53 protein-coding genes and 2 tRNA genes (2 of these 55 cut by a window edge) are annotated in these 57,671 nt (G+C 50.8%); 33 read left to right on the forward strand and 22 right to left on the reverse strand.

The window, feature by feature from the left end:
* The 7 genes from ACFMKP_RS03005 to ACFMKP_RS03035 form a co-directional block, all read left to right on the forward strand.
* Positions 1-562, forward strand: the 3' portion of a protein-coding gene (locus tag ACFMKP_RS03005) for an MBL fold metallo-hydrolase (protein WP_382288936.1). It extends 356 nt beyond the left edge of the window; the window shows 562 of its 918 coding nt (coding positions 357-918); its start codon lies beyond the left edge, outside the window; its stop codon occupies positions 560-562.
* Between the two features lie 74 nt (positions 563-636).
* Positions 637-1,236 carry a TetR/AcrR family transcriptional regulator gene (locus ACFMKP_RS03010; RefSeq protein WP_382288938.1) on the forward strand — a complete coding sequence of 200 codons (600 nt, stop codon included), beginning with the start codon at positions 637-639 and terminating at the stop codon, positions 1,234-1,236.
* Positions 1,237-1,313: 77 nt separating this feature from the next.
* Entirely contained in the window at positions 1,314-1,670 is a 357-nt protein-coding gene (locus ACFMKP_RS03015; RefSeq protein ID WP_204757305.1) for a response regulator, read from the forward strand.
* A 29-nt stretch (positions 1,671-1,699) separates the two neighbouring features.
* Positions 1,700-1,790, forward strand: a tRNA-Ser gene (locus tag ACFMKP_RS03020).
* Positions 1,791-2,236: 446 nt separating this feature from the next.
* Positions 2,237-2,638, forward strand: a complete 402-nt coding sequence (locus ACFMKP_RS03025; protein WP_382288940.1) for a DUF3224 domain-containing protein — start codon at positions 2,237-2,239, stop codon at positions 2,636-2,638.
* A gap of 112 nt (positions 2,639-2,750) precedes the next feature.
* Positions 2,751-3,254, forward strand: coding sequence for a hypothetical protein (locus ACFMKP_RS03030; protein WP_382288941.1), 504 nt, complete (start codon positions 2,751-2,753; stop codon positions 3,252-3,254).
* 125 nt (positions 3,255-3,379) lie between these two features.
* The gene (locus ACFMKP_RS03035) at positions 3,380-3,847 is read left to right on the forward strand and encodes an NUDIX domain-containing protein (protein ID WP_382288943.1); all 468 of its coding nucleotides are present in this window, start codon (positions 3,380-3,382) and stop codon (positions 3,845-3,847) included.
* 59 nt (positions 3,848-3,906) lie between these two features.
* Here ACFMKP_RS03035 and ACFMKP_RS03040 read toward each other — a convergent pair whose 3' ends face one another.
* From ACFMKP_RS03040 to ACFMKP_RS03065, 6 genes are all read right to left on the reverse strand, one after another.
* Positions 3,907-4,470 (reverse strand): type 1 glutamine amidotransferase domain-containing protein, encoded by a 564-nt coding sequence (locus ACFMKP_RS03040; RefSeq protein WP_382288945.1) that lies wholly within the window; start codon positions 4,468-4,470, stop codon positions 3,907-3,909.
* Between the two features lie 107 nt (positions 4,471-4,577).
* A complete protein-coding gene (locus ACFMKP_RS03045; protein ID WP_382288947.1) occupies positions 4,578-5,936 on the reverse strand; it encodes an NAD(P)/FAD-dependent oxidoreductase in 1,359 nt (452 codons plus the stop codon).
* A 75-nt stretch (positions 5,937-6,011) separates the two neighbouring features.
* Positions 6,012-7,373, reverse strand: coding sequence for an FAD-dependent oxidoreductase (locus ACFMKP_RS03050; RefSeq protein WP_382288949.1), 1,362 nt, complete (start codon positions 7,371-7,373; stop codon positions 6,012-6,014).
* Between the two features lie 15 nt (positions 7,374-7,388).
* Positions 7,389-7,523, reverse strand: coding sequence for a hypothetical protein (locus tag ACFMKP_RS03055; RefSeq protein ID WP_382288950.1), 135 nt, complete (start codon positions 7,521-7,523; stop codon positions 7,389-7,391).
* Between the two features lie 35 nt (positions 7,524-7,558).
* A complete protein-coding gene (locus ACFMKP_RS03060) occupies positions 7,559-8,455 on the reverse strand; it encodes a caspase family protein (protein WP_382288951.1) in 897 nt (298 codons plus the stop codon).
* A gap of 251 nt (positions 8,456-8,706) precedes the next feature.
* Positions 8,707-9,633 (reverse strand): GNAT family N-acetyltransferase, encoded by a 927-nt coding sequence (locus tag ACFMKP_RS03065; RefSeq protein WP_382288953.1) that lies wholly within the window; start codon positions 9,631-9,633, stop codon positions 8,707-8,709.
* A gap of 199 nt (positions 9,634-9,832) precedes the next feature.
* On the opposite strand from ACFMKP_RS03065, the gene udk reads away from it, so the two are divergent.
* The 10 genes from udk to ACFMKP_RS03115 all read left to right on the forward strand — a co-directional run bounded on the left by udk (position 9,833) and on the right by ACFMKP_RS03115 (position 20,928).
* Positions 9,833-10,498: a uridine kinase gene (gene udk, locus ACFMKP_RS03070; RefSeq protein WP_382288955.1), complete on the forward strand. Its 666-nt coding sequence runs from the start codon at positions 9,833-9,835 to the stop codon at positions 10,496-10,498.
* Between the two features lie 252 nt (positions 10,499-10,750).
* Complete coding sequence (locus tag ACFMKP_RS03075; RefSeq protein ID WP_382288957.1) at positions 10,751-12,268, forward strand: kelch repeat-containing protein; 1,518 nt, start codon at positions 10,751-10,753, stop codon at positions 12,266-12,268.
* 47 nt (positions 12,269-12,315) lie between these two features.
* Positions 12,316-13,371 carry a glycosyltransferase family 4 protein gene (locus tag ACFMKP_RS03080; protein ID WP_382288959.1) on the forward strand — a complete coding sequence of 352 codons (1,056 nt, stop codon included), beginning with the start codon at positions 12,316-12,318 and terminating at the stop codon, positions 13,369-13,371.
* Positions 13,368-14,270 carry a glycosyltransferase family 2 protein gene (locus tag ACFMKP_RS03085; RefSeq protein WP_382288961.1) on the forward strand — a complete coding sequence of 301 codons (903 nt, stop codon included), beginning with the start codon at positions 13,368-13,370 and terminating at the stop codon, positions 14,268-14,270. The genes ACFMKP_RS03080 and ACFMKP_RS03085 overlap by 4 nt, the downstream gene beginning before the upstream one ends.
* 379 nt (positions 14,271-14,649) lie before the next feature.
* Positions 14,650-15,144 (forward strand): SMI1/KNR4 family protein, encoded by a 495-nt coding sequence (locus ACFMKP_RS03090; protein ID WP_382288963.1) that lies wholly within the window; start codon positions 14,650-14,652, stop codon positions 15,142-15,144.
* Between the two features lie 417 nt (positions 15,145-15,561).
* Positions 15,562-16,272: a response regulator transcription factor gene (locus ACFMKP_RS03095; RefSeq protein WP_054533396.1), complete on the forward strand. Its 711-nt coding sequence runs from the start codon at positions 15,562-15,564 to the stop codon at positions 16,270-16,272.
* Entirely contained in the window at positions 16,272-17,471 is a 1,200-nt protein-coding gene (locus ACFMKP_RS03100; protein ID WP_382288966.1) for a sensor histidine kinase, read from the forward strand. Before ACFMKP_RS03095 ends, ACFMKP_RS03100 begins: the two co-directional genes overlap by 1 nt.
* A gap of 21 nt (positions 17,472-17,492) precedes the next feature.
* Complete coding sequence (locus tag ACFMKP_RS03105) at positions 17,493-18,446, forward strand: AAA family ATPase (protein ID WP_382288967.1); 954 nt, start codon at positions 17,493-17,495, stop codon at positions 18,444-18,446.
* A complete protein-coding gene (locus ACFMKP_RS03110) occupies positions 18,443-19,630 on the forward strand; it encodes a DUF58 domain-containing protein (protein ID WP_382288969.1) in 1,188 nt (395 codons plus the stop codon). The genes ACFMKP_RS03105 and ACFMKP_RS03110 overlap by 4 nt, the downstream gene beginning before the upstream one ends.
* Positions 19,627-20,928: a DUF4129 domain-containing protein gene (locus ACFMKP_RS03115; protein ID WP_382288970.1), complete on the forward strand. Its 1,302-nt coding sequence runs from the start codon at positions 19,627-19,629 to the stop codon at positions 20,926-20,928. The genes ACFMKP_RS03110 and ACFMKP_RS03115 overlap by 4 nt, the downstream gene beginning before the upstream one ends.
* Here ACFMKP_RS03115 and ACFMKP_RS03120 read toward each other — a convergent pair.
* Positions 20,925-21,539 (reverse strand): NACHT domain-containing protein, encoded by a 615-nt coding sequence (locus ACFMKP_RS03120; RefSeq protein WP_382288972.1) that lies wholly within the window; start codon positions 21,537-21,539, stop codon positions 20,925-20,927. The genes ACFMKP_RS03115 and ACFMKP_RS03120 overlap by 4 nt on opposite strands.
* 657 nt (positions 21,540-22,196) lie before the next feature.
* Here ACFMKP_RS03120 and glpK point away from each other — a divergent pair.
* Entirely contained in the window at positions 22,197-23,687 is a 1,491-nt protein-coding gene (glpK, locus tag ACFMKP_RS03125) for a glycerol kinase GlpK (RefSeq protein ID WP_382288974.1), read from the forward strand.
* A gap of 6 nt (positions 23,688-23,693) precedes the next feature.
* Positions 23,694-24,434 carry an AraC family transcriptional regulator gene (locus ACFMKP_RS03130; protein WP_382288976.1) on the forward strand — a complete coding sequence of 247 codons (741 nt, stop codon included), beginning with the start codon at positions 23,694-23,696 and terminating at the stop codon, positions 24,432-24,434.
* On the opposite strand, the gene ACFMKP_RS03135 is transcribed toward ACFMKP_RS03130, so the two are convergent.
* Positions 24,431-24,859 (reverse strand): ester cyclase, encoded by a 429-nt coding sequence (locus ACFMKP_RS03135; RefSeq protein WP_382288978.1) that lies wholly within the window; start codon positions 24,857-24,859, stop codon positions 24,431-24,433. The two genes, ACFMKP_RS03130 and ACFMKP_RS03135, sit on opposite strands and share 4 nt — an antisense overlap.
* A 276-nt stretch (positions 24,860-25,135) precedes the next feature.
* On the opposite strand from ACFMKP_RS03135, the gene ACFMKP_RS03140 reads away from it, so the two are divergent.
* A complete protein-coding gene (locus ACFMKP_RS03140; protein ID WP_382288980.1) occupies positions 25,136-26,362 on the forward strand; it encodes a diguanylate cyclase in 1,227 nt (408 codons plus the stop codon).
* Here ACFMKP_RS03140 and ACFMKP_RS03145 read toward each other — a convergent pair.
* The 5 genes from ACFMKP_RS03145 to ACFMKP_RS03165 form a co-directional block, all read right to left on the reverse strand.
* Positions 26,359-27,534 (reverse strand): MFS transporter, encoded by a 1,176-nt coding sequence (locus ACFMKP_RS03145; RefSeq protein ID WP_382288982.1) that lies wholly within the window; start codon positions 27,532-27,534, stop codon positions 26,359-26,361. The genes ACFMKP_RS03140 and ACFMKP_RS03145 overlap by 4 nt on opposite strands.
* Before the next feature lie 46 nt (positions 27,535-27,580).
* Positions 27,581-28,708, reverse strand: coding sequence for a long-chain fatty acid--CoA ligase (locus ACFMKP_RS03150; RefSeq protein WP_382288984.1), 1,128 nt, complete (start codon positions 28,706-28,708; stop codon positions 27,581-27,583).
* 836 nt (positions 28,709-29,544) lie between these two features.
* Positions 29,545-30,321 (reverse strand): DUF1295 domain-containing protein, encoded by a 777-nt coding sequence (locus tag ACFMKP_RS03155; RefSeq protein ID WP_382288986.1) that lies wholly within the window; start codon positions 30,319-30,321, stop codon positions 29,545-29,547.
* A 15-nt stretch (positions 30,322-30,336) separates the two neighbouring features.
* Positions 30,337-31,788 carry an ArnT family glycosyltransferase gene (locus ACFMKP_RS03160; protein WP_382288988.1) on the reverse strand — a complete coding sequence of 484 codons (1,452 nt, stop codon included), beginning with the start codon at positions 31,786-31,788 and terminating at the stop codon, positions 30,337-30,339.
* A 128-nt stretch (positions 31,789-31,916) separates the two neighbouring features.
* On the reverse strand, positions 31,917-32,579 hold the full coding sequence (locus ACFMKP_RS03165) for a hemolysin III family protein (RefSeq protein ID WP_204754586.1): 663 nt from the start codon (positions 32,577-32,579) through the stop codon (positions 31,917-31,919).
* A gap of 173 nt (positions 32,580-32,752) precedes the next feature.
* On the opposite strand from ACFMKP_RS03165, the gene ACFMKP_RS03170 reads away from it, so the two are divergent.
* Positions 32,753-35,479, forward strand: coding sequence for a phosphoenolpyruvate carboxylase (locus tag ACFMKP_RS03170; RefSeq protein ID WP_382288990.1), 2,727 nt, complete (start codon positions 32,753-32,755; stop codon positions 35,477-35,479).
* Positions 35,480-35,737: 258 nt separating this feature from the next.
* On the opposite strand, the gene ACFMKP_RS03175 is transcribed toward ACFMKP_RS03170, so the two are convergent.
* The gene (locus tag ACFMKP_RS03175) at positions 35,738-37,024 is read right to left on the reverse strand and encodes an acetyl-CoA hydrolase/transferase family protein (RefSeq protein ID WP_382288992.1); all 1,287 of its coding nucleotides are present in this window, start codon (positions 37,022-37,024) and stop codon (positions 35,738-35,740) included.
* 198 nt (positions 37,025-37,222) lie between these two features.
* Here ACFMKP_RS03175 and ligA point away from each other — a divergent pair, with 198 nt between their 5' ends.
* Positions 37,223-39,238 (forward strand): NAD-dependent DNA ligase LigA, encoded by a 2,016-nt coding sequence (gene ligA / locus ACFMKP_RS03180; RefSeq protein WP_382289431.1) that lies wholly within the window; start codon positions 37,223-37,225, stop codon positions 39,236-39,238.
* A 301-nt stretch (positions 39,239-39,539) separates the two neighbouring features.
* On the opposite strand, the gene ACFMKP_RS03185 is transcribed toward ligA, so the two are convergent.
* The 4 genes from ACFMKP_RS03185 to ACFMKP_RS03200 form a co-directional block, all read right to left on the reverse strand.
* Positions 39,540-40,715, reverse strand: coding sequence for an RtcB family protein (locus tag ACFMKP_RS03185; protein ID WP_382288994.1), 1,176 nt, complete (start codon positions 40,713-40,715; stop codon positions 39,540-39,542).
* An 84-nt stretch (positions 40,716-40,799) separates the two neighbouring features.
* Positions 40,800-41,678: a VOC family protein gene (locus tag ACFMKP_RS03190; protein ID WP_382288996.1), complete on the reverse strand. Its 879-nt coding sequence runs from the start codon at positions 41,676-41,678 to the stop codon at positions 40,800-40,802.
* A 108-nt stretch (positions 41,679-41,786) separates the two neighbouring features.
* Positions 41,787-42,398, reverse strand: coding sequence for a hypothetical protein (locus ACFMKP_RS03195; protein ID WP_382288998.1), 612 nt, complete (start codon positions 42,396-42,398; stop codon positions 41,787-41,789).
* 154 nt (positions 42,399-42,552) lie between these two features.
* Positions 42,553-42,629, reverse strand: a tRNA-Val gene (locus ACFMKP_RS03200).
* Positions 42,630-43,147: 518 nt separating this feature from the next.
* On the opposite strand from ACFMKP_RS03200, the gene ACFMKP_RS03205 reads away from it, so the two are divergent.
* Both ACFMKP_RS03205 and ACFMKP_RS03210 read left to right on the forward strand, forming a co-directional pair.
* Entirely contained in the window at positions 43,148-43,417 is a 270-nt protein-coding gene (locus tag ACFMKP_RS03205; RefSeq protein WP_382289000.1) for a hypothetical protein, read from the forward strand.
* A 97-nt stretch (positions 43,418-43,514) separates the two neighbouring features.
* On the forward strand, positions 43,515-45,572 hold the full coding sequence (locus ACFMKP_RS03210) for a hypothetical protein (RefSeq protein ID WP_382289002.1): 2,058 nt from the start codon (positions 43,515-43,517) through the stop codon (positions 45,570-45,572).
* Positions 45,573-45,624: 52 nt separating this feature from the next.
* On the opposite strand, the gene ACFMKP_RS03215 is transcribed toward ACFMKP_RS03210, so the two are convergent.
* Both ACFMKP_RS03215 and ACFMKP_RS03220 read right to left on the reverse strand, forming a co-directional pair.
* Positions 45,625-46,428, reverse strand: a complete 804-nt coding sequence (locus ACFMKP_RS03215) for a response regulator transcription factor (protein ID WP_382289003.1) — start codon at positions 46,426-46,428, stop codon at positions 45,625-45,627.
* 9 nt (positions 46,429-46,437) lie between these two features.
* Positions 46,438-47,619 (reverse strand): ATP-binding protein, encoded by a 1,182-nt coding sequence (locus ACFMKP_RS03220; RefSeq protein ID WP_382289005.1) that lies wholly within the window; start codon positions 47,617-47,619, stop codon positions 46,438-46,440.
* A 480-nt stretch (positions 47,620-48,099) separates the two neighbouring features.
* On the opposite strand from ACFMKP_RS03220, the gene ACFMKP_RS03225 reads away from it, so the two are divergent.
* Genes ACFMKP_RS03225 through ACFMKP_RS03235 form a run of 3 tightly spaced genes read left to right on the forward strand, consistent with a single transcriptional unit; the run spans position 48,100 to position 51,969 of the window.
* Positions 48,100-49,263 (forward strand): hypothetical protein, encoded by a 1,164-nt coding sequence (locus tag ACFMKP_RS03225; protein ID WP_382289006.1) that lies wholly within the window; start codon positions 48,100-48,102, stop codon positions 49,261-49,263.
* Between the two features lie 21 nt (positions 49,264-49,284).
* Positions 49,285-50,571 carry a UDP-N-acetylglucosamine 1-carboxyvinyltransferase gene (gene murA, locus ACFMKP_RS03230; RefSeq protein ID WP_204754599.1) on the forward strand — a complete coding sequence of 429 codons (1,287 nt, stop codon included), beginning with the start codon at positions 49,285-49,287 and terminating at the stop codon, positions 50,569-50,571.
* A gap of 21 nt (positions 50,572-50,592) precedes the next feature.
* Positions 50,593-51,969 (forward strand): sigma-54-dependent transcriptional regulator, encoded by a 1,377-nt coding sequence (locus ACFMKP_RS03235; RefSeq protein ID WP_382289009.1) that lies wholly within the window; start codon positions 50,593-50,595, stop codon positions 51,967-51,969.
* A gap of 263 nt (positions 51,970-52,232) precedes the next feature.
* Here the strand turns inward: ACFMKP_RS03235 and ACFMKP_RS03240 are convergent, their stop codons facing one another.
* A complete protein-coding gene (locus ACFMKP_RS03240; protein ID WP_382289011.1) occupies positions 52,233-53,024 on the reverse strand; it encodes an enoyl-CoA hydratase/isomerase family protein in 792 nt (263 codons plus the stop codon).
* 64 nt (positions 53,025-53,088) lie between these two features.
* Positions 53,089-53,406 carry a DUF427 domain-containing protein gene (locus ACFMKP_RS03245; protein ID WP_204754602.1) on the reverse strand — a complete coding sequence of 106 codons (318 nt, stop codon included), beginning with the start codon at positions 53,404-53,406 and terminating at the stop codon, positions 53,089-53,091.
* A 169-nt stretch (positions 53,407-53,575) separates the two neighbouring features.
* Here ACFMKP_RS03245 and mnmA point away from each other — a divergent pair, with 169 nt between their 5' ends.
* The 6 genes from mnmA to ACFMKP_RS03275 form a co-directional block, all read left to right on the forward strand.
* The gene (gene mnmA / locus ACFMKP_RS03250; protein WP_382289013.1) at positions 53,576-54,649 is read left to right on the forward strand and encodes a tRNA 2-thiouridine(34) synthase MnmA; all 1,074 of its coding nucleotides are present in this window, start codon (positions 53,576-53,578) and stop codon (positions 54,647-54,649) included.
* Positions 54,646-54,903, forward strand: coding sequence for a hypothetical protein (locus tag ACFMKP_RS03255; RefSeq protein WP_204754604.1), 258 nt, complete (start codon positions 54,646-54,648; stop codon positions 54,901-54,903). The genes mnmA and ACFMKP_RS03255 overlap by 4 nt, the downstream gene beginning before the upstream one ends.
* A gap of 222 nt (positions 54,904-55,125) precedes the next feature.
* Positions 55,126-55,506, forward strand: coding sequence for a hypothetical protein (locus ACFMKP_RS03260; RefSeq protein WP_382289015.1), 381 nt, complete (start codon positions 55,126-55,128; stop codon positions 55,504-55,506).
* 76 nt (positions 55,507-55,582) lie between these two features.
* A complete protein-coding gene (locus ACFMKP_RS03265) occupies positions 55,583-56,506 on the forward strand; it encodes a DUF1385 domain-containing protein (protein WP_382289017.1) in 924 nt (307 codons plus the stop codon).
* Positions 56,507-56,535: 29 nt separating this feature from the next.
* A complete protein-coding gene (locus tag ACFMKP_RS03270) occupies positions 56,536-57,357 on the forward strand; it encodes a DUF4388 domain-containing protein (protein WP_382289019.1) in 822 nt (273 codons plus the stop codon).
* Between the two features lie 68 nt (positions 57,358-57,425).
* Positions 57,426-57,671, forward strand: partial view of an ATP/GTP-binding protein gene (locus tag ACFMKP_RS03275; RefSeq protein ID WP_054533430.1) — the 5' portion only. 285 nt of this gene lie beyond the right edge of the window; 246 of the gene's 531 nt are visible here — the first part of the coding sequence; the start codon lies at positions 57,426-57,428; its stop codon lies off the right edge, out of view.

Raw genomic sequence — 57,671 nt, forward strand, 5'->3', positions numbered from 1 at the left:
GCCGCCAAGCTTCCCAATCTCATTGGGCGAAATGAACTCGTTGAAGTTTATGCGCAACATGACCGAAACCGATATTTTGCTCTTCGATCCGAACCAAGATACGGTGACGGTCAAGAATTTTTACCACGATCAGATTGACGATGATCCTGATGTGGTGCAGATTCGGGCCATGCGTTCGTATGCCCACCCCGAAGGTGTTTTTATCTATCGGGTGCAATGGCAGGGCAAAAGTGTGGTCTATGCCACCGACACCGAAGGCTATGTCAATACCGATCAGCGCTTGGCCGCGTTTGCCAACCAAACCGATTTGTTGATCCACGACGCTCAATATAGTGAAGCGCATTATCTCGGCCATAGTGGCTATAACGCCACTCAAGGCTGGGGCCATTCCACGCCCCAAATGGCTTGTGCAGTTGCCAAAGCGGCGCATGCCAAACAGTTGGTGCTGTTTCACCACGAGCCACGCTATAGCGATGCCATGATTCACGAGCTGGAACAAGCGGCGCAGGCAATTTTTGCCAATACAACCGCCGCTTACGAAGGCTTGAGCATCGAAATCTAATTGAACGAACCCAAGGCCAATCGTGGTATGCTGAGGCTGCTACGATTGGCCTTTTTTGTTGATGAGGAATTGGCATGTCTCCACGGCGCGATGTGCGGGTTGAACGCACAGCTCAGATTATTGAGGCAGCAACCAGCTTGTTTGCCCAACACGGCATTGATCAAACCAGCATGGATATGCTGGCCAAGGCCGTTGGCATGAGCAAAGGGGTCTTGTATTGGTATTTCGAGAGCAAGGAAGCGATTATCCTCGCCTTGTTGGAGCAAATGTTTAACCAGCCGTTGCTCGATGTGCAAGCCCTGCTTCAAGCCCCAGTATCAACGGTTGAGCGCCTAACCCAATTAACCACGAACCTCGCCGCAAACTTGGAAGCCTTGCAGAACCTTGTGCCATTGGCCCAAGAATTGTATGCCTTATCGGCGCGCAATAGCAGCGTGCAAAGCTTTTTGAAGGGCTATTTTCAGCGCTATCGGGCCAGTTTGGCAATGTTAATCCAGCAAGGGCTTGAGCGTGGCGAATTCAGTGCAATCGATCCCGACCAATTGGCCTGGCATTTGGCGGCGCTCTACGAAGGCTCAACTATCTTGTGGTTGCTTGAACCAACGCCCCAGCATTTAACCAAGCAATTAAAGGCCGCTTTGCAACTGGTGCTCAAGGCGATTAGCGTGGCCTAAGCGCATTCTGTTTGGGCCGCGCAAAACTACGGTATACTATAGCCAGAGAATACTACTCCATGTAGGAGAACCTGTGTATGGTCTTAGTTGTCGATGATTCGCCGTTTATTCGTGCGTTTGTGGCAGCAGCCCTAGCACGGATCGATGTGGCAACCTGCGAAGCTGAGAGTGTGAGGGCGGCGCGGGCAATCTGTCATAATCTGCCCCTCGATGCAGTGGTGGTTGATTTTGAATTGCCCGATGAGCCAGGTGTGGCGTTGTGTCAGGAGATGCAGCGTTCGAGCAATGTGCCAGTTGTGCTGATGAGTGGCCATAGCGAAGATGACGTGCGTGCGCAATTCCCCGTGCATCAACAACCCTATTTTCTCGCCAAACCCTTTACCTTAAATCAAATTCAAGGACTGATTCGCCAAATTATCGGCGTTGCCTGCTAGCTCATTCTTTGGTATAATGCGCGGCGCACGGGTGGGTCGCATAGTTGGTCGAGTGCGCGGCACTGGAAATGCCGTAGGGTGTCAAAGCTCTCGAGGGTTCGAATCCCTCTCCACCCGCCACCGTACACGCTATGAAGTTTCATGGCGTGTTGTTGTTTTAGCTGGTTGTTGATCCACGAAGAGCACGAAGATCACGAAGAATGAAACCGCGAAGATCACGAAGCGCACGAAGATCGGCTCTAGGCTATGGGCTATCGGAACAATTGTTGTCATTTCAAGCAATCTTTGATAGCCCATAGCCCCATTCATCCCTCATCCTTCATCCTTCATCCCTCATCCTTTCCGTTGGCCACAGATTCCACAGATTGATTTGATTAATATTCCCCAAAAACCAAAGCCAATAGCCAATAGCCAATAGCCTCCGATCCCTTTTGCCTTTTGACTTCTGCCTTTTGACTTCCGCCCTATGTTCTTTGCTCTATGCTCTATGTTCTTCGTTCCATGCTTTACATTTAAGCTCCGCTCGTATATAGTAATAGCACAAATGTTTGTATTTGGAGGATGGAATGAGTACGACTGCCAACGCAACGTTTAGTGTGGTGCAATGGGACGAAAAGCCGTATCACGAGCAAGCTGGCGAGGGCAAAACCACGCGCTCGCATGTCATCTATCGCTATGAAGGCGATTTAGTCGGCGAAAGCACGGTCGAATATCTGATGCACTATCCAGAAGCTGCCGATGCAACCTATGTTGGCTTACAGCGTTTTGTGGGCACATTGGCTGGCAAAACTGGCAGTTTTGTCTTAACCCATAATGGCACTGCTAATGCAGTCGATGTTTTCGATAGCATCGAAGTTGTGGCTGGCTCAGCAACTGGCGAATTGGCTGGCTTGCGCGGTAGCGGCAAACTTGCGCTCAGTGGCCATGCAGAAGGCTATCCATTTGCGCTTGAATACGAATTTGTTTAATTGCTGAAACCTTCGCCCCATCGCCTGCGTACTATGGTCTAGAAGGATCGAGGGTTGAGCATCAGCATTGCCTTGGCTAGTTCTTTTGGCAAGGCGAAAGGAACAAAAGGTCATGGATTGTTCAGCATGTGGCCGTCACAACGAAACAGCAGCGGTATTTTGTATCTATTGTGGTTTTCGGCTTGAAACCGTTAATCAGGCCAAGCCAGTTCAGGCTGCCATTGGCAAGACAATAGATTTACGCCGTGAGTCTGGGCCTGCTGCGCAATCGATTCCTGTTCTGCCCAAGCTTGAGCCAGTTGTGCCACCAGTCGCCGCTGCCCAGCCAATTGCCCCAGTTGCCCGCCCGCGCAAGCAATCAAACGATGGCTTGATGCTGATTGGGATTATCCTGCTTGCGCTGGTCTTTTTTAGCAAGCTCGCTATTCCAACATGGGCGCTGTTTATGATGGGATTTGGCGTGCTTTCACTACGTAAATCGCGCCAGACGGCAGTTTGGATGATTGGAATTCCAATTCTGTTTATGACTGGTTGGTGGTGGGGAATTGTGTTTCTGATCATGTTCAGCAACGATAAATCAAATGGTTGCGGCATGAAACATTCATACAAGCATTAACCAATACCATTTGTGGTATTAATCAATGGCTCTGCTGCATGGCAGGGCTATTGTTTTTTAATGGGCTGCGATCTATACTCGCTAGGTTTTGCTAGGCTCGCTAGTGAATTTTAGAGGAGTAAATCATGGCCCAATATCTGTATGGGGATCGCATTGCAGCCCAAGGGCGTTTGGTGCTTGGGTGCTCGGCAACCTTATTTGATGCAACCCGCAGCAAGCTTTTGCTCACTCGCCGCACCGATAATGGCCGCTGGTGCTTGCCCGGCGGCGCGTTTGATCCCGGCGAATCGGTCAGCGAAGCCTGTGTGCGCGAGGTTTTTGAGGAAACTGGCCTGATTGTCGAAGTTGTGCGCTTGTTGGGCGTGTATAGCAATCCCCATCGCATGGTTCGCTACGCCGATGGCAATCAATATCACGTTGTTAGCCTTAATTTTGAGGTAGCGCTAGTAGGCGGCGAGCTTGGGCTAAGCAACGAAACCACCGAAGTTGGTTATTTCAGCGAGGCCGAAATTGCGACGATGGATATAATTGATCCTCACGTTGAGCGCATGGCCACGATTTGGGCCAACGAGCCAGGCATTACAATTGCCTAATATATGCAAAAAAGCCCCTCGCCCCAGCTTGGACGAGGGGTTGAAGTGAGCAAAATAGCTTATTGCCCCACTTGTTTATGGATACCTTCGCCTAATTCTTCGATAAATTTACGATTGAAGGCTGGAATATCGTTTGGATTGCGGCTTGTGACCAAGCCATTATCGACCACGACTTCGCGATCAACCCATTCAGCCCCAGCATTTTTGAGGTCGCTTTGCAAGGTCGGATACGAAGTCATCAAGCGGCCTTTGACAATTCCTGCATCGATCAGCGGCCATGGGCCATGGCAAATTGCGGCAATTGGCTTACCTGCCTCGGCTATCGCGCGCACAAAATTCAAAACACTCTCTTCACGCCGCAATTTATCGGGGTTCATCACGCCGCCGGGCAACAAAAGCCCATCATAATCGGCGGGGTTCACTTGCTCAAGCGTATGATCGACAGTGACTTCGCTGCCCCAATCTTGGTCTTTCCAGCCGCGAATCGCGCCAGCCTTGAGTGAAATCACATGGGTTTCAGCGCCAGCTTGTTCAAGCGCTGCTTTTGGTTCTTCAAGCTCACTTTGCTCAAAGCCATGGGTTGCAATAATTGCTACGCGTTTACCTTTTAGATGATGACTCATATCACATACCTCCTGTTACACCTTTGTTTTATGCAACAAATGAGGCAAGATTTAGGCCACAGGTGGGTACGTCGGCCTCGATCAATGCTGATCGAGGCCGATTGTGGTTATTTGTTGGGGGCTGCGGGTACGCTGCTTGGTGGTTGCTTACGAAAAAATTTGGCAGCTGCTAAGAATACTTTCGGCGCAAATAAACTTGCTGCCGAGCCAATCATATGAATTGCCCCAACCATGGCGTTGGTGGCGGCGCGATTGCCTGCTGCTGCCATATTCACCTTGTCGCTATACCATTGCAGCACGCGAATTGGTAAAATTGGCTTGTAGGTCGGCGTGTCAGCTAAGCGTGAATCTTCGCTAATTGTGGTGATCCAACCTGATTTATTGCGGCGAGCCAAGGCTTTTTGAAAGCCCAAGGCCCATGGTGCGCTGCCAACACCTTCACGTTGCAGCCATGTGGCCAAGAGTTGGGCGCTGAGCGTCGTGTTGGTAATGCCTTGGCCATAAATTGGATTCAAAGCACACACGCTATCGGCAATGGCAATTAATCCGGCAGGCATCACTGGCAGTTGTTCGTAATGCACCCAGCGATTTTCGGTTTTGGCATAGCCATAGACTTGGCTGGCAGGCGTGAATTTTTGGGTTATTTCGGCCACGAGCGGAGTGCGCATGCGCGCTAGCCAAGCCTCGAACTCGGCGTTATCGGTTGGTGGGCGTTGACTGCCAACGCCGCCAATCGTCAGCAACCATTGGTCGTTTTCAACTTTGAGAAAGGTTGCGCCATGGCGAATATGCGGTGGCATGGGCATGACAAACAGCGCTGGCCAGCCTTGCCAATCGGCGGGAGCGGTGTACATGCGCGTGGCATAGCCAACATCCGATTTATAAATCGTCTCTTTGACGCGGCCAAATTGATGGTGTTCGAGCCATTCGGGCAGTTTCGATGGCCGACCTGCTGCATCGACCACCAAATTTGCTGCAACTTCGCGCTGCTCGCCAGTATCGCGATTGCGCACCTGCACACCAACAACTTGCCGCCCGTGAAACAGCAAATCGGTCACATCGTGGCGAGTCTGAATTTCGATATTGGCAATTTGGCGAATGCGGCCCAAAATTGCTGCATCGAACAAGGGGCGGGTGGCGATAATGCTGCGATAGTTTGATGGCTGTGGTTCAGCCCAGCCAGCGGCAAATAAATAGCGGCAATCGTTCATGAGATCAAGCTCGTTGCCGCCAAGTGCCTTCATATCGTCGCGCAGGTTGGGGAACAGCTTTTCGAGCTCTAGCAGCCCACGCATCAGCAACAAGTGCAATTGACGGCCTTGGGGTACGCCAGCCCGAAATTGCACGCCATCGGGCAAACTATCGCGCTCCAAAATGGTTACTTTGCTATACACCTCGCTCAACACTCGCGCGCTGAGCAAGCCGCCGATGCTGGCTCCAATCACAATCGCATGGTCACGTCTCACAGCACACCTCCCACTAGCTAGAATGCTCGACTTCTATTCTAGGAGTATAGCAAAGCTAAGCCTGCTTGCCTATGCTTAAATGTTGCGCTGCAAGGGCAAATTTGGCACCAACGTGGATACTCTTGGGCGCAGTTTGCTCATCAAAACGGGGATAAATACCCGGGGATGAAACAGTGCTGTTGGATTGCCGATCATATGAATGGTTTTGATGAATTCGCTAAATACGACGTTGCTATACACGCTGGCTTGGTTGATTTGCTCAAAATAGGGAGCCAAAAATTTGCTGGCTAAGGGGCGCTTGAAATTTGGATCATAGCGAGCATCCTCGCCGCTGGCCATTTCCCAAGCAAACTGATTGCTTTTGGCCAAATCGTGCTGAAAGCGCTGGACCCAGGCTGCCGAGCCACGATCTTGCTCTTTGAGCTTTTGGCCAAGCAAAATTGCGCCCAGCGTGGCGGTGCTAATGCCTTGGCCATACATTGGATTGAAGGCACAAACCGCATCGCCCAAGGCCACCACGCCTGCGGGCAATTGCATGCGCTCGTAGTGGCGTTGGCGATTTTCGGTGCGGGCATAGCCGCTGGTGGGGCTAAGTGGCTGGGCGTTGCTGAGCAAATCGGCCAAAATTGGCGAGGGCAATTCGCGTAGCCATTGCATAAAGCCAGCTTCATCGGTTGGTGGCTTGGCTTGATTAACACCACCGCCAGTCACAATCCAACGATTGCCCTCAACTTCGAGCAAAATCGCGCCTTTGGGAGCGCTTGGCGGCTGTTGCATCACAAACAGGCCTTTCCATTCGTTCCAGCCTTCGGGCTTGGCGTAGATGCGCGAGGTATAGCCAAGTTTGGCATCGAGCACAGTTTCGCTGACCGCGCCACACCCAAGCTCGGCCAGCCATGTGGCTAATTTGGAGCTACGCCCGCTGGCATCAACCACTAAATCGGCGTATAAGCTTTTTTCGCTGCCATCTTGGCGATTGCGCGCTTGCACGCCTTGAATATGTCGCCGATTGCCGATTAAATTGATCGCATCGTGTTGGGCAAAAAACTGAATCTTCGGGTTTTGCAGCAAGCGGCGGCGAATTGCCCAATCGAATAATGGGCGGGTAGCCGAGAGGGTTTTTAATTCGGTTGGATGCGGCGTTGTCCAGCCATTTTTGAGATAGTAGTGGCAATCGTTGACAATATCAAACAATTGCGCACCGAGATCTTGGAGTTCTTGATTAATGCCGGGAAACATAATTTCCAGCTCGCGCGCGCCACGAATCAAGAGCAGATGAACGTGACGACCTTGGGGCACGCCTGCCCGAAAATCGCCGCCCTCAGGCAAACTATCACGTTCAAGCACGCTCACACGGCCATAATGTTGCGACAAAATATGCGCCGTAACTAATCCGCTGATGCTCGATCCAATAACAATCGCGTGATCTTGCAGCATTGTAGAACTCCTTGGTTATTGGTTGTTGATCGTATTGTCGCTGGTGTGATATTGGTGGTGGGTTCGCTGCTGAATGACGGGAACGTTGGTGCAATACTGTGGTGCGAGCTTGGTCATTTCATGCAGCAACCAAAATTTTGATTGCTGCATAGTAGCATACATAATTTGTTTTGTACGGTTTTTTTTTAGGCTAGAAAGGCTTGGTTGAGTAGGTCATTTGGACACTCAAGTTGGGGTATTTGGTGGAATTTATTAGCATAGAGGCTGCTGCGCAGTTGTTCGCCAAGCTCGGCATAGCTGATTTGGGGCTGCGTACTCAAAATAGTGTTCAAGAAGAAGCTCATTGCGCCGTGGTAGGTTCCGCCAAAGTTGGCATCGGCGGCAACTTGCTCTGCTTTACATGCAGAAATCAGCACCAGATTTTCGTGCTGCGGGCGTTGGCCAAAGCGTTGTTTTTGCAACGAACCAAGCAATTCGCCAGCAAACTTGGCAATTTCAGCGGGGTCGCTGTTGCGTTGTTGAAGATCGCGAATCTGTTGGCTGACGGCAGCAACTTGGTTTTGTTGGTAGGCAGCTTTTTTGGCTTTAATTGCAGCGTAGACCTCATCGGCTGGGGTTAATGTGCGATAGCGAATATCGGCAAACGGGTCTTTGCTAATCGTGCCCGAATGGCAACAATCCATCAGCAAAATGAGCCGTGTGGTGCCTAAAAATCCTTGGTACAGCTCGGCCAAATGATCGTCGGTCAGCACGCCAGCACTGAGATAATCGATTGGAGCCAGACATTCATCAGCCCCATCTGGTTCGTCGCCATTTTGATCTGGCTGCGGCAGGCCATGGCCAGCGTAGTGAAAGATGCGCACTTCTGGTTGGCCATCGTTGAGCGGCTCGGCCAGCCAGCGCAGATTGTCGATGATTGCTTGGCGGGTGGCATCTCGATCGCTGATGAGCCGTAGTTGATCAGCGGCAGCACCATGCTGGGTTTTGAGCAGTTCGCGCACGGCAGTTACATCGTTGACACAGCCCTTGAGTGGCCGCTCGCTATACGTATTGATTCCTACAAATAAGCCACGCATACCCATTGCTGCACGCTCCTCAGATAGTTATTTGGCTATTATTGATGCCCTCACCCCCAACCCCTCTCCCACTGAACGCGGGCGAGGGGAGCACGTTTGGGTCAACATGCCACAAATCTCGCACTCCCATTGAACACAGGCGTAGTGAGCATGCTTGGCTGGCTACGCCATAATGTACTCTTGGTTAAGTGAAATGATTCATTTCACCTATGCCTTACAGTAGTTTCCTGATCGTGCCATGTCAAGCCTAATCAACCTTATAGCTCAGGATTATGGCTCAAACACAAGGTTTGCCAACATGGCTTGGTGATAATTGGCAAAAACGTCAGTAATTCGCTGGCCCATGGATCAATACTATCGATTTCGTAGCGCAGGCTTTGATAGCCATTGTGCTGGGCGAATTGCACGGTTTTTTGCAATAATGCGCGAATGATCGCTGCTTGCTGATCGCTATAGTCATCGTCAACCCCGATTAAGCCTTGTTCGAGGGTTTGGGCAGCTGTTGAATGATAGATGCAATTGAAGCCGACAAGCTGAGCAGCAGCATAAACGACAAATGACGCTGCTTGATGAATATCGCTCAAGAACGCGGTTTGGGCTGCGAGTGTATCTTGGCTGGCTGGGTTATAGCTATGGCTGGCCTGATAACAGCTAGTGATTAAATTGAGCAGCGATTCGGGTTGGTTGCTGCTTAAATAGGTTTCAAACGAAGCAATTGTTAACTCCTGCTCTAGCTCAAGCTGGGGAATTTCAAGCACTACCAGTGAAAACTCACCGAGATAGGTATTTTTAATCATCTGGAAGCCTTGCGCGTGCAAAAAATTCAGCGTGGATTGAGCATGGCTCCAAGTTGCGGTTTGCAGCTTGCGGCCTTGAATAATGCTGGTTTGAGCGATTAACTGGGCATACAGCAGCTGGTCGATGTTGGCTTGTTGATAGGCAGGATGGATGTGAATGCCAACATAACAATGCTTTGGATGAAAGCGATTATTCCAGAGACTGCCGATGCCAACCAACTGCTCCTGCTGCCAAGCGCAAAGCGTTAGTTCGCTCTGCGAGCCAATTCGATAATAGCCGATTGTATCGGGATCGTCGGGCCAACACTGCTGCATCAGCTGGTCGATGGCTGCTTGATTCGCCGCCTGATAGGCTTGAATTGCCACTACTTGAGGTGAGATTGCCATGGGTTAGCTCCTCGATAATTCAGCCTTAGAGATGATCGCACCGATTAAACCACATTTCGCATGCTGCCGAAGAGCAATTGATCATAACCCAAGCGTGCGACATGCAAAAGCAGCATAATCAGGTACAATAGGCGCAGACGGGAGCAAAGAACCTAGCTGTTCTTTGCTCCCCTTTTGCGAACAATGGAGGACAAACGGCGTGAGCGCAGAGCAACGACCAATTGTGATTGGGGTCGCTGGTGGAACTGGATCGGGCAAGACCACGGTTTCGCAGGCGATTCTTAGTCGCGTCGGGCCATCACGAATTGCATTTTTACAACATGATTCCTACTACCGTGATTTTGCTGAGCTTTCGTTTGAAGAACGCTTGCTGGTTAATTTCGATCATCCTGATTCACTGGATAGCAATTTATTGGCAGAGCACGTTGAAGCCTTATGCAATGGCCAAACCATCGAAGTGCCAATTTACGATTTTACCCGTTATGCGCGACGGCCTGAGGTAATGCATGTGCAGCCACGGCCGGTGATTTTGGTCGAAGGCATTTTGATTTTTGCTGAAGCTGTGTTGCGCCAATGCATGGATGTGAAAATCTATGTTGATGCTGATGCAGATTTGCGCTTTATTCGGCGGCTCAAACGCGATATTGCCGAACGTGGCCGCTCGATCGAATCGGTGATTGAGCAATATACCAAAACCGTGCGCCCAATGCACCTTGAGTTTGTCGAGCCAACCAAGCGCTATGCTGATATTATTATTCCGCGTGGCGGCCTCAATGCCATCGCCATCGATATGGTGATTGCCCGCGTCGAGTATTTGCTGGCTGAGAGCGAAAAATTAAGTATGCAGGATGAGCAGAGAGCATAGAGCATAGAACATTGAACATAGGGGTCAGGGATCAGGGGCTAGGGGTCGGGGATAGGGTGTCAGGATTTAAACGCAGCGGCGCAGAGGAACGATGGCTATGGGCTGTTGGCTATAGGCTATCGGGGAGCAGCATCAACATTAAAGCCTACCTTCGCGGCCTTCGCGCTCTTCGCGGTTTCAACCCTTCGTGGATCACAACTCCTGAACTCTGACAACCTATCCCTAGCCCCCATTATATACGGAGGAACATGCATGCAGCGCCGACAATTGATGATAATTGCAACTAGCCTGACGCTGCTTTCGGCGAGCGTTGGCTTGAGTTTGGCTCGGACGAATAGCTTGTTGGATGACCCTGATTGTAGCGTAAGCGATTGTACATTCTTGCCATTGATCTTGAAAAATTCGAGTGAGATCACGGCATTGCCAAGCGCAACGCCAACCGCATTCGGCGTAACAGTTTCGCCAACCGCTGAGCCAAGCCTAACGGCGACGGATACTCCGTTGCCAACCAACACGCCAACGGATGTACCAACTGCAACCAGCATTCCAACTAACACGGCAACGGATGTGCCAACTGCAACTAGCGTTCCCAGCAACACGCCAACGGATGTGCCAACCGCAACCAGCATTCCAACTAACACGCCAACCAATGTGCCAACCTCAACTAGCGTTCCCAGCAACACACCAACCGAAACAAGTACCCCGACCAACACCAATACGCCAACCAACACGGCAACCGCAACCAGCACGATCACTGCTACGCCGCGACCACCAACAACTACGCCAACCACGATTGTCGGCACTGCCACGCCAACCACGCCCGCCAACTTCACGCGGATTGTTTGGTCGACTGCTGTGCCAACGCCGTTTAGCTATCCTTTTGGCGCAGTCGAAGCCCAAGGTGCGGTTGTCGGCGGCAAATTGTATGTCTTTGGTGGTTTCGGCCAACCTGGCTTATCGGGCGATACGCCTTCGCGCTTGTCGAATGTCTACGATCCTGTTGCCAATACTTGGACGGCGATTGCGCCCTTGGAACGGGGTCTGACTCACGTTGGCACGGCGACTGATGGCCAGAAAATCTTCTTTGTAGGTGGCTATATCGAAGATACAGATGGCATTGGCCAAATTTTTGGCTCGCGGGTTTCACGCTATTACGATACAGCCACCAATAGCTACACCAACTTGCCGGTGATTCCAATTCAACGCGCCGCTGGCCAGTTGTATTATTTGGATCGCAAGTTGCACTATGTTGGCGGAACCTACTACAAGCAGGCAGATGTTGGCACCCACTTTGTGCTCGATTTGAATAATTTGGCGACTGGCTGGGTAACCCAAACCAACCAATTAACTTATGCTGAATTGCCAAACCCGCGGCAGCATGCTGGTGGCGTGGTGCTTGATGACAAGCTCTACTACATTGGCGGCCAACATGGCCACGATGGCAGCTTAACCGTCGATAACGATGTGCATCGTTATGATCCTGCAACCAATGCGTGGGAGCAATTGGCCGATATTCCCTTGGCATTGAACCATATTAGCCACTCGACGGTAGTGCTTGGCGGCAAGATTTTCGTCTTTGCTGGCCAGACAACCAATGGTACAAAACATAACACGATTTATGTGTATAATCCGGCGACCAATACGTGGGCGCAGATGCCCAATAACTTGCCAGCAACCCGCTATTCGGGCATTATTGGCGAGATTAATGGCACGCTCTATTTCACAACTGGCGGCGGAACCACCAGCTATCGTGGAATTCCCACACCCTAAATTCTTTTGTCAGGGCGTTGGTCGAAACTGCGACCAACGCAAACGCTATGACCATCAACATCTATCCAATTCCGCGTTTGCTCACAACCAGTCCGTATCTGGATTTGTTATATGATCCATTTGTTGCTTGGCCTGAGCTACGGATTATGCGCCAGCCGTTTGCTCAAAGCTTGCGCGCTGGCTTGCTGGGGCGTGATCAGCGCGTTTTGCATTGGCATTTTTTCGATGAATTGACCCAGCGTCCGAGCCAAAGCGCAACCGCTTTGCGCAGTATGAGCTTTATTGCGCTTTTGCGTTTGCTGCGCTTGCGTGGCGCAAAACAGGTTTGGACAGCGCATAACTTAGAGCCGCATGAATTGCGCCATCCTGCTTGGGCTAAGCGTAGTTACCAAGCTATGATTCAAGCGGCTGGCCAAATTATTGTTCATTCACAGGCTGCTGCCCAGTTAATCGATCAACGCTATCAGGTTGCGGCAAAAACCACGGTTATTGCCCATGGGGCGTATATCGGTTTTTATGGCCCGCAATTGCAACAAACTGCCGCCCGCGAGCGATTACAGCTCAAGCAAAACGGGTTTTTAGCAGTTAGCTTGGGCACACTGCGCCCCTACAAAGGCGTAGAATTATTAATTGAAGCTTGGACTGCCGAACTTGGACAATTGGAGATCGTCGGAGCAGTCAAAGACCCATTGTATGTTCAGCAATTGCAGCAGCTTGCAACGAATCCAGCGATCACGATTCGGCCAGATTTTATTGCCGATGCGCTGTTGCCTGCATGGTTTGCAGCGGCGGATGTAGTGGTCTTGCCGTATCGCAAAACATTAACCTCGGGTATGTTGTTGGCAGCGCTGTCGTATGCTCGGCCAGTGGTTGCGCCCGATTTGCCGCCAGTGCGCGAGTTGATTCGCGAAGGTGAGAATGGCTTTTTGTTTGAGCCAAATAATGTAGCGAGTTTATCCTCCGCCTTGCAACGTGCCGCCGCGCATCCCAATCGTCAAGCCTTGCAGCAAAACGCCTTGCAAACGGTTCAACATTTGGATTGGGCACAGCTTGCGGCGCAAACTGCTGATGTGTATCGGCGCTTATTCGAGAAGAATCCATGATTTCAGGCCAAATTTCGATTATTATTGTGAGCTACAACAGCGTCGAATTGCTCCCAGCCTGTTTTGCGAGCCTTGCCACCACCAACGACGACAACTATCAATTAATCGTCGTCGATAATGCGTCGAGCGATGGTTCGGCAGAACTGGTGCGCCAACACTATCCGCAAGTCACGCTGATCGCCAATCAACATAATCATGGCTTTGGCGCGGCATGCAACCAAGGCATGGAAGTCGCGACTGGCGAATATTTTGTATTTTTCAATCCCGATGTGCAAATAACTCCCAACTGGCTGACGATTTTGCGCCAACATTTGCACGAACATCCACAGGCCGCGATTATCTGCCCAACCACCTTGTATCCAAACCAAGCGCCACCAACGCGTCAAGGCGTGGCAATGACGGCAGCGGTTCCTGGTTGTGCGCTGCTGTTGCGGCGGAGCGCATGGCAAGCAATTGGCGGCTTCGACCCCAAGATTTTCCTGTATTGGGAAGATACAGAGCTTTGCTGGCGAGCATGGTTGTTGGGTTGGCAGGTGCTCGAAGATTTCGAGGCGTTGGTTGTGCACGAACGTGGTGGCAGCGGCGGCGGCCAGCGTTGGTTGGTCGAAAGCAGCAAAAATGGCTTGTATAGCTACCTGAAGTTGCGGCCATGGTCGGCGGTTTTTGGCTATAGCGTGCGCATGCTGGCCAAAACCGTGATTGTGAGTCTGCGCCAGCGCAATTTGGCCATGTTCAAGCTTTGGATTTGGCACCTAAAAAATCTCAAGCAGACGCTGGCAACCCGCCGCGCAATCCAAGCCCAAGTCACTGCCGATCGCAACGCGGTCGAGCGGTTGATCAAACAGCATCTAGCGCGCGGCAAGCGGGAACGCAATGCAAGGATGAAGGATGAGGGATGAAGGATGAGTAAGAACATAGAACATAGAACATAGAACATAGAATATTGGGTTCGGGGGCTGGGGATTGGGGGATTGCGCTAACGGACAGTTTTTCGTGCAATTCGTGGCTAAAGAATCGTGCTTCGCGTCCTTCGTGTCCTTCGCGGTTTCAACCCTTCGTGCGCTTCGTGTCCTTCGTGGATCAGCATTTAACGCAGAGGCGCAGAGCGATTGAAGGATGAAGGATGAGGGATGAGGGATGAAGGGATATGTGCTCCACATTGAGCTTGACGTTCTTCGCGATCTTCGTGCTCTTCGCGGTTTCAATCCTTCGCACTCTTCGTGGTTTCAACCCTTCGTGGATGAATGCTGGATGCTGCTTAGTATTGAGGAGAATTTGATGAATATTACGATTGTTGATGGTTTTGCCCCAACCAACGAGCAAGCAGTCGCGGCCTTTGAACAAGAGTTGGGTTGTCGCTTGCCAGAAGATTATCGCGCATTTTTGCTTGAGCACAATGGCGGCCAGCCTGAGCTAACAGTTTTTAATATGCATAGTAACTTGATGCCCGATGATCAAAGTATAATCCACTATTTTTTATCCTTAGACCCAGCAGCGGAATCCTCTGAAATTCGTCAAGTAATCAGAACCTATACCAAATATGAGACCCGGATTCCAGCAGAGCTTTTGCCAATTGCTCACGATCTTGGGGGTAACCTGATTTGCCTAGGAATTCGTGGCGAGCAGCGCGGCAAGGTCTATTTTTGGGATCATGAATTTGAGCTAGAGGCCGAAGAGATGGGCGATCTTTACTACAATGTTTCGTGTTGCAGCCCTTCATTCCAAGCCTTTGTTGAAAGTTTGTTGCCAGAATCGATACTAGACGATGAGTAAGAATCGAAAGTCAAAAATCAAAAGTCAGAAATCAGGAAGAACATAGAATATTGGGGCTGATGGCTTGGGGCTATAGGCTGTCGGAGATTTCCTGCAATGGCAACAATTGTTCCGCTAGCCAAAAGCCAAAAGCCTCATCCCCTTCGTGCTCTTCGTGTCCTTCGTGGATCAAATTCTTAACGCAGCGGCGCAGAGCGATTGAAGGATGAAGGGATGAAGGATGAGGGATGAGGGATGAAGGGATATGCGCTCCACATTGAGCTTGACGTTCTTGCGATCTTCGTGCTCTTCGTGGTTTCAATCCTTCGTGCGCTTCGTGTCCTTCGTGGATCAATATCCCTTCATTCTTGCGATAATGGTACAATAGCTGCGGGCGCAAGCCCTTCTGAATGTTTATCACCATGGTGCTGACAACCTATGTCCACAATATTGCTGGTAGAAGATGAAGCCCTGCTCGCCGATACGCTGCGTTACAACCTCGAACGCGAAGGCTATACCGTGCTTTCTGCTTCCGATGGAGTTACTGGGCTTGATTTGGCTCGCGCTGAACAGCCCGATTTGTTGATTTTAGATGTGATGCTACCTAAGCTCGATGGCTTTTCTGTCTGTCGAATTTTGCGCCGCGAAACCAATATTCCAATTATGATGCTCACCGCGCGCCAAGATGAGGTCGATCGGATTGCTGGCTTGGAATTGGGCGCTGATGATTATGTGATTAAGCCATTTAGCCTTGGCGAATTGCTGGCTCGTGTGCGCGCAATCTTGCGCCGAACCGATCGCCAACCAACCGGCGTTGAACGCGAATTGCTGACCGCTGCCAATCTCAAAGTTGATACTGGCAGCCGCCGTGTGTTTCGCGATACCAACGAAATTACCCTCGCCCAAAAGGAATTTGATTTGCTGGTCTGTTTGATGCGCAACCGTGGCATGGCGCTCTCGCGCGATTTGCTGCTCGAACGGGTTTGGGGCTACGATTTCCCAGGCGATTCGCGCACGGTCGATGTGCATGTGCGTTGGTTACGCGAAAAAGTCGAGCTTGACCCAAGCAACCCAATTTATATCCAAACAGTGCGTGGCATTGGCTATCGCTTCAATGATCAACTCAGTCGTAGCGAGCGCAAAAACTAATGATCTGGATTGTGTTGTTGGCGGTGACGACGATCATCGCGCTGATTTGGGGCTGGCGTGGGCAACGTAATTTGCGCCGCGAGCTGGCCTATTTACGCAATCGGCCTGTGGTTGCGCCGCCGCCACCAGCCGATCCATTTAACCAGTTGTTTCGCACGCTCAGCGCCGCGCTTGATGCAGGCGTGATTGTTGTCAATGATGGCCGTACCATTCGTTATTGTAACGATGTTGCGGCCAAATTATTTGGGGTCAGTGCCAGCGCCGTGCTCAACCATAGCGTTATCACCTTGGTGCGCGATTATCAGGCCGATACGATGATAGAGCAATCGATTCGCCGCCGCGACCCACAACAAGTTACCTTGCAACCAGTGCTTTCCAATCGCACAATTCGGATTTGGTGTGAGCCAATGCCCGAAAGCGGTGCGTTAATTCTGGCCCGCGATTTGACCCAACTGAGTTTGTTGGAACGCGCACGCCGTGATTTGGTGGCGAATGTATCGCACGAATTGCGCACACCACTAGCTTCAATTAAGCTTTTGGTCGAAACCTTGGCAACCCAGCCGCCGCCAGAGTTGGCCCAACGTATGCTTGGTCAAGTCGATACCGAGCTTGATGCGGTGATGCAGCTGGTCGATGAATTGCACGAACTTTCGCAAATTGAGTCTGGGCGCACGGCCTTGCAATTGCAGCCAACCGCAGTCAGCACGATTGTTGAACGCGCACATGATCGAATTCAGCCCCAAGCCAAGCGCAAAGATCTGCGGGTTGTGGTAACGATTGCCCCAGATTTGCCCGAAGTCTATGTTGATCGCGATCGAATTAGCCAAGTGTTGCTCAATTTGTTGCATAATGCGGTCAAATGGACTGATGCTGGCGGCACGATCACGATTGAGGCAGGCTTGCGTTCGCGGGCTGAGCTTGGCCATCATCTCAGCCGCATGTTGGAGCCAAGCAATCGCTGGGTGACTATGGCGATTCACGATACTGGCGCGGGAATTCCAGCAGAGGCGATTCCACGGATTTTCGAGCGTTTCTACAAAGTTGATCGGGCACGAACTCGTGGGGTTGGTGGCACGGGCTTGGGCTTGGCCATCGTCAAACACTTGGTCGAAGGCCATGGTGGCGTGGTTTGGGTTGCCAGCAGCGAAGGCCGTGGCAGCAACTTTACGGTGGCGCTGCCCGTCGTTGAAGATGAATAATTGTGTGATTTGAGGGAAATCATGACCGCGTTGAATGTGCAAACATGGGCCGAACAGTTACGCAACCAAGTTGGCCAAGTGGTGGTGGGCAAGCAAAATAGCGTCGATTTATTGCTGACAGCCTTATTGTGCGAAGGCCATGTGCTGCTGGAAGATGTGCCAGGCGTTGGTAAAACGACCCTGATTCGAGCACTTGCCCAGAGTCTCGATTGCCAATTTCGGCGGGTGCAATTTACTCCTGACCTCTTGCCAAGCGATGTAACGGGCCTGAATTTCTACAATCAAAAACTGAGCGAATTTCAGTTTCGGGCTGGGCCGCTATTTGCCAATATTGTGCTGGCCGATGAAATTAATCGCGCTACGCCACGCACCCAATCGGCGTTGCTCGAAGCCATGGCCGAAGCCACGATCACGATCGATGGCGAAACGCATCAATTAACGCGGCCATTTTTGGTGTTGGCAACCCAAAATCCAATTGAGCTTGAAGGGACGTTTCCCTTGCCCGAAGCGCAACTCGACCGCTTTTTGCTGCGGGTCAATTTGGGCTATCCCAGCGAAGCCGAAGAACATGCAATTATCCAACGTTTTAATCAGGGCGATCCATGGGTTGCCATGCAAGCGGTGAGCAATCAGGCGCAGCTGTTAGATGCAATTCAGGCAGTGCGCAGCGTGCATCTGAGCGACGCAGTGCGGCAGTATGCAATTGCAATTGTGCGTGCAACCCGCGAGCATTCAGAGATTGAGCTAGGAGCTAGCCCGCGTGGCTCGTTGGCATTGACCCGCGCTGCGCAGGCTTGGGCATTAATTCATGGCCGCGATTTCGTGCTGCCTGATGATGTTAAACAATTGGTGCCAAGTGTTTTGGCCCATCGCCTCATTTTAGGCGCTGAGGCTCGTTTGGCGCAACGCAGCCCAGAGAAAATTTTGGCCGATATTGTCAAAAGCATTGCCACGCCAGTTGAGGAACGCGCATGAAAGGGCGGCGAGCAGGCTTATTTAGCTTGGTTGTGCTCTTGATTATTGGCTTGCTGACCGATGTAATTCTGCTGCCATTGGTTTGTATGCTGGGCATTATGGCGCTCGCAGCGGTAGAATTATGGGAATGGCGCATGTTTGCCCATGTTGAATATCAGCGTGAGCTTGGCCATACCCATCTTTTCCCCGATACCACGACTAGCCTAAGCCTGACCCTGAGCAACCGTAAATTTTTGCCCTTGCCATTCGTCAATTTGCACGATTTAGTGCCTGTTGGGATTCAGATTGAGCAGATCGAAACCCAACCTGCTGCTAGCCCCAATTATCGCATTTTAGCCCGCGCGTTTGGCTTGAGCAGCTATCAACAAGTGACCCGCCAATATACAATTCGCTGCCCACAGCGTGGCTTGCATCGTTTTGGCCCTGCCAATCTGAGCGCCAGCGATCCGCTTGGCTTGAGCATGAGCCGCGCCACAATTAACGATATTGATCGTTTGATCGTCTATCCGCGCTTGTTGAAAGACCCTGAATTGGGCATGTCCTTGCGTGAGTTGTTGGGCACAATTCGCGCCTCGCAACGCTTATTGACCGATCCAGTTGTGCCGATTGGCATCCGCGATTATACCCAAAGCGACCCGCTGAAAAGCATTCACTGGACAGCAACTGCGCGGCGTGGCCAATTACAAACCAGAATTTACGAGCCAGTAACTGCATTAACTGTGATGTGCATTGTCGATATTGAAACGATTGTGCCTGCCTATCTTGGGGTCAATAAATTCCAAGGCGAACGCTTAATTAGTATGGCGGCGACGGTTTGTAGTGCGTTGCATAAAGCTGGGCATGCGGTTGGCTTATGGTCGAATGCAGCCTTGGTCGAAGGCAATACAGCGGTGCATTTACCGCCCAGCCGCAGCCTCAAACAGGCCAGTGCAATTCTCGAAGTGTTGGCGCAAATGTCGCTCTATTCGCGGATTGAAATTGCTAAATTTATTGGGCGTGAGCAATCGCGCTTGCCTTTAGGTGCAACGGTGTTGCTGATTAGCGTTGTTGATACGCCTGCTCATCGCAGCGCATTGACCCATTTGCGCGAATATGGCTATGCGCCGGTGTGGCTGTATTTGGGCGAACATGCACCCAAAGTCGGCGGCATAAAGCTGATTCATAGCTATCAGAGGGAGCCATGATCAATCGTCAACGCGCTAAATTATTAATTTTGCTCAGTGCCTGCATTGCCTATAGCAGCCTAATGAGCCTTGTGCTCAACAGCTTTGATATTGTTGGCGACAACGCGAGCGCTGTGTGGCGGTGGCCAGTTTTTTGTTTTGGCTTGATCGTCATGGTGAGTGTGCGTATGCGGTTACGCCAACGGGGCGCGATTATTGCCGCTGCTGGGGTGATTGGGCTGAGCATGCTTGGCTGGCTTTGGTCGCGCACTGAATTCAGTGGCCAAGAATTGGTTTTGAGCGGCTTTGGGGTGAGCTTTTTGATGTCGCGGGCAATCAACGCCGATCAATGGAATCACGATTGGTTGCAACAGCTGTTTTGGCGTGGGCTTGGCTTGTTGGTGGCATTTGTGGCCTTGGGGCCAGTCATGACCCGTGGCGCACTTGAAGAAGCTAGCATCATCCAGCTGTTTGTTGCTCAAGCCTTGGGCTTTGTCGCGGCCTGTTTATTTGCGATGATGCTTGATCAAAGCAACCAAGCAGAGTTGCAAACTCCGCCAATGCTTGGCTGGAGCAGCTTGTTTACCGTGTTAATTATTGGTATTCCGCTGCTGCTTTTTGGGCTTGTCGATGGCCAACGCAGCCTTGTTGGGCTGATTTTTAGCACGTTTATTGATGGATTGGTGCTGATTGTTGGTGGTATTGGGATTGGCTTGTCGTGGCTGGTTGGCTTGCTGATTCCTTCATTCAAGCCCAATCAACGCCCGCCGGAACAATTCGCTATGCCCGAAGCTGTCGATCCTTCAACGCTTAAACCAGAGGAAACCAGCAAAATAAGCTCGTTGCTTGGCGATATGCTGACGATCAGCGTGGCCTTGATTGGTGTGCTGATGATTTGCTGGTTGATCTATCTTGTGCTGCGCTGGCTACGCGAGCTTGAAACCCGAGCAGCTGTGCCAGGCGAGGCTGTGGTCGAGCAATCGATTTGGTCGTTTGATAGCTTACGCGAGCAGATTTTAGAGCGTTTTCGGCGCAAAAAACCTTGGAAGTTTGGCGCTGATGATCCACAGCGCCAGAAAGTGCGGCGGGTGTATACCAAATTTTTGGAGTTTGGCGAAGATCATGGCCAGCCACGAGGCAAGCATCAAACAGCCCACGAATATGGACGTGGTTATGCTCAACGCCAGCCCAATAGCGAGCCAGCAATCGATGAATTAACAGCTATCTATACCCAAGCCCGCTATGCAACCGAGCTTGATCCAGCGGCCTTAGAACGCGCCGAACAAGCATTAAAAAACATTCAAAAAAACCAGCCTTAGCCCCGCCATTGCACGCTATGCCATAAGGCAAATTGGTTGGGAATCGTTTGTGGTTTGCTGGTCGCCAACATCATCGACAAGGCGGGATAGCGTTCGAGCCATGCGCTAATCCACGTTGACCAACGCTGTTGCTCGTTGGGCTTGAGTTGGTCCCAACCTTCGATTAATAACAGCCATACGCCAGCGGCCAAACCACGTTTAACCACCAATTCGTTGATTGCAAAGCCAAGCTGTTCCATCTGTTGATGCAGCAATTGCAAGGGTTGGATTGAGTGGTTTGCTGCTTGCTGAACGCGGTAGAGTAAGGGAACATAGGCGGTTGGCAGTTGTGCGCCGCGTGCCCATTGTAAGCAGAGTTGGCGCATAGCGAGCGAGCGTGAACCTGGCTCGATCAAGGCTAAACGGGGTGTTTCACGCAATGCATCGCGCAAGGTCATCGAAGGGCCGCCTTCGACCTGCTGAAATTGCAGCGGCAAGCGTTGCAGATGTGGCAACAACGGTTGCGAACCAACCAAGGCCTCGCCTTCGAGCAAGTGATGGCGATAGCGCCGAATCTGCCGCCCATCACGCAGGCGAGGCAGGAAGTTAAGGCGAAATGTTGCAAGGGCCATGGCCGTGCCTCCTAAAACGATAGCTGTGCGGTTTAGCCTACGCTTTGGCTAGCACGCATTCAAGCAGTTAAGGTTACAATGCGATGACGGGACGAAAGGATGAAGGATGAGGGATGAAAGCGAGAGCATAAAACAGAGAGCATAGAACATAGAACATAGAACATAGCGATCAGGATTCAAGGGCTAGGGGCCAGAGCGTATTGTAAGGATGAAAGCGAGAGCATAGAACAGAGAGCATAGAACAGAGGGGGCAGGATTCAGGGGCTAGGGGCCAGAATATGAAGGATGAAGGATGAAGGGCGAGGGGGCAGGCTATGGGTTATGTGTATTGATTCATTGGATTGGCAACCGTGTTCCCTCACCCCCCAGCCCCCTCTCCCACTGAACGCGGGCGAGGGGGAGCCGACCATTTTTCGCCAAGCAATTGCGGGAGAACCACGCGTTTAAAGCCCCTCGCCCGCGCCGTGGGAGAGGGGTTGGGGTGAGGGGATCAGGCAGTGAACCTGATGAACCATTGCAGCTATGGGCTATCCGAAGCATAATCTGTGTCAATCTGTGGCTAAAAAACGAACCCTTCGCGCTCTTCGCGTTCTTCGTGGTTTCGGTACTTCGTGGATCAACATAACCAATCCCCAATTATTACAATGAGGTAATTGTATGCAGTATATTGCGGCGCTCGACCAAGGCACAACTAGCACCCGCTGTATGGTGTTCGATCATGATGGCAATGTTGTTGGCGTTGATCAACGCGAACATAACCAGATTTTCCCGCGGCCAGGTTGGGTTGAGCATAATCCAGCAGAGATTTGGCAACGTACCCAAGGCGTAATTGCAGGCGCACTGGCTGCCGCCAACATCGAAAAAGCCGATCTTGCGGCACTTGGGATTACCAACCAACGCGAAACGACGGTGATTTGGGATCGCCACACGGGCAAGGCGATTTATAACGCCTTGGTTTGGCAAGATACCCGCACCGATCAGCTGGTGCGCCAATTTGCTGCTGATGGCGGCCAAGATCGCTTTCGATCCAAAACGGGCTTACCGCTGGCAACCTACTTTTCGGCGACCAAAATTCGCTGGCTGCTTGATCAGGTTGAGGGTGCACAGGCGGCGGCTGAAGCTGGCAATTTGCTGTTTGGCACGATCGATTGTTTTGTGGCTTGGTGGTTAACTGGCGGGCCACATGGCGGCTTGCATATTACTGATACTACTAATGCCTCTCGCACCTTGCTGCTCAACCTCGAAACTGGCGATTGGGATGCTGAATTATTAGAGATTTTTCGAATTCCGCGCAGCATGTTGCCAAGTGTGCGTTGCTCAAGCGAGGTTTATGGCACATGTCGCGGGCAACTCGACGGCGTGCCCTTAGCAGGAATTTTGGGCGATCAACAGGCTGCGACGGTCGGCCAAGTTTGTTTTGAGGTTGGTGAGGCCAAAAATACCTATGGCACTGGCAACTTTATGCTGCTCAACACTGGCGAACGCTTGGTGCAATCGAGCCATGGGCTGATTACCACGCCAGCCTATCATTTTGGCAAGCAGCCAACTTGGGCCTTAGAAGGCTCGATTGCGGTAACTGGCTCGTTGGTGCAATGGCTGCGCGATAATTTGGGCATTATTCATCAAGCCTATGAGGTAGAGGGCTTGGCGGCGAGCGTTGCTGATAATGGCGGCGTGTATTTGGTGCCAGCATTTTCGGGCTTGTTTGCCCCACATTGGCGCTCGGATGCACGTGGGGTCTTGGTTGGCCTGACCCGTTATGCCAATAAAGCGCATATTGCCCGCGCTGCGCTTGAAGCCACGGCCTACCAAACCCGCGAAGTGGTGAGCGCCATGGCCCAAGATTCAGGAGTTGAATTAAAAGCGCTCAAAGTTGATGGCGGCATGGTTGCCAATGAATTGTTGATGCAGTTTCAGGCTGATATTTTGGGCGTGCCAGTTGTGCGCCCGAAAGTTGCCGAAACCACCGCTTTGGGCGCGGCCTATGCCGCTGGCTTGGCCGTTGGTTACTGGGCGAACCCTGCTGAATTGCGTGCCAATTGGAGCGAGGGCAAGCGTTGGGAACCACAAATGAGCGTCGATCAGCGTGATAGCCTGTATGCGCAATGGGGCAAGGCGGTAGAACGCACGCTGAATTGGCAAGAATAAGCTGCGATGCAAATCTACTGCTTGTATCAAACCTTGGCGGCTTTTGATAGTGGCTGGAAACAGTTTCCGCATCATTATTTATTGTACGCTGCCCAGGGTGCGTTTCAGCTGGAGGTGGCAACGATGCGTTGGTTGTTGCCACCACAGCGGGCAGCATGGATTGCAGCCAATGTGCCAATTCGGATTCATTGCCAAAGCGCGGTTGTGTGTAGCTCGTTGATTCTTCCGCCAAGCAGTTTCGATTTGCCAATCGCTGATTGTCGGGTGTTTAGCGTTTCGGCCATGGCTCAAGCAATGTTGGAACATGCCAAACGCTGGCCCCAAAATGCTGAGTTTGATCCCAAAGCTGAGCGCTTTTTATTGGCTCTAGCTGATGTTTGTTTGGAGCTAGCGACCCAGCCTGATAGCTTTTGGCTGCCAGTCGCTCAATCGGCAGATTTGCAACACGCCTTAGATTATAGCTTGGCCCAGCTTGAGCAACCGATTAATTTGGCCATGGCTGCCCAAGCAGGAGCCATGGCCGAACGAACCTTGGCGCGGCGTTGTGCCAGCGAATTGGGTTTGTCGTGGCGCGCCTATCTGCATCGCGCGCGCATGATTCGGGCAGCAGAATTATTGCTTGCCAGCGATTTGCCTATTTTAGAAGTTGCGTTGGCGGTTGGTTTTGAAAGCGTAACCAGCTTTAGCAGAGCGTTTCGCCAATTTAGCGGCCATGCACCGCGCCAATTTCGCCAAGGCTACGCTTAACGCTGGCAAGCTTTTTGCCCATCAAGGCTCACCTGCAATTGTTGAAATAAGCCAGCAGTATCAAATAAGGCCCAATGCTCGGCAATTTGGCCTTGGGCTAGCCGATACATCCGATAGACTGCAACGTCAACTGTCTGCCCAGTTGGCGCAATGCCCCGAAATTCAGCCAAATGAGTTGCCCGAAAACGCAACTGAACCACAACCCGATCAGCTTCGGCTACCGTATGCAGAATCTGCTGCTGATGATCGGGAAAACTGCGGCCCAATTGTTCGAGGATTGCGAGCAAGCCGACTTGATTCGCTGGCTGATACGCATGGTCGACATAATCAGGGCTGAGTAATTGCTTGATGCTATTCAGGTTCTTTTGGTTCCAACATTGCTCGATAAACTGGTGAACGATGTGGCGATTGATTTGCTCAGACATTGCAACAGCTCCATAACTTGGTTGATGTTGCTAGTCTAGCGAATTCGTTGGCGACAGGCCGCTTGCAACCTGCCAAAAACCTATTGCAAGCTGCCAAGCAAATAGCCAGATTGCAGCAATAATGGCTACTAATTGGCTACTTTAGAAAAACTACCGCTAGTGGTATTGTAGGAGTAGACTAAATTAACCTCGATTTAACCCAACATAATGCAATGTAGCATTGCTTTCTCAGTAATTTTTGACCAGTAAACTACCCACCCTACGGAGGTAGGATGCATGGCGCTTGATCAGCCAATGGTTAGCTTGATTGTCGGAATTGGTTTGTTGCTCCAAGCATGTGTGATTGGGGCTTTTTTGGTGTTTGTCCGGCGCTATCAAGGGATACGCTGCTTTTTACTGGGCACAATTGGCTTGGGTGTAGGCTTTTTGATCCAAGCCTTGCTGCCTGCAAGCTCATTAGTTGCGACCACTGCCAGCTATATTGTGCTCCTCAGTGGCTTGTTTGGATTAAGTAGTGGGATTTTGCGCTTTATTGGGGCCAAGAACTCAGCGCGCATTTATGGTTTTAGCTGGCTCATTGTGGCTAGTTTACTGAGTGTGAGTGCCTGGTATTGGGCTGCACCAAGCCTGATTCTTAGTTTGGCGATGCTGATTGGCAGCTTGGGCATGGCCTATACCGCAATTCGGGTCTTGTTTCAGCGCACCATTCCTTATCAAAGTGCCAGCAGATTGTTGGCAATTGCCTTGGGGTTGAAAATTGCGCTGGTCGTTGCTGGGCTGAGCTATGTTTGGTATCGCCAAGCGTGGCCGAGCGTCGCCAGCTTGCAAATTGGCTATAGTGTGTTGATTTTGCTGCTTTCGTTGCTGTGGACTGGTGGGTTTGGGGTGATGATTACCCAGCGTTTGCAATGTGATTTATCTGCTTTGGCAAGTGTTGATGTGTTGACAGGCCTCGCCAATCGGCGCGCAATTAACGACTATTTAGAGCAAGCCATGGCCAAATGGCGGCGCAACCAGCAGGGCTTTGCAATAATCATGCTGGATATTGATAGTTTCAAGCAAATTAATGATCGCTATGGCCACCAAGCTGGCGATAGTGTGCTGCGCCATATTGGCTTGGTGCTGAGCGAACAAGTGCGGATTAACGATCTGATTGGGCGTTGGGGCGGCGAAGAATTTTTGCTGATTGTTGATGCGGCGACGGTGCAACAGGCAAGCTTCTTGGCCGAACGCTTGCGCCAAGCCATTCAAAACCAGCCAACCATCTGGTGCGAGCAGGCGATTCAGCATACAGTCAGCATTGGGATTGCGGTCTGTGGTTGGCATGGTTTTAACGAAACCCAATTGCTGACTGCTGCTGATTTAGCGCTTTACGAAGCCAAAGAAACTGGGAAGAATCGTTGGGTTGTCTATGAGCGCCGCATGTTGAACCAACTTGAGGCTAGCTTAGCCGTTAACAATGAAGAACTTGTGATTGATGTTGATTCATCAATTTATGCCTAGTGCGCTGGTTGGGCTTGTGGCTCGGCGCTGGGCAAGCCAACCGCAATTAACGCCCCTGCTACCACCAACACACTGCCCATCAAATAGGGCGAAGCTTCGCCAACATTCGAGAGCATCCATGTGGCATACAGCGGCGCAAAAATCCGGGCCAAGCTGCTCATCGATTGATAGAGGCCCATATTTTTGCCGCGTTCGTGAGCTGTTGAATTGCGGCTAACCAATGATGAAAGCGATGGCGTGAGCAAGCCTTCACCAATTGCCAGCACAATACAAATTGCCACTAAATGCCACACATTTTGAATAAAGCCCAAACCTGCCAACGAGAGCGCGAGCAACAACGAGCCAGCCACAATCAAGCTTGCTTCGCCAAAGCGGGCTGCTAAACGGCGAATTAAACCGCCTTGGACAATTGCCACCACCACTCCAACCCCCGCCAAGGTATAGCCAGTCTGATACGAACCAAACTCCAAGCGACGTGCTGCAAACAAGGCGAAGGTTGTTTCAAAGGCCACAAATGCCAAGTTGATCAACAAGGTAATGCTGAGCAAGCGGCCAACGTTGGGCTTGCGAACTGCTGCAACCAGGGTTAAAAGGTTGGAGGTGCGGCCTTGTTGCGGTGCATGGCGTTCTGGCTCTGGCAGCACGAAAAAGGTCAAAATTAAGCTCAACATGGCAATGCCAGCAGCCACAAAAATTGGCAACTGATAATTGCCATCGCGGCTGAGCAACGCGCCAATTGCTGGCCCAGCGATAAAACCTAAGCCAAGCGCCGCGCCAACCATGCCCATGCCGCGCGCGCGATCTTTGTCGGTGGTTACGTCGCTCACATAGGCTTGGGCAATCGAAATGTTGCCGCCAGTTGCGCCATCAAACATCCGCCCAACAAACAGCCAAATCAGACTATTGGCGAAGCCAAACAGCAGTAAGCTACAAACCGTGCCGATCAAGCTCAAAATGAGCAGTGGGCGACGGCCAAAGCGGTCGGATAATTGGCCAAGGATCGGGGCAAAGATAAATTGCATCAAGGCATAACAGCCGACAATCAAGCCAACTTGAAACTCAGAAGCCCCAAATTCTTGAGCATAAAAGGGCGTAATCGGAATCACGACCCCATAGCTCATTGTGCCAACAAAAGCGATCAAAAAGATGGTCAAAAGAGGAGAGCGTTTCATAGGCGAGTTTCTAGCCATGCGAGCGGCTAGTGGCTCCTATAACTATTTAGCCATTGCCATTGCGGCGAGCAGCTAGGACATCTTCAACCGCCAGCGAACAACCGCGAAGTTCGGCTCCGCTGGCCCGACCAAGCACCTCGAAGCCATCGGCCACGACCACGCCTAAATCTTCGGTTTGCAAGGCAAGCACCGAATAGAGATTGGCCAAATCGAGGTGGCGCAACAGGCCAGTTTCGCCAGCAGGCAAGGGTGCAAAGGTGGTTGGGTCGACAACTTGGGTGCGCACCCATGGCACAACGACTTTATGCCGTGGTTGCCATTCGCGCAGATAGGCCGAGTGCAACGAGCTATCGTAGAATTGGCTGCCCAATTCGGTCATGCCATATTCGTTGACACACATGGTCGATGGAATGCCCAAAACCTCGCTGTAGAGGGCATATAAATCGTTGCGGGCAATTTCGCGCACTTTGCCTTTCGAGCCGCCAGTATCCATCAAGCGGCTGCCCTTGGGCAATTGCCAACGCTTGCCATGCTCGGCGCACCAATCGAGAAAATAGACGAAGGTATACATCACGCCCATCAAACAAATGGGCTGATTGTTGGCAACCGCAGTGTCGAGCGCTGCGGCTAAAGTCGCTGAATCAAGGCCCTCGGCGCTAAACACATAGCGGCTTTCAGGGCTGCCATGCTGCTCAATTGCATCGCTGAGCATATGCGCCAACGACGATTGTGGCAGTTCATGCGCCTGCCAAAACAGCACATAAATTGGCATGCGTTTGGCATCGGGAAACAGGTGGTAGGCTAAATTTGGCCGCAACGATGCTTCATACAACGAGCGATCGCGGATGTAGTGCGAGCCGCGTTGCTCGCTGCCTTGAGTTGTGCCGCTGGTGCGATAAATCACTTGGGCCTCGTCCGGCGGGAAGGTGGTGAGAGGCAAGTGTTTGAAGGCGGTGGTGGGCACTGCTGGAATTTCCGACCAATGCATAACTCGCTCAGGGCTGAGCATGCGCCGCTCACAATAGCGTTGATAGACAAGGTTGTGTTGCCATTGGTAGCGAAAGGTTCGCAAGGCTAAATCATTAAATAAACTATCGTCAGCAGGGTCGATCGAGCGCACACCTGCTTTCATCAAAGCGCGAATTTCGAAGTCTAGGGTTTCTATCTCGTTCATTTCCAACCTCAGTTGAGCCAAAACACGCCCGCAGGACGCGAATTGAATTGTACCACGGGCACTTTGGGTCTTGTTATCAATAAGGTCAGAAGACAAAAGGCAAAAATCAAAAAGATCAGGCTATATGCTTTGGGCTATAGGCTATTGGGAATAATAATCAAATACATCTGGGCAATCTGTGGCGAAAATAAAGGATGAGGGATGAAAAGCAGAAGACAAAAGTCAAAAATCAAAAAGAACAGAGAGCATAGAACCGAGAGCATAAGTATTGAGGATCGGGGATTCTTACAAGGGTAGGTTGTTAAGATCCCCTCACCCCAACCCCTCTCCCGTGGCGCGGGCGAGGGGCTTTAACAGCGTGGTTCGCTCCCAATTCCTTGGTGCACCACGGATGCTCCCCCTCGCCCGCGTTTTCGTGGGAGAGGGGGTTGGGGGGTGAGGGAACGCTCCACCGCCGACCAATCGCTCAAAACCTACCCTTGAAAGGATCGGGGTTTGGGTGTCAGGGGTTAGAGATTAGGCTTTAACGCAGAGGCGCAGAGAATGGCAGGCTATTGACTGAAGGCTATAGGCTGGCGGAACAATGGTGTGGTAGTTCAAGAATTTCGTACTGGTTCATTGCGTTAACCATGGCCTGATCCCCTCACCCCCTAGCCCCCTCTCCCGCCCGCGAGGGGGAACCGCGCAGTCAGTGCTCCCCTCGCCCGCGTTCAGTGGGAGAGGGGCAGGGGGTGAGGGAACATGGTTGCCAATCCAATGAACCAGTACACATAGCCCATAGCCTTCATGTCCTTCGTGCGCTTCGTGCGCTTCGTGGATCAAAATGTTCTGCTTGATTAGCTTTTGGGAAACCACGGCAAGAAAGCGCTAGTTTTGGCGATGTAATCTGCATACTGGGGCTTGGTTTTAACCAAGGTACGTTCTAAGAGCATCACGCCTGAAACCCGAATAATCAGCAAGGTCATGAGCAATGCGCCGATAATTTGCCAATAACTGCCAGCGGCAATTGAAAAGAGCGCATAGCCCCACCAGACTGCCGAATCGCCAAAATAATTGGGGTGACGGGTGAAGCGCCATAAACCTGAGCGTAGCACCTGGCCTTTATTGGCCGGATTGGCCTTGAAGCGGCTGAGTTGCCAATCGCCAAAAGCCTCAAAACTAAAGCCAATCAGCCAAACCACAATCGCCAAATAATCGATCCAGTTCCAGCTATTACCCCCAGTTTGGGCACCAAGCAAGGTCAATGAAATGATCAATGCCAAGATGCCTTGCAATAAAAATACTTGGAAAAAGCTAAACCACCAATAGCGCTCGGCTCCGTAGCGCCGTCGAAACTCAACATACCGAAAATCTTCGGGCTTGCCCCAATTACGCCAGCCAATATAGAGCGTTAAGCGTAATCCCCAAATCGTCACCAAGCTGCTAATAATCAGTTTACGTTGGCCATCGCCTTGAGCTTGGCTAAAATACCACCAAGTTAAGGCCACAAAACACATACCCCAGCAAATATCCACAATGCTGGCATTGCTAATTTTGACACTCCACAACCACGCCAGCGTCAGCGGAACCATCACGACCGCCAAACCCAACCTCCAAATTAGCCAAAAACTCATGCGAACCTCACACGGCTAACGCACCCAAATATCATAACCACCCAAATGCACGCGCATTCGATAGGGCGCAACTTGCAGCATGGCATCAAAGCCCATCGGGCGCACTGCACCATAGGTCACAATGACTTTTGGTGGTTTGCTGCGTAACTGTTGCAATGTCTCGTCGAGTGCATTGGGTAAAATCGCTAAGGGATAATCGTAGGGAAAACGGCTTGGGACGGCATAGTTGCCATACAGGTAAATTTCTGGCTCGGCGGCCCAAACCCAGACGCTGGTTTGCTTGCCCACATTGCTATCGATCCATTCGACCACTTTGGGCGCGAGGGCAAAGAATTCGCGGCCATCAACGCCATACAGTTGTTCAATTTGGGCTTCGGGAGTCTTATTATACAACGGCCAGAGGCTGCTCAAAGGCAAAATCGCCAGCAAAACCGCAATCAAAACTATCGAAAAATCTTTGTATTGTTGTAAAAAGCCAAAACGTACTTTGGCCAGACCACCAGCAAACACCGCCAAGGCTGGCACCAGCGCCTGATAATAATGGGGATAGGCCCGTAAACTGACAAACGCGCTGGCGATCAAGCCAAGGCTCCATAAGCCAGCGAAGATCAGACTTGGCCAGTAGCGCCGTCGTCGCCATGCCAAGGTTGCACCAATAATGCCCGCCACCACTAAGAGCAGCAACGAGCGCCAAATTGGCCAAAGTTGGCCGAGTGTGGCATTGGTTTGCTGCAAATAGGTCGTGTTATACGTCCAATTTGCTTCAACAAAATCGCTCCAGCCGCCAGCTAGCGCAAAATAGAGCACGGTTGGAATTAATACTAGCGCCAAGCCATCAACAATCAGAATTGCTCTCCCAATTCGTTCGTTGACATCGCCTTTAATCGCCAGCGTGGTGACAAACAGGGCTGGCACGATTAATACGCCAACTGGTTTGGCTAAAATCGCCACTGCCGCCGCAATTCCGGCCAGCATCCACCAAGCTTTTTGCCCGCTATCAAGCGCCTTGAGTCCAAAGAGCAAGGCCAAGCCACTGGGCAAAAGCATAATCGCTTCGCTGTTGAAGGTCACGCCTTGCAGAAAAACGGCGCTATTCCAGCTTGCCACCAAGATTGCAGTCAGCACGCCTGCAACCTCAGAGCGCCACAAGCGCCGCCCAGCCCGCCACATCACCAAGGTTGTGACCAGCAGCCAGAGCGTTGCCCAAACTCGAATCGCCTGCACTGGCTCAGCACCAACCAATATCGGCGGCGCATATGCAGCATAGACAAACGGCGGTTTATGATCAAAACGGTCGCGGTAGGGAATCGCCCCATCAGCCCAATCGCGGGCAATGACGGCATAGGCAGCTTCGTCGCGCTCAAGTGGCAGTTGATGCAATGGCATACGCAGCAGCCAAATCAAGCCACAAACCGCGCCAATTACTGCCCACAAGGCCAAGCGTCGCCGCCGAAAACGTCGCAACATGGCTTAATCCCCCACACCAAAAGATTGTTAGCCGCAATAATACTGCAAATTGGCAAAAAGCCTAAAAAAAGCCCAGCCGCGCAGATTCCTGCTAGCTGAGCCATGAATTAAATTGGTTATGGCCGATTTTAGCCGAGATAGAGCGCCATGACCAAGAAGTGGCAAACGCTGCCGCCCATCACAAAGCCATGCCAAATGGCGTGGTTGTAGGGCAATTTTTCCCAGCGATAGAAAATTACGCCAGCGGTGTATGTTAGGCCACCAGCAACCAGCAGCGCAAATGCTCCGCCTGGCAAACTCGCCACCATATCATCCCACGCCATCACCGAGAGCCAGCCCATGCCCACATACATCAAGGTCGAAAGCAGTTCAAAGCGCTTGATGAAAAATAATTTAAAGCAGATTCCAGCAAACGCACAGCCCCAAATGAGGCCAAATAACGTCCAAGCTAAGCTGGTCTGCAAGCTGACCAACAAAATTGGGGTGTAGGTGCCTGCAATCAATAAATAAATTGCACAGTGGTCGAAAATTTTAAGCAAATATTTGGCGCGTGGGTTGCGAATGCTATGATACAGCGTCGAGGCCAGATACATACAAATCAAGCTCAGCCCATAGACCGTGAAGCTGGCGATGCGCCATGGATCGCCCGTGTTAATCGCCATGACTAATAAAATCACCAAGCCTGCCACGCTCAAGGCGACCCCAATCCCATGGGTAATCGCGTTGGCCAATTCTTCGGCGGCTGAATATTCTGAGTAGTGTACGTTGCGCTCTTGAATTGCTTTTGCCATATAACCTCCAGCTAAGCGATGATTTGCTAACATGTATTATACCTTGTAATGCAAGGTACTTTGCAATATCAGGTATAGTTCTTTTAGGCTAGCCAAGCGAGCGATTTTTGCTATACTTGGCGCGCAGCGTTGCACCACGAGAGTAAAGATTCCTGTAGTTCGAGGTATTTGCCATGGCCAATTTGCCAAGCTACGATTTTGCCGATTTGATCAAAGCTGACCATGACGCTGAATTTTTGTTAACCTGTTTCGCTGAAGTCTTGCACGAATTAGGCGAGGCTGATCTCGCTGGCTACCTTGGGTTGCCCACCACAACCCCAACCAATGCCCAAATTACCCCAGAACGAGCGATTCAAGCGGCCTCGCTCAGCTTTCAATTGCTGAATATGGTCGAGGAAAATGCCGCTGCCCAACAACGCCGCCTGCGCGAATCAGCCGAGGGCTTCAACGCCGAAGTTGGCTTGTGGGGCAATACCCTACAAAGCCTGAGCCAAGCAGGCTTTAGCGCCGAGCAGATTGCCGCCGCGCTGGGCCAAATTCAGGTTGAGCCAGTCCTGACTGCGCATCCAACCGAGGCCAAACGCGCAACCATGCTTGAACATTATCGACGCTTATATTTGCTCTTGGTCAAGCGCGAGAACCCAATTTGGACTCCACTTGAGCAACAAGCTTTGCGCAACGAAATTAAAGTCGAGTTGGAGCGGCTTTGGCGCACTGGCGAAATTTTCCTGGCCAAGCCCGATGTTGCCGATGAATTGCGCAATATTATTCACTATTTGCGCCATGTTTTCCCTGCTAGCCTTGCCACGCTTGATCTGCGTTTGCAACAGGCTTGGCAATTACAAGGCTTTGAATCAAGTCTCTTGGCCCAAACCGCGCAATTGCCGCATGTGCAGTTTGGCACCTGGGTCGGCGGCGATCGCGATGGCCATCCCTTGGTTACGGCGGCGGTCACGCGTTTTGCCTTACAAGAATTACGGCGCAATGCACTCGATGTTCTACACGAGCAATTAGTTCAATTAGTGATCAAATTAAGCTTATCTGACCGTTTGCAGCCACCGCCCAGTGCCTTGCTTGCTGCCCTCGATAGCACTGCCGCCGCGCTTGGTCAGCGTGGTCAAATTGCTTTGGCGCGCAATCCCGAGGAGCCATGGCGACAATCGATCAACCTGATCATTGCGCGCTTGCCTGAAGCAGGCCAGCCGCGCCAGCCGTGGCACTATCGCACAAGCAACGAGGTTGTTGCCGATTTGCAATTTTTGGCCGAGCAACTGAATGCGGTTGGTGCGCAACGGCTAGCGCTCAACGATCTTCAGCCAGTAATTCGCAGCGTGCAAAGCTTAGGCTTTCACAGCGCGGTGCTCGATATTCGCCAAAACAGCAAATTCCACGATTTGGCAATTGAGCAATTGCTGCAAGCTGCCGGATTCAGCGATTATCACTTTAGCAGTTGGCCGGAAGCACAACGGCTGGAGTTGATGAACCGTGAGTTGCAAAGCGCGCGCCCATTTGCCCATCCGAACTTTGAGTTGGGCAACGAAGCCAGTGCTGTGCGCGATTGCTACCGCGTTTTGGCTGATGAAATTGCCCAGCATGGCACTGCTGGCCTTGGTTCGCTGATTATCAGCATGACCCGTAGCCTCTCGGATTTGCTAGCGGTTTATTTGCTGGCCCGCGAAGCAGGCTTGTTGCAAGTAACTGCGGCTGGTTTGGCCTGTGTATTGCCCGTCGTGCCATTGTTCGAGACGATCGAAGATTTGGAAATTAGCCCTGATATTCTCGATGCCTTTTTGGCCCATCCAGTGAGCCAAGCCAGCCGCAGCTTGCGCCAAACCAGCGTGCAGCAAGTGATGGTTGGTTATAGCGATAGCAACAAAGATGGCGGAATTTTGGCCAGCCTTTGGAGCTTGTATCGAGCGCAAGGCACACTAGCAGCGGTTGGAGCCAAGCACAATGTGCGGGTGCGCTTCTTCCATGGCCGTGGCGGCACGATTAGCCGTGGCGCTGGGCCGACCCACCGCTTCTTGAATGCCTTGCCAGCAGCGGCGTTGGCAGGCGATTTGCGCATGACTGAGCAAGGCGAAACCATCGCCCAAAAATATGCCAACCAGATCACGGCGGTCTACAATTTAGAATTAATGGTCGCTGGCGTAACTGAAGCCACGTTGCTTGGCTCGCAGCGCGATCAAACCCCACATAGCCTTGCGCCAACCATGGATGCCTTGACCGCCTATAGTCGCCAACGCTACGAAAGCCTGATCCAGACCCCGGGCTTTATTCAGTTTTTTGGCCAAGCCACGCCCATCGATGTGATTGAGCAAGGCAAAATTGGCTCGCGGCCTGCCCGCCGCACTGGCCAGCGCACGCTTGGCGATTTGCGGGCGATTCCATGGGTGTTTAGCTGGAGCCAAGCGCGCTTTTTCCTTTCTGGCTGGTATGGGGTTGGCAGTGGCTTGGCATGGCTCGCCGAGCAGCATCCCGACCAATTTGATCAACTGAAAGCCGCTGCCTTTGAGTGGTATCCGCTTAAATATTTGCTCACCAACGTCAGCACTAGCTTGCTCTCTGCTGATTTGGCCACGATGCAAGCCTACAGTCAGTTGGTCGAAGATTCGGCGGTGCGTGAGCCGATTATGGCTGCAATCGAGGCCGAATTTAAGCAAACCCAACACCAACTAGAGCTGATTTTTGGCGGCAGTTTGGCCGAACGTCGCCCGCGCATCTACCGCATGTTACAAGGTCGCCAAGCACGGCTTAGCCAATTGCATCAACAACAGATCAATTTGCTGCACACATGGCGCAGCTTGCCCAGCGAGCAAGTGCCAGAGCGTGAGCAATTATTAACTCAATTGCTGCTGACGGTAAATGCCATCGCCAGCGGCCTGCGCACCACTGGCTAAATGTCATGGTCATACCAAAAAAATTCCCTCACCCCCCAACCCCCTCTCCCACTGAACGCGGGCGAGGGGGAGTATCCGTTTTTACCGACGAATTGCGGGAGAACCACCGTGTTAAAGCCCCTCTCCCGCGCCACGGAAGCGGGGTTGGGATGAGGGGGAGCATCGATTTATACCGACGCATTACGCAAGAACCAAGGCGTTAAAGCCCCTCGCCCGTTCAACGGGCGAGGGGTTGAGGGGTGAGGGAACGAAACTCAACTAATGTTTCAGCGCTGCTTCGCCGTGAAAGCGTTCGTAGGCGGCGCGTTCGAGGGCTTCGCGTTGGTCGGGGTGGGCAATATCAATCAAGGCTTTGGCCCGTTCGCGCAAGGTTTTGCCATACAAATAGGCCACGCCATATTCAGTCACGATATATTGAACATGCGCGCGGGTTGTCACCACACTCGCGCCTTCGTGCAGCACTGGCACAATTCGCGATTGGCCGCGCCGAGTGGCAGAAGGCAGGGCAATAATTGGCTTACCGCCCTCTGAGAGCGCCGCGCCGCGCATAAAGTCCATTTGGCCGCCAACGCCTGAATATTGATAGGTGCCAATCGAATCGGCACAAACTTGACCGGTCAAATCAACTTCAATCGCACTGTTGATGGCGGTCACATTCGGGTTGCGCCGAATCACGCTGGTATCGTTGATGTAGGTGATGTCGAGCATGGCAATCTGCGGGTTGTCATCAACAAAATCATACAAGCGCCGCGTGCCCATCATAAACCCGCCAACAATTTTGCCTGGGTGGGTTTTCTTCATTTTGCCGTTGATGATGCCGCATTCAACCAAATCGATGATGCCATCGGAAAACATTTCGGTGTGAATACCCAAGTTTTTGTGGTTGGTCAACGCTGCCAGCACTGCATCGGGAATCGCGCCAATGCCCATTTGCAAGGTTGCGCCATCGCTGACCAAGCCTGCAACATGGCGGCCAATTGCCCGTTCTACGTCGCTCAATGTGGCTGGCGCATGTTCATAAATTGGCTCATCGACTTCGACCGCAAAATGAATTTGATTGAGGTGAATCTGGCCATCGCCATGGGTGCGAGGCATATGTGGGTTGATTTGGGCAATCACACATTTGGCCACTTCGACCGCAGCGCGGGTGACATCGACCGAAACGCCAAGCGAGCAAAAACCATGCTGATCGGGCGGCGAAACTTGAATTAATGCCACATCAAGCGGCAAAATCCCGCGGCGGAATAAACCAGGCACTTCGCTCAAAAAGACCGGCACATAATCAGCTTCACCAGTCACCACGGCGCTGCGAATATTCGAGCCAATAAACAAGGCCCGAGTATGAAAACTTTCGCGATATTTGGGATCGGTATATGGCGCTGGACCTTCGGTATGAATATGCACTAATTCCACGTCGCGCAATTCATCGGCACGGGCAACTAAGGCCGCAATTAATTGTTGAGGTGCTGCGGCAACACTATGAATAAACACACGATCGTGTGATTTAATCGCTTGAACAGCTTCGTTGGCTGAAACGTAACGCATCCTAAGCCCCCTAAATCGTTTTGTTGTAGCTTGGCTACTGCTCTATTGTGCCCGATTTCAGGCCACTCCGAAGTGAAAAGAGCTAAGGAATGGGTTAAGGTTTGGCAACCTCGAAATTGGCTAAATTGTCGCGCCATTTGTCACAGACAGCCGTTATAATACATCTGTTCGATTAAATTGGAGGATGCATGCATGGCCGTGTCAGAGCAGACGGTTGCCCGCGCCGCAAGCTTGCGCGATGAATTGAATCGCTATAACCATCATTACTATACGCTTGACGCGCCGTTGGTCAGCGATGCCCAATACGATAGTTTATTGAATGAATTGCGGGCAATTGAAGCAGAATATCCCGAATTGCGCACCCCCGATTCGCCAACCCAACGCGTTGGCAGCGCTCCCTTAGGTAAATTTCCCAAAGTGCAACACCCTGTGCCAATGTTGAGCCTTGGCAATGCGTTTAATGCAGATGATTTGGCTGCTTGGCGACGACGCGCCGAGCAAATTATTGGTGCGCAGCCTATGCGCTACATGGTCGAGCCAAAAATCGATGGCTTAGCCGTGGCTTTAACCTATATCAATGGCGTGTTTAGCGTTGGCGCAACCAGAGGCAATGGCGAAATTGGCGAAGATATTACCGCTAATTTGCGCACAATTCGCGATGTGCCCTTGCGGCTGCAACCAATCGACGGCCAGCCTCTGCCAGAGCGCATCGAGGTGCGCGGCGAGGTCTATTTGCCAATCGAAGCCTTTAATCAATTGAATGAACGCCAAGCCCATGCAGGCGAAAAAGTCTTTGCCAACCCACGCAATGCTGCCGCCGGATCGTTGCGCCAGCTCGATTCGACGATTACTGCGAGCCGTCCGTTGCGCTTTTTTGCCTACGCCGTCGGCCCGTTCAGCGGCGTAGAACTGAATAGCCAAGCTGAAACCCTCAATACCTTGCGCCATTATGGCTTTAGCATCAATCCCGATACGCGGCTTTTTGATGATTTTGCTGCCGTGGTCGATTATTGTCACGAGTGGATGGGCCGCCGTGAATTGCTCAGCTACGAAGTTGATGGCGTGGTGGTCAAAATCGATGATTTTGCTATGCAACGCGAGCTTGGTGTGGTTGGCCGCGATCCACGCTGGGCAATTGCCTACAAATTTCCAGCCCGCGAAGAAACCACAACCTTGCTGAATATTGTGATCAATGTTGGCCGCACTGGTAAGCTTATCCCCAACGCCGTGCTTGAGCCAATCAGTTTGGGCGGCACGACGGTGCAACATGCCTCGCTGCACAACGCCGATTACATCATCAGCCGCGATATTCGCATTGGCGATCGGGTGGTGGTCAAACGGGCTGGCGACGTGATTCCGTATGTGATTGGGCCAATTGTCGAGGCGCGGACTGGCAACGAGCAACCATGGCCAGCGCCAACGTTTTGTCCAACTTGTGGTCAGCCAGTCGAGCAACTAGCCGACGAAGTTGATATTTATTGCATCAACAATGCCTGTCCTGCACGCCTGATTCGCTCAATCGAACATTGGGTGAGCCGTGGCGCGATGGATATTGTGGGCATGGGCGAGCGTCAAGCCAGCCAATTTGTCGAAATGGGCTTGATCACATCGATTCCTGATATTTACCGTTTGAACATTGCGAGCTTTGCTGGTCGCGAAGGCTATGGCGATCGGCGCGTGGCTAATTTGCTGAATGCGATCGAAGAATCCAAGCAGCGCCCGCTTGATCGGGTGATTACAGCTTTGGGGATCAACGGCGTTGGCACCGTTGCTGCGGTTGATTTGGCGCGCAATTTCCGCTCGCTGCCAGCCTTGGCCCAAGCCACAATTGAGCAATTGACCGCGATTGATGGGATTGGTGGCAGCACGGCCCAAAGTGTGGTCGATTTTTTCAGCACGCCAGCTAACCAACAATTGATTGCCGAACTGCTGGCCTTGGGCGTACAAGCCCAACTTGGCGCTGTTGCCGAGCAGCAAAGCGATCGCTTGGCAGGCAAGAGCTTTGTGATCACTGGTACCTTGCCAGGCATTAGCCGCGAAGCCGCCCAAGCTTTGATCGAAGCCCATGGCGGCAAGGTTGGCGGTAGCGTCAGCAAGAAAACCGATTATTTGCTGGCAGGCGATGCTGCTGGCTCGAAGCTGACCAAAGCCCAAAGCTTAGGCGTGAAGGTGCTGAGCATAGACGATTTGCATGCGCTGCTCGCCGATAGTTAATTATTGATCCACGAAGAGCACGAAGCTACACGAAGGCTGAAATTGCGAAGGCCATAAAGCCTGAAACCGCGAAGAACGCGAAGATCGCGAAGGTTTCTATTGTTATTGTCTTTGCTAACAATCTTACTTCGTGCTCTTCGTGTCCTTCGTGGTTAAAAAAACGCTCTGCGCTAAATTCTGAAATCTAATTGATCGAAAATATTTCGATAGCCAATAGCCTCGTTCTCTCTGCGCCTCTGCATTAAATTCTGATTCTCAATTCTGCCTTTTGATTTTTTGACTTCTGACTTGGCTTTATGTTCTAATCCTTATACGGATCGAACTCGTTTTCGCCAGCCATCGCCACGCCCAAAGGCTGCAAAGTGTGCAGAATTTTGACCGTATTGGCATGATGGTTGAGCACATCAGGCAAGCGTTTGTAGCAATGTGGCGATTCATCGGTGCCAGCGCCGCGTAATTCAACACCTTTTTGCTGCACCCAGGTATTCATCATTTCGCGCGAGATTTTGCCAGGCGAGAACACTTTGCCAGTGCGCCAATTGACTTTGCCACGGGCTGCGGTGCGGCTCATTACCCGCCCAGCGCCATGCACGGTTGAATGCAAGGCAGTTTTAGATTCTGGCGAATCGATACCTTCTAAAATGACCGAAATATCGCCCATCGAGCCGCCAACAAAGCCGCGCTGGCCTGGAAAGGCTGGGGTTGCGCCTTTGCGCACGACCCACATATCAACCCCGTTATGGGTTTCGCGCCAAGCAAAATTGTGGTGGTTATGGATCTCGTCAAGGATGTTTGCGCCTAAAATACGCGCCACCTCGCCACAAACCCAATCGCGGCCAGCGTAGGCATAGCGCCCAGCCAAATTCATACAGGTTAAATATTGCTCGCCCAAATCCGAGGCGGCTGGCAAAATCAAGGGCGCAACGTCCATGCCATCTTTCGCGCCGCCCGCCGCTAAAAAGTAGGTGGCGGTTTTATGGCCTAAGCCGCGCGAGCCAAAGTGCACGCCAATCCAAGCCCGATCCAGTTCGTCGGCGAATAAATCGACATAATGATTGCCAGAGCCGATTGTGCCAAGCTGATTGCGGGCAATTTGTTTCAATTTTTTGACCGCTGGAATTTTCCACGCTGGGTCATCAAACAATTCATGATCAACGCTTTGGCGATTATTCAAGCCAACTCCAAACGACAATGAACGCCAGATGTCGTCCATAATCTGTTTAATATTGGCGCGAACTTCGCTGGCTGGCATGTCGAGCAAGACGGCTTTGTTGCCGCAGGCAATATCGTAGCCAACGCCCGAAGGGCTAATTGCATCACGGTAGGCCACTACGCCGCCAATTGGCACCGCATAGCCTTTATGATGATCAGCCATCAATGCCACCGCGTCGGCATCAAGCGCACAGGTTTTAATCTGGCTCAACGCCCCTTCATCAATTGGATCACCCCAGATTGGAATATTCTCAACGTACTGCACGATCGCTCTCCTATCGCTTTAAAACAAAAATGGGCTATAGCTTAGCATAGCCCATACCAGCGACCATCGTCCCCCAGCCCGATTTTAGGCAGCGACGATAAAGCGCAATTCAGTTTGCCATGGATCAAGCACCACCAAACCGTTTGGATGTTCTTGTACTGCAATGTCGGCGGCGGCTAAGCGTTGGCGCACGCTATCAAGCGCTGCTTGGTTGGCCATAACAATCTCAAAATGTGCCAAGCCAGCTGCATCGTTTGGTTGTTGCGGGCCATTTTGGCTTTGCCACACATTCAAGCCCAAGTGATGATGATAGCCGCCAGCGCTGACGAACAGCGCGCCCGGGTAGTGAGCCACAATATCAAAGCCCAACACCCCGTGATAGAATTCTTCTGCTTGGCGCAAATTGCCAACTTGTAAGTGCATATGACCAATCGTTGTGCCAGCTGGAATGCCTGCCCAAGCAGGTGCATTGGGGGTAATTTCGGCCAAAACTCCATACAGATCGAGCGATTCAGTTACCATATGAACTTCGCCATTGGCTCCCCAACGCCATTCGCTGCGTGAGCGATCGCGATAGATCTCCAAGCCATTGCCATCGGGATCATCGAGATACAAAGCTTCGCTGACCGCGTGATCCGACGCACCAAAGCGATAGCGCACCGCAATCAAGCGTTGCACCATATAGGCCAAATCAAGCCGAGTTGGCAAGAGAATTGCTGCATGGTATAAGCCGGTGACATTGCTTGGGTGGCGTTTCAAGTCAGCTTCAACCTCTAAGCGCAACACAACGTGATTGGGCGAACCCAAAACAATCGTTGAGGCCGTTTGTTCTAAAACGTGGAAGCCAAGTAAATCGCGATAAAATGCTAATGAGCGGCCAGCATCAGCGACACGCAGAGTAGTTACGCCGAGTGTCGTAGCGGCATCGATCGATTGAGGCGTAATCGTGCGAAATGTAGCCATAATGTTCGTTCCTTTCGAGCAATCAGTACAGCGTTGTTACTGTCAAGCTGTAACCATTCTACGCTCGCTTTGTCCTTAATGTTGTCCCCCCTGTTATCCTTGCATGCGTCACAAATCGGCTTTTTGCTGGGGATTTGGCTCGTGCAACGGCGCTGCTGACGCAATTGGCTGAATTAATACCAAGCCCTGTTCATCAATGTTAACTGCAATTGGCCGTTGTGGCATTGGCCCGCCGAGCCAAACCAGATAGCGCCCAAGTAACCAGAATGTTGCTGCTCCAACAATTAAGGCCAAAACGACCATTGCACCAGCTAAGAAATAATTAAAACTTAGCCAGAGCATGGCCATGCGCGCCAAGCCCGTTGCAAAACAGAGCCACGCCGTGCGGGCAATCAGTTTGGTTTGGGCCAAGATTTGGCTTAGCGGAGCCAAAATTAGCAAGATTTGCATTGGCCAATGGTAGGCAAACACAATCGAGCTAGCCGCAAAATTACGCCCAACCAAACTCACAAGATAGCCATAATCCCACCAAAGCAGGCAAGGAATCAGGTAAAGTAGACTCACAAATGGTTCAGCCAGATTTACAATTAATGGCCACAAGGCGCGGCGCAAATCGGCGCGTTGGCGATAGAGCCTAAGTGCACGCTGCAAAAGCATGCCAGCATAGGCCGTCAGCCCAAAAATTCCAATAAACAAACCAAGTAATGGTATAGAATTCATGGCGATCACGCATTCGATTACCCAAAATAACTCTGTGAATGATCATAACATTATTGATCAAAGATTTGGAGTATCGATTTTAGCCAATCAATGATGCTGAAAATCGTTTTAAGCACAACAAAAAACCACCCCTGCAAACAGGAGTGGTTGGGTTTGGTGGGCGGTACTGGACTCGAACCAGTGACCTCGTCGGTGTGAACGACGCGCTCTAACCAACTGAGCTAACAGCCCATAGCCTTCAAGCCACTGCCGAGTATAGCATAGCCCATGGCTTTGCGCAAATTGGTGCGAGGGGCTGGGGATCGGGGATCAGGGATCAGGATGTTTAATCTACGAAGCACCAAAACCGCGAAGCGCGCGAAGGGAGACATGGCTATGGGCTATTGGAATTTCATAATTCATCCCTCATAATTCTTCCTTTGTTTTAGCCACAGATTGGCACAGATTTTTAGGATTAGGTTCGTGCCATACCATTGCCAACAGTCAAGAGCCATACTTGCTCTGCGTCTCTGCGTTAAAAACTGATTCACTCAGCACTGAAACCACGAAGCGCGCGAAGTTAATTTTTTTAGCCACGAATTCCACGAACAATGTTCCGATAGCCAATAGCCAATAGCCAATAGCCTTCCTTATCTTTTTATCCTTCATACTTTCGCTATGTTCTATGCTCTTTGTTCTATGTTCTTTCACGGTACACAATTTGCTCACACAATGCTAGCGATTTCTGTTGATTTAGAAGGAATTTGTGTATGTTGAAACCTATTTTTGGGATAGCGCGAGTCTTGTTAGCTGCCCAAGTTGGTTCGTATCTTGGCGATACGCCCAAGCATGGTGCTGGCACGCCCAAAGGCATGGCGCTTGGCCCAGTTAATGTCACGCTCTCGAATGTGGCACCAGCAGCCATTGTCGGCGTGCTCTGCGGCAATTCGATGATTTATTCGTTGCTGACCAGCTATGCCCTAAGCAGCATTATTGGCGATAAATTCGAGGAAACGGTGCTTACGCAAATTGGCCAATAAAAAATGCTTCATAACAAGAGATTGAAACAAGCTAGTCTATATTGTAATATGGTAGCCTGACTGTTTCAATCTCTTGTTATGAAGAAAGGAATAGAGCATGACCAATTCTAACGAGAAGTCAATTGAAGTTAGAGAAAAACCAGGTATGCATAATGCTATAAACACTTCTCTTTTTGATGATGATGAGATGATAATTATTCGTAAATTTAGTGCTGAATGGTTTATATCAACTGGAAATAAAATAGAGATTGGAAATAAAATAGGAGGTCGAAACAGAAGTGGTGAAATACCAACATATAAATATATAACAATGGTGCCATTAGCAAACTATAGAAATTTATTTAATTTAGAAAGAGAAATTATTTTAATATTTAGCCCATATGAGAGTTTTCAAGCAAGAACTTTAGATGCTATAGATGAAGTTGAAAAAAGATATCAAAGTCTTAGAATAGAGAAAATATGTGCTATAGTAATAAGTAAGGATAGGGATGTAAGAGTCAAGATAAATGATATATTAAAAGAAGAAAAAGAAATGAAGGTTATTATACCTTTTTCTTATCATGAATTTCAAGGAAAAGATGATTTTTTTATTCGAAATAGAATGCGAGAATACTTCTATACAAGAGATTTATTTGCTTTTGAATCACCTCTGAAAAAAGATATATTCTTCTTTGGTAGAAATAATCTTATTCATAATATAGTGAATAGACATGAATCTAATGAAAGTTCTGGATTATTTGGATTGAGGAAATCAGGAAAAACTTCAGTTATTCATGGTATTGAAAGAGTTCTAAGAAAACAAGGTGGAATAGTAGTTATTATAGATTGTCAAGATACATCGTTTCATAAGAGAAGATGGAATGAAGCATTATATTATGTTATTTATCAGCTTTATTTAAATGTTAAGAATAATCAAAGTATATCATTATCAATAAAAGAAGAAAAATACTATACAGAAAAAGATGCTTCTATACTATTTAACAATGAAATTACTAGAATATCGAAGAAAATGCAAAAAAATATACTATTAGTTTTTGATGAAATAGAGAATATCACATTCAATATTTCACCAACTGAGCATTGGAGAAATGGATTAGATTTTATATATTTTTGGCAGTCAATTAGAGCATCTTTTCAAAAAAATAATATATTTTCATTTTTAATTGTTGGTACTAATTCTATGTGTATAGAAGCATCAAAAGTTAAAGGTTTTGATAATCCAATATTTAACCAAATTCCTTTTGAATATATATCAAAATTTGAATATCATGATACTAGAGAAATGGTTAGAAAGCTAGGTAGAATCATGGGATTACGATTTTCAGAGAATATTTACCCTAAACTGACTGATGATTTTGGTGGCCATCCCTTCTTAATGAGACATTTGTGTAGTATAATCCATCGACAAACTGTTCAATATGACCGTCCAGTTGATATAGATATAACTGTTTATAATAAATGCAAATCTATATTTGATAATAATTATGGAAGCTTTATGGAGATGATAATAGGTGTATTGACAGATTATTATAAAGATGAATATTCAATGTTAGAATATCTAGCAGGATCTGATTATGATACATTCAATAGTTTTGTTGAACTATCAAATTCCTATATTAATCATTTACTTGGTTATAATATTATTGCAAAAGGTATTGAGAATTACTACTTTTTGATTGATTCATTGAAAATATATCTTTTGAATAAAAATAAATATAAGAAAATAAATCTATCGAATGATGAAATGATTCAGGAAATATCTGAAAGGAGAAATAAATTAGAACCACGATTAAGGAAAATGATAAAAATGATACTTATGACTAAATATGGTGAAAATACAGCAAAAGATATCATAATAAAACAATTGAAAACCAATAATAGTAGAAGAAATAGAAATATACAAAGTATAGCATACAATGATGTTTTTAATCCAAAAATAGTTGATATATATTTTAATGATCTTATGAAGATTATTATAGATAAATGGGATGATTTTCGTAATGTATTCGATAATAAAGATGAATTTGAATTAATGATGAAAATAATAAATAAATATCGTATGGATGCACATGCTAAAGATATTTCTTCTGAAGAAATGGATAGATTTAGAATTTGTATTTCTGCTATTGAAAAACAGGTAGATCTATTTTTATAGATATAAAGTAGGATTAGATAAGCTATTTATACTTATCTAATCCTATTATTTTTTATTTGCCTTGGGGTGGCTCGACCGCCAAAACATAGCCAGTGCCACGCACGGTCAAAATATAGCGTGGGTTTGATGGATCTGGCTCGATCTTTTGGCGCAAGTGATAGATATGCGGCTTGAGCAATTCGGCTGCTTCGCTGCTTTCAGCCTCGTAGCCTTGAGCGCAACGCAACAAATTGGCGTAGCTCATCACCAGGCCTGCTTGCTGGGCCAAACAGCTCAACAAACGAAACTCAGTTGGGGTAAGATTTAATGTTTGATCGCCGAGGCGCGCCATTTGTCGCCACAGGCCAATTTCCAGCTCGCCAACCCGAATCCATTGATCGCCTGCTGGCTGTTGGCTGGTTGGCTCGCTTGGCTCTTGTTGCTTGCCGCCAAGCTCGCCGACGACAGTTTGCAGGGTCGTCATTAAGCTCTTTTTATGGCGCTGCTCTGCTTGCGCTTCGAGCGCACTCTTGACTCGCGCCAGCACATCTTGCGGGCTTGAGGTTTTGAGCATATAGTCGAACACGCCCAAGTGAATGCCTTCGATGGCACTATCAAGCGAACCATGGCCAGTCAAAATCAAGATTGCTGCATCAGGATAACGTTCGCGCACCCGTTGGGCAACCGTAATGCCATCGACTCCAGGCAAGCGCAAATCCAGAAGAAACAGATCAAACGGGCGTTGGGCAATTCGGTCGAGGGCTTCTTCGCCGCTATCGGCTGTTTGCACGTCGTAGCCGCGGCGGCGCAGCAAATCGCCAAGCGTGGCGCGAATCGGAAATTCATCATCAACCAATAATATCGAAGCTTGACTCATTGGGTACTCCTAGCTAGGTTGGTAGGGCAGCACAACACGGAAGGTCGAGCCAACCCCAACGGTGCTGTCAACCTCGATTTGGCCGCCATGCTGGGTTACAATATGGGCACTAATCGGTAAACCAAGACCAGTTCCATTGGGTTTGTTGGTAAAAAATGGCTCAAACAGATGCGCCCGAATATCATCAGGAATCCCTGTTCCCGTATCGCAAATTTCGATGGTCGCAAAGCTTGTGGCGGCCTCGGTTGTGACGGTTAATGTGCCACCAGCCGTCATCGCCTCAAGCGCATTCAGCACCAAATTCAAAAACACTTGACGTAATTGATCAGCATTGCATACCACTGCTGGCAGTTGTGGGTCGGGCGTAAAGGTGATCACGGTATTATTATGCCGTGCGTGTAGGCCTGCTAACGCCAAGGTTTCTTCAATAATTTCATTGAGATCGGTCGGAGCCATCTCGCCGCGCATTGGCCGATAGAAATCACGCATGCGCTCAATAATGCCAGCAATTCGCGTCAATTGATCGCGGGCCAATTGCATAATCGGCGATTCGCGCAAATCGTCGGGCAAATCTTCTTCGAGCAAGAGCAAGGCATTGCGCGCCGCATACAGCGGATTATTAATTTCATGGGCAATCGAAGCTGAAAGTTGGCCAACCGCTGCCAAGCGTGCGCCTTGCAACAAGGCTGCTTCGGCGGCGCTGACGCGCTGGGTCAAGCGATGTTCGTGCTCTTTGGCCAGTTTCTTTTGCTCGGTTACATCGCGCACGACGGCAATAATTAATAATTGCTCGCTGGTTTTCAATGGGCTAAGGCTAATTTCGGTGTAAAACTCGCTGCCATCGCTACGTTTCGCCAAGAGGTCGCTGCCAATGCCCATTGGGCGGGTGCGTGGCTCTTGCGTGTAATTGCTGCGGTAGGCGACGTGAACGCCGCGCACGCGCTCGGGAATCAATATTTCAATCGGCTGGCCAATCATCGATTCGCGCTCATAGCCAAATATGGCCTCGGCTTGGGCATTGACGACCACAATCACGCCGCGGGCATTCACAATGACTACGCCATCGGGTGCGGCTTCAAGCAAGCTTTGAAAAAGCGGCTCGGCAGGTTGAGTGGCCAGTTGATGGCGCAATAACTCAACTTCGCGTTTAAGGCTGGCGTTTTCCGTTTCAAGCTGTTCATGACTCAGCATACCAAAAACTCCCTTGAATGATTGGCAATCATAGCATATTTGAGGGCGAGGGGTCAGGGGTCAGGGGTCAGGGTTGAGCTACGAAGGGATATGTGGCTATTGGCTATTGGCTTTTGGCTATCGGAAGCTTGTTGGGTACTACATGAATTCCGCCACATTTCATCGCTCATAATTCATCCTTCATCCTTCTCTCTGCACCTCTGCGTTAATATTGATCCACGAAGGACACGAAGAGCACGAAGGATGGAAACCACGAAGAACGCGAAGAGCGTGAAGGTTAGGTTGGCGATGGGCTATTGATTTTTGATTTTTGACCTCTGACTTCTGCCTTTTGCCTTCCTCATTCATCCCTCATAATTCATAATTCATCCTTTATTGCTGGCCTAAATTATGCTAAACTAGCAGGCTCGCTCATATGTGTCTGAGTAGCCTAAAGTGCCTATGTTATAATGCAGTACATTCATATGCCGAGGAGGATGTGTGAGCCGCTTCAGCGATGTCACCAACATTTGGTCAACCATCAAAGAAATCGATGTGCGCGATATTCGCGATCAAGCTGATCTGCCGTGTCGGATTGCGCTGCTGGGCCATGCTACCTTCGGGCGCGATTTGATTATGCGTTTGTTGACGCTTGGCGCGCAACGCTTTCCAGCCCGCACTCCCCAAGTGAGCATTATCGATTTACCGCTAGGCCGTGAGCAAGCAGTCGATCTCAATCGGGTCGATTTGGTGCTGTTAACGCTCGATGCTAGCCAAGCCTTGAGCTACGACGAATTTCTGGCCTACGAAAAATTGGCGATTCTGCCGATTCCGCTCTTGATTGCGGTTTGGGGTACAGATTTGCCCAAAAGCTCCGACAGCACGCACCAAGCAGATTTGCAAGCCTCACCGGCGGTGTTGCTTGATCCGCAAGCCGATCCGGCGAGCCAACGCAAAGCGCTGGCCAAAGCTGTGCTCGAACTCTTGCCTGAATCGTTGCATATTGCCGCCGCGCGGCGCTACCCGGGCTTGCGCAGCGAAGTAACCAATAGCCTGCTGAGCAGTGTGGCGCTGAGCAATGCCACATTTGCTTTCACGTCGGGCTTGCCTGAAATGATTCCTGTATTAAACTTGCCATTAAACGCCGCCGATATGTTGGTGCTGACCAAAAATCAGGCTCTTTTGGCGTATCGGGTGGCGTTGGCGATGGGTGCTGAAGGCGATTTCAGCGCCATGATTCGCGAACTGCTGCCAGTGGTTGGCGGTGGTTTTCTCTGGCGGCAACTTGCGCGCCAGTTGGTGGGCTTGATTCCGGGCATTGGCTTATTGCCCAAAGTTGCGGTAGCCTACGCTGGCACGTTTGTAACTGGCATTGCTGCGTGGCGTTGGTACGAACGCGGCGAACTGATCAGCAAAGCCGAATTACAAAGCTTGGTCAAAACGGCTTTAGAAGAAGGGCGACAACGGGCAAAGGCGCTCATTGGCAATCGTAAATCAGCCGATAATGATCCTACTTCAGCGGCGAAACCTGGTTTGCGCCAACGGCTTGGTAGCTTGCTAAACCCCAAGAATTGGTTTAAGGCGATTCGGGGCCGTTTCAAGCGCAAACCCAAACAGGTACACCAACCAGCAGAGTCAAACGATCAGTCCAATTCTGCTGCTTAATCACATTGAGGATTATCATTCGTGGAAACCTTTGTCATTGAAGGCGGTCATCGCCTGAGCGGGACAATTACACCTGCCGGAAACAAAAATGCCGCCTTGCCATTATTGGCAGCCTGTTTGCTCAGCGACCAACCAGTTATTTTGCGCAATATGCCCGATATTGCCGATGTGCGGGTCAAAGTTCAATTATTACAATCATTAGGCATCGAATGTAGCTGGCTTGAAGATAATGTGTTGCGGGTGCACGCCGCCACGATCAATACCTCTGAGCCGGATATTGCGCTGGCACGGCGGATTCGAACCTCGATTTTGCTGGCTGGGCCATTGTTGGTGCGCACTGGGCGTGCAGTATTGGCCCGACCAGGCGGCGATTCGATTGGTCATCGGCGTTTAGATACCCACTTTCTGGCCTTGGTTGCCTTGGGTGCCGAAGTTGAAGTGACCAAACAAGCCTATGAATTGCAAACCAATGGCCTTGTTGGCACCGACATTTTCCTTGATGAAATGAGCGTTACTGGCACTGAACAGGCGATTATGGCTGCCGTTTTGGCCAATGGCACGACCACAATTGTCAACGCCGCATCAGAACCACACGTCCAAGATTTGTGTCGCTGTTTGTTTGCCATGGGCGCAAAAATCACTGGCATCGGTACCAATACCTTGCAAATTCAAGGCGTTTCGCGGCTCAACGGCACCGAATATACGCTCGGCCCCGACTTTATGGAGGTCGGCTCGTTCATCGGGTTGGCCGCTGTGACTGGTAGCAACATTCGCATCGCCAACGCGCGGCCTGAAGAACACCGCATGACACGGATTATGTTTGGGCGGTTGGGTGTAACTTGGCAGGATGAAGGCCCAGATATTGTGATTCCTGGCGATCAAGAGCTGCGCGTGCGCGACGATTTGCATGGCGTTGTGCCCAAAATCGATGATATGCCATGGCCTGGCTTTCCACCAGATCTGATGAGCATTGCTTTGGTGATTGCGACCCAAGCCCAAGGCACGGTGCTGATTCACGAAAAAATGTTTGATGGCCGCTTATTCTTTGTCGATAAATTGCTGAGCATGGGCGCACGGGTCATTTTGTGCGATCCGCATCGGGCGGTGGTGGTTGGCCCTGCCAAACTTTTTGGCGAACGCCTGACCAGCCCCGATATTCGGGCGGGTATGGCCTTAGTGATTGCTGCATTGTGTGCCAAAGGTACAAGCATAATTTCGAATATTGCCCAAATTGATCGGGGCTACCAACGAATTGAACAACGGCTGGCTGCGCTTGGGGCGCGGATCGAACGCCGTCCTGCTGAATAATGGCCTTTAAGGAGGGTCGGTGTGACCAAAGCATCAGAACAACGGCATATTTTAATTGCTGATGACGATCCTGGGATTCGTGGCCTCTTGTGCGAGGTCTTTGATGAAGAGGGCTATCTGACAGAGCCAGCCGAGCATGGCGGCGAAGTTTTGGCCAAAATGACCAAAAAACATCCCTATGATCTGTTGATTATGGATGTGCGCATGCCCGGCCAAGATGGCTTGACCGTGCTTGAACAATTGCGCAAAAATGGCATTACCACCCCAGTTATTATGATGACCGCCCATGGCACGTCATCGACCGCAATTCGGGCGATTCAAATTGGCGCATACGATTATGTGATCAAGCCCTTCGATGTTGAAGAAGTGACCTTGGTCGTTAAGCGCTTGTTTGATCATCAGCAACTTGCCTCAAAAGTGCGTGAACTCGAAGCCAAAAGCTTTGATCCACGCGACAAAATGATTGGCAATAGCCCAGCCATGCAGGAAATCTATAAACAAATTGGGCGGGTGGCCCACACCGATGCAACCGTGCTGATTACTGGTGAAACTGGCACCGGCAAGGAAGTGCTGGCCAACTTGATCCACGTTAATTCAGCACGCCGCAACGGGCCGCTGATCAAAGTCAATTGTGCGGCCTTGCCCGAATCGCTGCTCGAAAGCGAATTGTTTGGCCACGAAAAAGGCGCGTTTACTGGCGCAATGGCGCAACGCAAGGGCCGCTTTGAATTAGCTCATAAAGGCACAATCTTCTTGGATGAAATTGGCGAAATGACCCTTGCCACCCAGAAGAAGTTGCTGCGCATTTTGCAAGAGCGCGAGTTCGAGCGAGTTGGCGGCACAACCACCGTGCGGGTCGATGTGCGGGTGATCGCCGCGACCAACCGCGATCTTGAGGCCGAAGTGCGGGCTGGCACGTTCCGCGAAGATTTGTACTATCGCTTGAATGTGATTACCTTGTATCTGCCAGCGTTGCGCCAGCGCACTGGCGATATTCCCTTGCTGGCCGAATTTTTCTTGGATAAATACCGCTACTCGCCATCGTCGCCACCAGCTCGTATCTCCGAAGATGCTATGCAGCGGTTGAATAACTACGATTGGCCAGGCAATGTGCGTCAACTTGAGCACGAGATTGAGCGGGCAGTGATTTTGTCACGCGGCAATGTCATTACCAGCGAGCACATGTCGTTGGTGCCTTCGTCGCGCTCGGCCTTGCAAGTTGATATTGCCGCCCGTTTGCGCGAGCAATCGACGCTTGACGAACTCTTGGCCGATGTTGAACGCTTGGCCTTGCAAGAAGCCCTCGTGCAACACGACGACGACCTGAAGGCCGCCGCCCGCAGCCTTGGCCTGAGCGAAGCCGAGTTTCAAAAGCGCCAGAAAAAGTATAGTTCGTAGGTGAGGCTATAGGCTATAGGTGTAATGGTTCATTGGATTGGCAATCACATGCATGCCCTCACCCCCAGCCCCTCTCCCACTGAACGCGGGCGAGGGGAGCACTGTTTTCGTGGTTCCCCCTCGCCTCGCGGGCGGGAGAGGGGGTGAGGGGGTGAGGGGCAACCGTCGTTAACGTGATGAACCATTACATATAGGTTATAGGCTTGGGAATTCAAAAAAATGTTCCGCTAGCCAAAAGCCTTCAGCCTATAGCCTTTCTCTGCTTACTCGCCTTTGAATTCGGCGGCGCGACGCGCGATGGCTGCTTGTACGCCCTCGCTAAAGTCGGCAGTGCGAATTAATTGGCTCTGCGCCCAGCCTTCAAGCATCAAGCCACGATCAACATCAAATAAGCCATCAATCACCCGTTTGGCCATGCCAACGGCCAACGGTGCTGCCAGAATCAGCTCATCAGCAAACGCATGCACAACTTGATCTAAACTGCCTGCGTCAGCCACTTGATTGACAACGCCCCAGCGCTCAGCATCGGCGGCGCTAAACATGCGTCCGGTCATAATCAGCTCTTTGGCGCGGCCAACCCCAACCAAGCGCGTCAGGCGGGTTGTGCCACCAACATCGGGCACAATGCCCAAGCGGGTTTCTGGCAAGGCCAACTTAGTGCCATTGGCGGCAATTCGGAAATCGCATGCCAAGGCAATTTCCAAGCCCAAGCCAAGGCACATGCCATGCAAAACGGCGATCGTGGGAATTTCTAGGCGCTCGATGCGCGTCGTCAAGGCTTGCCAATCGTCGGTAATGGTGCGCATTTGGCGCAGCCAATGTTCGCCATAGCGATTGGGCAGATCAAGCAAATCGCCAAGATCGATGCCTGCTGAAAAAACTGGGCCTTCGCCGCTCAAGACGACAACCCGCACGCCCGTAGCGCTGGCTGCCTGATCGATCGCCGCGCGTAAATCCTTGCCAACTTGCCAACTAATTGCATTGCGTTTCTCGGGCCGATTGATCGTAATCCGAAAGATCGCGCCCATTTGCTCGGTTGTAACGAAACCACTCACAGCATGCTCCTTTGCACAAAAAAAGACGCTGCATCAAGCAATGATGCAGCGTCGATTGTACCGCTTATGCTTCGGTTGTGGCGTGACGTGTGCCGCCATAAAAGGCAATTTTATCTTTTATATGTTCGTAATTGGGCTTGACGATGGTATACATCCAGGCCACATCAGCGATGGTGCCGTTATCAGTTACCAAATCTATCCAGAAGCATGTGCCTTTGTGGGGGCAAACATAGGTGCGCTCGGTTACCCGTAAATTGTGCATATCAACAACTGCTTGATCAAAATACCAGTTGCCTTCAAGCCGAAAAACCGATTGTGTTTCAACACCTTTGGCCAAGGTCGCCTGATCATGTTTGGCTTTGATGCTAATTTCCCGTAACATGGATCGTCCTCCGTTGGTAATAGGAAAATCGTACCACGAAAAAGGCCTTAAATTCGGCGCAGCATCGAGCGCAAGCAGAAATCGTGGTATGATTTTGGCAGCTACGACGCGCCATGCATTTCCGGCGCGTTAATCATCTTTCGTGCTCAACAACCTAGGATTAGGAATTATGGCAAAGATTATGGTCGCCATGAGTGGCGGCGTGGATAGCTCGCTGACCGCAGTATTGCTCAAAGAACAAGGTCACGATGTGACTGGCGTAACCATGCACCTGTGGGAAGGCGATGATAACGGGATCATGGAAAGTCAATGTTGCTCGGTCGAAATGACCGCAGGAGCGCGGCGGGTCTGTGCCCAATATGACATTCCCTACTATGTGTTTAATTATCAAAAAGATTTTCGCAAGCATGTGATCGATTACTTCTTGCGCGAATATTCAAGCGGAGCCACACCCAACCCGTGCTTGGCCTGCAACCGCGATCTGAAATTTCGGGTGCTGCTCGAACGGGCTGAACTCTTGGGCTTCGATGGCTTAGCGACTGGCCACTTTGTGCATATTACTGGCGGCGGCGAACAGCCCTACGATTTACGCCGCGGCGTGGATATTAACAAAGATCAATCGTATGTGCTGTATATGCTTGGCCAACGCGAACTGGCGCGCTTGCACTTTCCGCTTGGTGGCTTTACCAAGCCCGAAGTGCGTCAAATGGCCCGTGAACGGGGCTTGGTAACTGCCGACAAGCCAGAAAGCATGGATATTTGTTTTATTCCCGATAACAACTATCGGCGTTTCTTAAACGAAGAACGCCCAGAAATTATGCGCCCAGGCCCAATTGTCAATCGGCGTGGCGATGTGCTGGGTAATCATAAAGGCTTGCCACAATATACGATTGGCCAGCGCAAAGGCTTGGGCATTGCAGCTGGCTCGCCATTATTTGTGATCGAAATCGACACGGTACGCAACTTGCTCATCGTTGGTGACGCTGATGAACTAGAATGCCGCGATTTTGTGATTGACGATGTACGCAGCGTCTATGGCCAGATCGAAGCCGGAACCTATGCGGTGCAAATCCGCGCCCATGGTGATGCAGTGCCAGCCACAATTACCCCCCGCGACAACGGCACGCTGCACATTCGCTATGACCAACCACAACGTTCGGTGACTCCAGGCCAAGCTGCTGTGCTCTATCGCGAGGATCGGGTCTTTGGTGGTGGTCGGATCAGTACGGAGCGCTATTCGTGAATGAGCTAGAGCCAGCAGCATTGATTATTGCGCTGCTCGCCAGCGTTTACGGAGCCTTGGCGCATCTCTTTTGGGGGCAGCGTTGGCGACATTTGCCACTTTTTTTGGGCACAGCGCTGATTGGCTGCCTTATGAGTTATGCCTTTAACTTGCATTTTATTGGGGCTGGGCCAGTGCCAGCAGGAGTACCTTTGGTCGAATCGACCATTGCCGCATGGATTATGTTAATCCTAGCAACGCGACTGCGCGTTTAACCCCTACAAAGGCAAAAAAGGCGACAATATTCCTGTGGTGAAAGTGTGGCATATTTCAAGGCAATATGCTATAATCGCCGCGATCAAATCCCTCTCTGTAAAGCATTAAATGTACCTTTCGACGTTTTGATTGGTCGTGTCGGTACGCTGGAGGATTGCTTGAAGAAGTTTGCCATTATCGGGGGCATCGTCCTCCTTGTTCTTGGGATTGGTCTGCCGATTTTGTTGATATCACAGGGCTGGCTGAATGAGGCCCGTGATCTTGCGATTATCCTCTTGGCAATTTTCCAACTCTTCTCGGTCACCTTGATGATTGTTTTGGTGGGCGTGTTGGTGGTGATGGTCAACGAGTTGCGCAACTTGGCCAAGGAAAAAATCTCGCCCAAGGTCGACGACGTGTTGGAACGGGTCAAAGATATTACCGAAAATGCCAAGGTTACGACCACAACCGCCAAGCAAACAGCCTCGTATGTGGCTGAAGGCGTGGTTTCACCAGTGATCAAGGCTGCTAGCTTGTTGGCAGGGGTCAAAGCTGGGGCCAAATCATTGGCGCGGCGGCAAGCCCGTGGCTCGTTGCCCAGCGATCGCAACGAAAATAACTAGGCTGCCCTCTTGTCAAACGACAAGGGCTAGTGGTACGATACACAGACCAAACCATCCTCATATTCTGGTGAACGCTATGGCTGAACGGTTTCCGTATGGTGGACAAGCAGTAATGGAAGGCGTAATGATGCGCGGTTTACACCGGGCTAGTGTCGCTGTCCGTTCACCTTCTGGCCAAATCGTCATTCGTGACCGTGAATTAAACTTAGCGCGGCGGGTTTTTTGGAGTCGGCTTCCGCTGCTGCGTGGCATTCAGCTTTTGGGCGATGCTTTGGTAATTGGGATGTGGGCTTTGATGTTTTCGGCCAGTGTGACCGAGGATCAAGCAGAGCAACCCTTGAGTAAAGGCCAAACCGCACTGTTGGTCGCAACCTCGGTCGGGATTTCGATTGCGTTGTTTTTTGTGTTGCCATTGCTGGTTGCTTCGGGCATAGCCAGTTGGGCCAAACTTGGCATCTACAGTCGCGAAACAATCGAAGGTATAACGCGCTTGCTGATTTTTGTTGGCTACCTGATCTTGGTCGGGCGCACCGCAGAAATTCGGCGGGTTTTCGGGTATCATGGGGCTGAGCATAAAGCCGTATCGGCCTATGAAGCTGGCCTGCCATTGACCGTTGAGCACGTTCGGCCCTTTACAACCATCCACCCGCGCTGTGGCACAACCTTATTGCTCATTGTGGTGGTGCTCAGCATTCCTGTATTTGCATTGCTTGGCACGTTTCCCTTTTGGCTACGCTTGCTAAGCCGAATCATCCTAGTGCCATTTGTGGCGGCGCTTGCGTACGAGCTGATGCGGCTTACGGCAAGCAAAGCAACAAACCCGATTGTGCGTGGTTTAATGACACCAGCACTGGCGCTGCAACGCTTGACCACCCGCGAACCAGATGATGCCATGCTTGAGGTAGCAATCGCTGCCCTGGCGCGGGTCTTGGTCGCCGATGGACAAACGATTGAAACGCAGCCCATTGCGGTCGATATTCGGCCTGCACTTACGTCCTAACATCGTACATCCAGAGTGAGGGCATCTGTATGGCTCTTGTTGGTAATTTGCGCGACTTTGCACTCGCTGATTTTCTTTATCTGATCGATCGCGGGTACAAAACTGGCAGTTTACAACTGAACCGTCAAAGTGCCGCAGCAACGCTCTACTTTGAAAAGGGAAAACTGCTCTACGCCGCGCAAACGCAAGAACGCGAATCGCTCGGCGAGATGTTGCAGCGCACGGGGAAACTCACGCCGCAACAAGTGCAGCAGGCGGTGCAACTGCAGCAAACTGATGGCAACCAATCGCTTGGAACGGTGCTGGTCGAACGCGATCTTATCACGCGCGAAGACCTGCAACGCCACATCCAAACCCACATAGAAGAGACGGTGTACAGTCTGTTTGGCTGGCCCGATGGTGAGTTTTGCTTCAATGCCGGGGTAAAACTCGACCGTGATGATGTCCAATCGCCGGTACCGCTTGGGGTGGAAAACCTCATTATGGAGGGTGTACGCCGCGTCGATGAATGGGGCCGCATCAAGGATCATATTCCCAATACCGATATGATTGCACGCTTTGTCGATCAGCCACTCGAAAAGGCTAAAAGTATCAACTTAACGCCCGATGAATGGCGCATTTTTGCCCGGATCAACGGCAAAGATTCGATCAAAGAAGTGATTAGTCGGACTGGTTTGAGTGAATTTGATGTGAGCCGCATTGTATACGGCTTCATTTCGGCAGGCTTGGTTGAGGTAACCCGACCTCGCCCTCCTGTCCCAGCGACGGGACGCGCTGGTGCTGGTGCCGCTGCAGGAGCACCAAAACGCAGCCTCGTCTCACGGATCATCAATCGTATTAGGGGAATGTAGAAAGGCGGCGCTGCGCTGGAACACTCCCACACTCCCACCGGCAACCTAGCTCCGTCTTAGGAGGACGTATGCAGACTGTCAAAATGGTTATCAGTGGCGCGGTTAACGCTGGTAAAACACAGTTCATTCGTGCCATTAGTGAAATCGAGGTGGTTTCGACCGAACGGAAGGCCTCCGACGATACCAAACTGCTCAAGGGCGAAACCACCGTTGCAATGGACTTTGGCCGCATTACCATCAGTGATGATTTGGTGTTGCACTTGTTCGGCACACCCGGCCAAAAACGCTTCGACTTTATGTGGGAAATCTTGTCC

The sequence above is a fragment of the Herpetosiphon sp. NSE202 genome (assembly GCF_042688385.1).
Lineage (GTDB): Bacteria > Chloroflexota > Chloroflexia > Chloroflexales > Herpetosiphonaceae > Herpetosiphon.

What these genes read in the sequence shown, in the direction of transcription:
- ACFMKP_RS03010 (WP_382288938.1), top strand. Translation starts at nt 637, where the DNA reads ATGTCTCCACGGCGCGATGTGCGGGTTGAACGCACAGCTCAGATTATT.
- ACFMKP_RS03015 (WP_204757305.1), top strand. Translation starts at nt 1,314, where the DNA reads ATGGTCTTAGTTGTCGATGATTCGCCGTTTATTCGTGCGTTTGTGGCA.
- ACFMKP_RS03025 (WP_382288940.1), top strand. Translation starts at nt 2,237, where the DNA reads ATGAGTACGACTGCCAACGCAACGTTTAGTGTGGTGCAATGGGACGAA.
- ACFMKP_RS03030 (WP_382288941.1), top strand. Translation starts at nt 2,751, where the DNA reads ATGGATTGTTCAGCATGTGGCCGTCACAACGAAACAGCAGCGGTATTT.
- ACFMKP_RS03035 (WP_382288943.1), top strand. Translation starts at nt 3,380, where the DNA reads ATGGCCCAATATCTGTATGGGGATCGCATTGCAGCCCAAGGGCGTTTG.
- ACFMKP_RS03040 (WP_382288945.1), bottom strand. Translation starts at nt 4,470, where the DNA reads ATGAGTCATCATCTAAAAGGTAAACGCGTAGCAATTATTGCAACCCAT.
- ACFMKP_RS03050 (WP_382288949.1), bottom strand. Translation starts at nt 7,373, where the DNA reads ATGCTGCAAGATCACGCGATTGTTATTGGATCGAGCATCAGCGGATTA.
- ACFMKP_RS03055 (WP_382288950.1), bottom strand. Translation starts at nt 7,523, where the DNA reads ATGCAGCAATCAAAATTTTGGTTGCTGCATGAAATGACCAAGCTCGCA.
- ACFMKP_RS03060 (WP_382288951.1), bottom strand. Translation starts at nt 8,455, where the DNA reads ATGGGTATGCGTGGCTTATTTGTAGGAATCAATACGTATAGCGAGCGG.
- ACFMKP_RS03065 (WP_382288953.1), bottom strand. Translation starts at nt 9,633, where the DNA reads ATGGCAATCTCACCTCAAGTAGTGGCAATTCAAGCCTATCAGGCGGCG.
- ACFMKP_RS03075 (WP_382288957.1), top strand. Translation starts at nt 10,751, where the DNA reads ATGCAGCGCCGACAATTGATGATAATTGCAACTAGCCTGACGCTGCTT.
- ACFMKP_RS03080 (WP_382288959.1), top strand. Translation starts at nt 12,316, where the DNA reads ATGACCATCAACATCTATCCAATTCCGCGTTTGCTCACAACCAGTCCG.
- ACFMKP_RS03085 (WP_382288961.1), top strand. Translation starts at nt 13,368, where the DNA reads ATGATTTCAGGCCAAATTTCGATTATTATTGTGAGCTACAACAGCGTC.
- ACFMKP_RS03090 (WP_382288963.1), top strand. Translation starts at nt 14,650, where the DNA reads ATGAATATTACGATTGTTGATGGTTTTGCCCCAACCAACGAGCAAGCA.
- ACFMKP_RS03095 (WP_054533396.1), top strand. Translation starts at nt 15,562, where the DNA reads ATGTCCACAATATTGCTGGTAGAAGATGAAGCCCTGCTCGCCGATACG.
- ACFMKP_RS03100 (WP_382288966.1), top strand. Translation starts at nt 16,272, where the DNA reads ATGATCTGGATTGTGTTGTTGGCGGTGACGACGATCATCGCGCTGATT.
- ACFMKP_RS03105 (WP_382288967.1), top strand. Translation starts at nt 17,493, where the DNA reads ATGACCGCGTTGAATGTGCAAACATGGGCCGAACAGTTACGCAACCAA.
- ACFMKP_RS03110 (WP_382288969.1), top strand. Translation starts at nt 18,443, where the DNA reads ATGAAAGGGCGGCGAGCAGGCTTATTTAGCTTGGTTGTGCTCTTGATT.
- ACFMKP_RS03115 (WP_382288970.1), top strand. Translation starts at nt 19,627, where the DNA reads ATGATCAATCGTCAACGCGCTAAATTATTAATTTTGCTCAGTGCCTGC.
- ACFMKP_RS03120 (WP_382288972.1), bottom strand. Translation starts at nt 21,539, where the DNA reads ATGGCCCTTGCAACATTTCGCCTTAACTTCCTGCCTCGCCTGCGTGAT.
- glpK (WP_382288974.1), top strand. Translation starts at nt 22,197, where the DNA reads ATGCAGTATATTGCGGCGCTCGACCAAGGCACAACTAGCACCCGCTGT.
- ACFMKP_RS03130 (WP_382288976.1), top strand. Translation starts at nt 23,694, where the DNA reads ATGCAAATCTACTGCTTGTATCAAACCTTGGCGGCTTTTGATAGTGGC.
- ACFMKP_RS03135 (WP_382288978.1), bottom strand. Translation starts at nt 24,859, where the DNA reads ATGTCTGAGCAAATCAATCGCCACATCGTTCACCAGTTTATCGAGCAA.
- ACFMKP_RS03140 (WP_382288980.1), top strand. Translation starts at nt 25,136, where the DNA reads ATGGCGCTTGATCAGCCAATGGTTAGCTTGATTGTCGGAATTGGTTTG.
- ACFMKP_RS03145 (WP_382288982.1), bottom strand. Translation starts at nt 27,534, where the DNA reads ATGAAACGCTCTCCTCTTTTGACCATCTTTTTGATCGCTTTTGTTGGC.
- ACFMKP_RS03150 (WP_382288984.1), bottom strand. Translation starts at nt 28,708, where the DNA reads ATGAACGAGATAGAAACCCTAGACTTCGAAATTCGCGCTTTGATGAAA.
- ACFMKP_RS03155 (WP_382288986.1), bottom strand. Translation starts at nt 30,321, where the DNA reads ATGAGTTTTTGGCTAATTTGGAGGTTGGGTTTGGCGGTCGTGATGGTT.
- ACFMKP_RS03160 (WP_382288988.1), bottom strand. Translation starts at nt 31,788, where the DNA reads ATGTTGCGACGTTTTCGGCGGCGACGCTTGGCCTTGTGGGCAGTAATT.
- ACFMKP_RS03165 (WP_204754586.1), bottom strand. Translation starts at nt 32,579, where the DNA reads ATGGCAAAAGCAATTCAAGAGCGCAACGTACACTACTCAGAATATTCA.
- ACFMKP_RS03170 (WP_382288990.1), top strand. Translation starts at nt 32,753, where the DNA reads ATGGCCAATTTGCCAAGCTACGATTTTGCCGATTTGATCAAAGCTGAC.
- ACFMKP_RS03175 (WP_382288992.1), bottom strand. Translation starts at nt 37,024, where the DNA reads ATGCGTTACGTTTCAGCCAACGAAGCTGTTCAAGCGATTAAATCACAC.
- ACFMKP_RS03190 (WP_382288996.1), bottom strand. Translation starts at nt 41,678, where the DNA reads ATGGCTACATTTCGCACGATTACGCCTCAATCGATCGATGCCGCTACG.
- ACFMKP_RS03195 (WP_382288998.1), bottom strand. Translation starts at nt 42,398, where the DNA reads ATGAATTCTATACCATTACTTGGTTTGTTTATTGGAATTTTTGGGCTG.
- ACFMKP_RS03205 (WP_382289000.1), top strand. Translation starts at nt 43,148, where the DNA reads ATGTTGAAACCTATTTTTGGGATAGCGCGAGTCTTGTTAGCTGCCCAA.
- ACFMKP_RS03210 (WP_382289002.1), top strand. Translation starts at nt 43,515, where the DNA reads ATGACCAATTCTAACGAGAAGTCAATTGAAGTTAGAGAAAAACCAGGT.
- ACFMKP_RS03215 (WP_382289003.1), bottom strand. Translation starts at nt 46,428, where the DNA reads ATGAGTCAAGCTTCGATATTATTGGTTGATGATGAATTTCCGATTCGC.
- ACFMKP_RS03220 (WP_382289005.1), bottom strand. Translation starts at nt 47,619, where the DNA reads ATGCTGAGTCATGAACAGCTTGAAACGGAAAACGCCAGCCTTAAACGC.
- ACFMKP_RS03245 (WP_204754602.1), bottom strand. Translation starts at nt 53,406, where the DNA reads ATGTTACGGGAAATTAGCATCAAAGCCAAACATGATCAGGCGACCTTG.
- mnmA (WP_382289013.1), top strand. Translation starts at nt 53,576, where the DNA reads ATGGCAAAGATTATGGTCGCCATGAGTGGCGGCGTGGATAGCTCGCTG.
- ACFMKP_RS03265 (WP_382289017.1), top strand. Translation starts at nt 55,583, where the DNA reads ATGGCTGAACGGTTTCCGTATGGTGGACAAGCAGTAATGGAAGGCGTA.
- ACFMKP_RS03270 (WP_382289019.1), top strand. Translation starts at nt 56,536, where the DNA reads ATGGCTCTTGTTGGTAATTTGCGCGACTTTGCACTCGCTGATTTTCTT.